The organism is Streptomyces sp. O3, from assembly GCF_054788135.1.
Genome location: NZ_JBTVYK010000010.1, coordinates 1 through 57,671, shown reverse-complemented (window position 1 = coordinate 57,671; position 57,671 = coordinate 1). Strand labels below are relative to the sequence as shown.

42 protein-coding genes and 1 pseudogene (1 of these 43 running past the window's edge) are annotated in these 57,671 nt (G+C 71.9%); 28 read left to right on the top strand and 15 right to left on the bottom strand.

The window, feature by feature from the left end; all coding sequences use genetic code 11:
* From gcvH to ACX6XY_RS07620, 6 genes and pseudogenes are all read left to right on the top strand, one after another.
* On the top strand, positions 1–115 hold the 3' end of the coding sequence (gene gcvH, locus ACX6XY_RS07645) for a glycine cleavage system protein GcvH (RefSeq protein WP_460327778.1). Its footprint begins 263 nt before the window's first position; only the last 115 of its 378 coding nucleotides appear in the window; the start codon falls outside the window, past its left edge; it ends in the stop codon at positions 113–115.
* Positions 116–163: 48 nt separating this feature from the next.
* Complete coding sequence (gene glyA / locus ACX6XY_RS07640) at positions 164–1,423, top strand: serine hydroxymethyltransferase (protein WP_460327777.1); 1,260 nt, start codon at positions 164–166, stop codon at positions 1,421–1,423.
* 313 nt (positions 1,424–1,736) lie between these two features.
* Entirely contained in the window at positions 1,737–3,119 is a 1,383-nt protein-coding gene (locus ACX6XY_RS07635) for an L-serine ammonia-lyase (RefSeq protein WP_460327776.1), read from the top strand.
* A gap of 89 nt (positions 3,120–3,208) precedes the next feature.
* Complete coding sequence (locus tag ACX6XY_RS07630) at positions 3,209–4,606, top strand: DUF2254 domain-containing protein (RefSeq protein ID WP_460327775.1); 1,398 nt, start codon at positions 3,209–3,211, stop codon at positions 4,604–4,606.
* A gap of 101 nt (positions 4,607–4,707) precedes the next feature.
* Positions 4,708–4,896, top strand: a pseudogene (locus ACX6XY_RS07625) (GNAT family N-acetyltransferase); the annotation flags it as partial.
* 194 nt (positions 4,897–5,090) lie between these two features.
* Positions 5,091–6,215 (top strand): cytochrome P450, encoded by a 1,125-nt coding sequence (locus ACX6XY_RS07620; RefSeq protein WP_460327774.1) that lies wholly within the window; start codon positions 5,091–5,093, stop codon positions 6,213–6,215.
* A gap of 87 nt (positions 6,216–6,302) precedes the next feature.
* Here the strand turns inward: ACX6XY_RS07620 and ACX6XY_RS07615 are convergent, their stop codons facing one another.
* From ACX6XY_RS07615 to ACX6XY_RS07585, 7 genes are all read right to left on the bottom strand, one after another.
* A complete protein-coding gene (locus ACX6XY_RS07615; RefSeq protein WP_460327773.1) occupies positions 6,303–7,004 on the bottom strand; it encodes an ADP-ribosyltransferase in 702 nt (233 codons plus the stop codon).
* Positions 7,005–7,086: 82 nt separating this feature from the next.
* Positions 7,087–8,283, bottom strand: coding sequence for a YVTN family beta-propeller repeat protein (locus ACX6XY_RS07610; RefSeq protein WP_460327772.1), 1,197 nt, complete (start codon positions 8,281–8,283; stop codon positions 7,087–7,089).
* Entirely contained in the window at positions 8,283–9,044 is a 762-nt protein-coding gene (locus ACX6XY_RS07605) for a polysaccharide deacetylase family protein (protein WP_460327771.1), read from the bottom strand. The genes ACX6XY_RS07610 and ACX6XY_RS07605 overlap by 1 nt, the downstream gene beginning before the upstream one ends.
* A 414-nt stretch (positions 9,045–9,458) precedes the next feature.
* Positions 9,459–9,962 (bottom strand): ATP-binding protein, encoded by a 504-nt coding sequence (locus ACX6XY_RS07600; protein ID WP_460327770.1) that lies wholly within the window; start codon positions 9,960–9,962, stop codon positions 9,459–9,461.
* 149 nt (positions 9,963–10,111) lie between these two features.
* Positions 10,112–10,879: an enoyl-CoA hydratase/isomerase family protein gene (locus tag ACX6XY_RS07595; RefSeq protein ID WP_460327769.1), complete on the bottom strand. Its 768-nt coding sequence runs from the start codon at positions 10,877–10,879 to the stop codon at positions 10,112–10,114.
* Positions 10,880–10,954: 75 nt separating this feature from the next.
* Positions 10,955–12,226 (bottom strand): L,D-transpeptidase, encoded by a 1,272-nt coding sequence (locus tag ACX6XY_RS07590; protein ID WP_460327768.1) that lies wholly within the window; start codon positions 12,224–12,226, stop codon positions 10,955–10,957.
* A 197-nt stretch (positions 12,227–12,423) separates the two neighbouring features.
* Positions 12,424–13,668, bottom strand: a complete 1,245-nt coding sequence (locus ACX6XY_RS07585; protein WP_460327767.1) for a L,D-transpeptidase — start codon at positions 13,666–13,668, stop codon at positions 12,424–12,426.
* Between the two features lie 517 nt (positions 13,669–14,185).
* Here ACX6XY_RS07585 and glgX point away from each other — a divergent pair.
* From glgX to ACX6XY_RS07555, 6 genes are all read left to right on the top strand, one after another.
* A complete protein-coding gene (gene glgX / locus ACX6XY_RS07580) occupies positions 14,186–16,510 on the top strand; it encodes a glycogen debranching protein GlgX (RefSeq protein WP_460327766.1) in 2,325 nt (774 codons plus the stop codon).
* A 70-nt stretch (positions 16,511–16,580) separates the two neighbouring features.
* Entirely contained in the window at positions 16,581–17,582 is a 1,002-nt protein-coding gene (locus ACX6XY_RS07575; RefSeq protein WP_460327765.1) for a LysR family transcriptional regulator, read from the top strand.
* A 142-nt stretch (positions 17,583–17,724) separates the two neighbouring features.
* Positions 17,725–19,143 carry an alpha-lytic protease prodomain-containing protein gene (locus ACX6XY_RS07570; RefSeq protein ID WP_460327764.1) on the top strand — a complete coding sequence of 473 codons (1,419 nt, stop codon included), beginning with the start codon at positions 17,725–17,727 and terminating at the stop codon, positions 19,141–19,143.
* A gap of 266 nt (positions 19,144–19,409) precedes the next feature.
* Positions 19,410–21,455, top strand: coding sequence for a M4 family metallopeptidase (locus ACX6XY_RS07565; protein ID WP_460327762.1), 2,046 nt, complete (start codon positions 19,410–19,412; stop codon positions 21,453–21,455).
* A gap of 196 nt (positions 21,456–21,651) precedes the next feature.
* Positions 21,652–23,523, top strand: coding sequence for an ABC transporter ATP-binding protein (locus ACX6XY_RS07560; protein ID WP_460327760.1), 1,872 nt, complete (start codon positions 21,652–21,654; stop codon positions 23,521–23,523).
* A gap of 8 nt (positions 23,524–23,531) precedes the next feature.
* On the top strand, positions 23,532–25,385 hold the full coding sequence (locus tag ACX6XY_RS07555) for an ABC transporter ATP-binding protein (protein ID WP_460327832.1): 1,854 nt from the start codon (positions 23,532–23,534) through the stop codon (positions 25,383–25,385).
* On the opposite strand, the gene ACX6XY_RS07550 is transcribed toward ACX6XY_RS07555, so the two are convergent.
* The gene (locus ACX6XY_RS07550; RefSeq protein ID WP_460327759.1) at positions 25,378–26,199 is read right to left on the bottom strand and encodes an alpha/beta fold hydrolase; all 822 of its coding nucleotides are present in this window, start codon (positions 26,197–26,199) and stop codon (positions 25,378–25,380) included. The two genes, ACX6XY_RS07555 and ACX6XY_RS07550, sit on opposite strands and share 8 nt — an antisense overlap.
* A gap of 208 nt (positions 26,200–26,407) precedes the next feature.
* Here ACX6XY_RS07550 and glgP point away from each other — a divergent pair, with 208 nt between their 5' ends.
* The 5 genes from glgP to glgB all read left to right on the top strand — a co-directional run bounded on the left by glgP (position 26,408) and on the right by glgB (position 36,878).
* The gene (gene glgP / locus ACX6XY_RS07545) at positions 26,408–29,065 is read left to right on the top strand and encodes an alpha-glucan family phosphorylase (protein WP_460327757.1); all 2,658 of its coding nucleotides are present in this window, start codon (positions 26,408–26,410) and stop codon (positions 29,063–29,065) included.
* 223 nt (positions 29,066–29,288) lie between these two features.
* Entirely contained in the window at positions 29,289–31,334 is a 2,046-nt protein-coding gene (locus ACX6XY_RS07540) for an alpha-1,4-glucan--maltose-1-phosphate maltosyltransferase (protein ID WP_460327756.1), read from the top strand.
* Positions 31,331–33,049, top strand: a complete 1,719-nt coding sequence (gene treS, locus ACX6XY_RS07535; RefSeq protein ID WP_460327755.1) for a maltose alpha-D-glucosyltransferase — start codon at positions 31,331–31,333, stop codon at positions 33,047–33,049. The genes ACX6XY_RS07540 and treS overlap by 4 nt, the downstream gene beginning before the upstream one ends.
* Before the next feature lie 73 nt (positions 33,050–33,122).
* A complete protein-coding gene (locus ACX6XY_RS07530; protein WP_460327753.1) occupies positions 33,123–34,562 on the top strand; it encodes a maltokinase N-terminal cap-like domain-containing protein in 1,440 nt (479 codons plus the stop codon).
* A 66-nt stretch (positions 34,563–34,628) separates the two neighbouring features.
* On the top strand, positions 34,629–36,878 hold the full coding sequence (gene glgB, locus ACX6XY_RS07525) for a 1,4-alpha-glucan branching enzyme (RefSeq protein WP_460327752.1): 2,250 nt from the start codon (positions 34,629–34,631) through the stop codon (positions 36,876–36,878).
* Positions 36,879–36,938: 60 nt separating this feature from the next.
* On the opposite strand, the gene ACX6XY_RS07520 is transcribed toward glgB, so the two are convergent.
* From ACX6XY_RS07520 to ACX6XY_RS07510, 3 genes are all read right to left on the bottom strand, one after another.
* Entirely contained in the window at positions 36,939–39,203 is a 2,265-nt protein-coding gene (locus ACX6XY_RS07520) for a HelD family protein (RefSeq protein WP_460327751.1), read from the bottom strand.
* Between the two features lie 166 nt (positions 39,204–39,369).
* Positions 39,370–39,705, bottom strand: a complete 336-nt coding sequence (locus ACX6XY_RS07515; RefSeq protein WP_460327750.1) for a thioredoxin family protein — start codon at positions 39,703–39,705, stop codon at positions 39,370–39,372.
* Positions 39,689–40,177, bottom strand: coding sequence for a MerR family transcriptional regulator (locus ACX6XY_RS07510; RefSeq protein ID WP_460327749.1), 489 nt, complete (start codon positions 40,175–40,177; stop codon positions 39,689–39,691). Before ACX6XY_RS07510 ends, ACX6XY_RS07515 begins: the two co-directional genes overlap by 17 nt.
* 115 nt (positions 40,178–40,292) lie before the next feature.
* Between ACX6XY_RS07510 and ACX6XY_RS07505 the strand changes: the two genes are divergently transcribed.
* The gene (locus ACX6XY_RS07505) at positions 40,293–40,868 is read left to right on the top strand and encodes a hypothetical protein (protein WP_460327747.1); all 576 of its coding nucleotides are present in this window, start codon (positions 40,293–40,295) and stop codon (positions 40,866–40,868) included.
* Positions 40,869–40,872: 4 nt separating this feature from the next.
* Here the strand turns inward: ACX6XY_RS07505 and ACX6XY_RS07500 are convergent, their stop codons facing one another.
* Together ACX6XY_RS07500 and ACX6XY_RS07495 are read right to left on the bottom strand one after the other, a co-directional pair.
* On the bottom strand, positions 40,873–41,421 hold the full coding sequence (locus tag ACX6XY_RS07500; RefSeq protein ID WP_460327746.1) for a GNAT family N-acetyltransferase: 549 nt from the start codon (positions 41,419–41,421) through the stop codon (positions 40,873–40,875).
* 219 nt (positions 41,422–41,640) lie between these two features.
* Positions 41,641–43,416, bottom strand: a complete 1,776-nt coding sequence (locus ACX6XY_RS07495; RefSeq protein ID WP_460327745.1) for an MFS transporter — start codon at positions 43,414–43,416, stop codon at positions 41,641–41,643.
* A 115-nt stretch (positions 43,417–43,531) separates the two neighbouring features.
* On the opposite strand from ACX6XY_RS07495, the gene ACX6XY_RS07490 reads away from it, so the two are divergent.
* Together ACX6XY_RS07490 and ACX6XY_RS07485 are read left to right on the top strand one after the other, a co-directional pair.
* Positions 43,532–44,221, top strand: a complete 690-nt coding sequence (locus ACX6XY_RS07490) for a TetR/AcrR family transcriptional regulator (protein WP_460327744.1) — start codon at positions 43,532–43,534, stop codon at positions 44,219–44,221.
* 98 nt (positions 44,222–44,319) lie between these two features.
* Complete coding sequence (locus tag ACX6XY_RS07485; protein ID WP_460327742.1) at positions 44,320–45,054, top strand: helix-turn-helix domain-containing protein; 735 nt, start codon at positions 44,320–44,322, stop codon at positions 45,052–45,054.
* Positions 45,055–45,094: 40 nt separating this feature from the next.
* Here ACX6XY_RS07485 and ACX6XY_RS07480 read toward each other — a convergent pair whose 3' ends face one another.
* Positions 45,095–46,120 carry an ATP-dependent 6-phosphofructokinase gene (locus tag ACX6XY_RS07480; RefSeq protein ID WP_460327741.1) on the bottom strand — a complete coding sequence of 342 codons (1,026 nt, stop codon included), beginning with the start codon at positions 46,118–46,120 and terminating at the stop codon, positions 45,095–45,097.
* Between the two features lie 257 nt (positions 46,121–46,377).
* Between ACX6XY_RS07480 and pta the strand changes: the two genes are divergently transcribed.
* From pta to ACX6XY_RS07460, 4 genes are all read left to right on the top strand, one after another.
* Entirely contained in the window at positions 46,378–48,492 is a 2,115-nt protein-coding gene (pta, locus tag ACX6XY_RS07475) for a phosphate acetyltransferase (protein ID WP_460327740.1), read from the top strand.
* The gene (locus ACX6XY_RS07470) at positions 48,492–49,706 is read left to right on the top strand and encodes an acetate kinase (protein ID WP_460327739.1); all 1,215 of its coding nucleotides are present in this window, start codon (positions 48,492–48,494) and stop codon (positions 49,704–49,706) included. Before pta ends, ACX6XY_RS07470 begins: the two co-directional genes overlap by 1 nt.
* A 134-nt stretch (positions 49,707–49,840) precedes the next feature.
* Complete coding sequence (gene pyk / locus ACX6XY_RS07465) at positions 49,841–51,265, top strand: pyruvate kinase (RefSeq protein WP_460327738.1); 1,425 nt, start codon at positions 49,841–49,843, stop codon at positions 51,263–51,265.
* Positions 51,266–51,443: 178 nt separating this feature from the next.
* Positions 51,444–51,935: a hypothetical protein gene (locus ACX6XY_RS07460; protein WP_460327737.1), complete on the top strand. Its 492-nt coding sequence runs from the start codon at positions 51,444–51,446 to the stop codon at positions 51,933–51,935.
* Between the two features lie 317 nt (positions 51,936–52,252).
* On the opposite strand, the gene ACX6XY_RS07455 is transcribed toward ACX6XY_RS07460, so the two are convergent.
* A complete protein-coding gene (locus tag ACX6XY_RS07455) occupies positions 52,253–52,870 on the bottom strand; it encodes a TetR/AcrR family transcriptional regulator (RefSeq protein WP_460327736.1) in 618 nt (205 codons plus the stop codon).
* Positions 52,871–53,190: 320 nt separating this feature from the next.
* Here ACX6XY_RS07455 and ACX6XY_RS07450 point away from each other — a divergent pair, with 320 nt between their 5' ends.
* The 4 genes from ACX6XY_RS07450 to ACX6XY_RS07435 all read left to right on the top strand — a co-directional run bounded on the left by ACX6XY_RS07450 (position 53,191) and on the right by ACX6XY_RS07435 (position 57,627).
* Positions 53,191–54,168 (top strand): tetratricopeptide repeat protein, encoded by a 978-nt coding sequence (locus ACX6XY_RS07450; RefSeq protein WP_460327735.1) that lies wholly within the window; start codon positions 53,191–53,193, stop codon positions 54,166–54,168.
* Between the two features lie 621 nt (positions 54,169–54,789).
* Positions 54,790–55,422: a DUF6230 family protein gene (locus ACX6XY_RS07445; RefSeq protein WP_460327734.1), complete on the top strand. Its 633-nt coding sequence runs from the start codon at positions 54,790–54,792 to the stop codon at positions 55,420–55,422.
* A gap of 140 nt (positions 55,423–55,562) precedes the next feature.
* Entirely contained in the window at positions 55,563–56,123 is a 561-nt protein-coding gene (locus ACX6XY_RS07440; protein WP_460327733.1) for a DUF6114 domain-containing protein, read from the top strand.
* The gene (locus ACX6XY_RS07435; protein WP_460327732.1) at positions 56,113–57,627 is read left to right on the top strand and encodes a hypothetical protein; all 1,515 of its coding nucleotides are present in this window, start codon (positions 56,113–56,115) and stop codon (positions 57,625–57,627) included. Before ACX6XY_RS07440 ends, ACX6XY_RS07435 begins: the two co-directional genes overlap by 11 nt.
* Positions 57,628–57,671 lie beyond the last annotated feature (44 nt).

The following is a 57,671-nucleotide window of genomic DNA, read 5'->3' as shown; positions in this document are numbered from 1 at the left end:
GTCCCTGGTCAACACCGCCCCGTTCGAGGGCGGCTGGCTGTTCAAGGTGCGGATCTCGGAGGAGCCGAAGGACCTGCTCTCCGCGGACGAGTACACCGAGTTCTCCGGTTCCTGAGCCGCCTGAGCCTTCCTTCGCTTCCTGAGAATCCAAGGACGTATGCCGATGTCGCTTCTCAACTCCTCCCTGCACGACCTCGACCCGGACATCGCCGCCGCGGTCGACGCCGAGCTGGACCGCCAGCAGTCCACCCTGGAAATGATCGCCTCGGAGAACTTCGCTCCGGTCGCGGTCATGGAGGCCCAGGGCTCGGTCCTGACCAACAAGTACGCCGAGGGCTACCCCGGCCGCCGCTACTACGGCGGTTGTGAGCACGTCGACGTGGTCGAGCAGATCGCCATCGACCGCATCAAGGCGCTGTTCGGCGCCGAGCACGCCAATGTGCAGCCGCACTCGGGCGCGCAGGCCAACGCGGCCGCGATGTTCGCGCTGCTGAAGCCGGGCGACACGATCATGGGTCTGAACCTCGCGCACGGCGGGCACCTGACCCACGGCATGAAGATCAACTTCTCCGGGAAGCTGTACGACGTGGTCGCGTACCACGTCGACGAGCAGACCGGGCAGGTCGACATGGCCGAGGTCGAGCGCCTGGCCAAGGAGTCCAAGCCGAAGCTGATCGTCGCGGGCTGGTCGGCGTACCCGCGTCAGCTGGACTTCGCCGCGTTCCGGCGGATCGCCGACGAGGTCGGCGCGTACCTGATGGTGGACATGGCCCACTTCGCGGGCCTGGTCGCGGCGGGGCTGCACCCCTCTCCCGTGCCGCACGCGCATGTGGTCACCACGACCACGCACAAGACGCTGGGCGGCCCGCGCGGCGGTGTGATCCTGTCCACGCAGGAGCTCGCCAAGAAGATCAACTCCGCGGTGTTCCCCGGCCAGCAGGGCGGTCCGCTGGAGCATGTGATCGCCGCGAAGGCGGTCTCCTTCAAGGTCGCCGCGTCCGACGACTTCAAGGAGCGCCAGCAGCGCACCCTGGAGGGCGCGCGGATCCTCGCCGAGCGCCTGGTCCAGGACGACGCCAGGGCGGCGGGCGTGAACGTGCTCACCGGCGGCACGGACGTGCACCTGGTCCTGGTCGACCTGCGCGAGAGCGAGCTGGACGGGCAGCAGGCCGAGGACCGGCTGCACGAGGTCGGCATCACGGTCAACCGCAACGCGGTCCCGAACGACCCGCGGCCGCCGATGGTCACCTCGGGGCTGCGGATCGGCACGCCCGCGCTGGCGACGCGCGGCTTCGGCGCGGACGACTTCCGCGAGGTCGCGGACATCATCGCCGAGGTGCTCAAGCAGTCGGCCGACACCGAGTCGCTGAAGGCGCGGGTGGCGGCCCTGGCCGCGAAGCACCCGCTGTACCCGGCCCTGTAGCGGCCCCGCCGCAGGGGCTGCGGGGACGGGGCCGTCCCCGTTGCCCCTGGGCTCTGCGGGCGTACGTCGCGCCCGCAGAGCCCAGGCGTCGCACGCCGCGCCCACAGGCCCCAGGGGGAGCGTCGCCCCTGGGGTGGGTTTCGGGGTGCCCCGCCCCGGCTGTACCCCAAGCCGCAAATCCGTGCTTGTCGGGAGTTTCCCCGTACGCGTTACGCTCGAAGCCCGGACGTCATCCGCGTACCGCAGGCCTCAGTGCCGCCTCCTGCCCCTCCCCCGCACATCCCCCCACGAGCAGACAAGGGAGTCCGCCGCCGTGGCCATCTCCGTATTCGACCTCTTCTCCATCGGCATCGGCCCGTCCTCGTCCCACACGGTCGGTCCGATGCGGGCCGCCCGGATGTTCGTGGGCCGCCTGAAGAAGGACGGACTGCTCGCCCAGACCAGCGCGGTGCGCGCGGAGCTGTTCGGCTCGCTGGGCGCCACCGGGCACGGTCACGGCACGCCCAAGGCGGTACTGCTCGGCCTGGAGGGCCACTCGCCGCGCACCGTCGACGTGGAGATCGCCGACGACGAGGTCGCGCGGATCCGCTCCACCGGCAGGCTGCGGCTGATGGGCGCGGAGATAGGCGACGCCCACGAGATCGACTTCGACGAGCCGAACCAGCTGATCCTGCACCGCCGCCGCTCGCTCCCGTACCACGCCAACGGCATGACCCTGTTCGCGTACGACGCGGCGGGCGCGCCGCTGCTGGAGAAGACGTACTACTCGGTGGGCGGCGGCTTCGTCGTCGACGAGGACGCGGTGGGCGAGGACCGGATCAAGCTCGACGACACCGTGCTGAAGTACCCGTTCCGCAGCGGTGACGAGATGCTGCGGATGGCCCGCGAGACGGGCCTGTCCATCTCCTCGCTGATGCTGGAGAACGAGAAGGCCTGGCGCACCGAGGACGAGATCCGCGCGGGCCTGCTGGAGATCTGGCGGGTGATGCAGGCCTGTGTCTCGCGCGGCATGTCCCGCGAGGGCATCCTGCCGGGCGGCCTGAAGGTGCGCCGTCGCGCCGCGTCGTCCGCCCGGCAGCTGCGCGCCGAGGGCGACCCGGTGCTGCACCGCAGCGAGTGGACGACGATCTACGCGATGGCGGTCAACGAGGAGAACGCCGCGGGCGGCCGCGTGGTGACCGCGCCGACCAACGGCGCCGCGGGGGTGCTGCCCGCCGTGCTGCACTACTACATGCACTTCGTGCCGGGGGCCGACGAGGACGGCATCGTCCGCTTCCTGCTCGCGGCGGGCGCCATCGGCATGCTGTTCAAGGAGAACGCCTCGATCTCCGGCGCGGAGGTCGGCTGCCAGGGCGAGGTCGGCTCGGCCTGCTCGATGGCGGCGGGCGCGCTGGCCGAGGTGCTCGGCGGCTCCCCCGAGCAGGTGGAGAACGCCGCGGAGATCGGCATGGAGCACAACCTGGGCCTGACCTGCGACCCGGTCGGCGGCCTGGTCCAGATCCCGTGCATCGAGCGGAACGGCATGGCGGCGGTGAAGGCGGTCACCGCGGCGCGGATGGCGATGCGCGGCGACGGCAGCCACAAGGTGTCTCTGGACAAGGTCATCAAGACCATGAAGGAGACCGGCGCGGACATGAAGGTCAAGTACAAGGAGACGGCGCGCGGCGGCCTCGCGGTGAACGTCATCGAGTGCTGATCACGTCCGAAGGTGCCTCCGCCCTTCCGCCCCCGTGACGCCTGTCCGCCCGTGATGCCGGGAGCGCGTGCCGCGGTTAGCTTTGCCCCATGGGTCGCGTGACGTGGCAGCTGACGCGGCGCCGGCTGCGCGCCCCCTCCGTCTGGTCGCTGCCGGTGGTCCTGCTGGGGGTGGGGCTGTTCCTGTCCTGGCTGTTCCCGTTGATCGACCGCGAGGTCACCTATCTGGAGCACGAGCTCGGCGAGACCTTCTTCCGCTACCTGGACGCCGGGTCGATGGCCACGCTGCTGTCCGCCGTGGCGGGCGGCATGATCACCCTGACCGGTCTGGTCTTCACGGCGATCACCCTGGCCATGCAGTTCGGCGGCTCGCAGCTGTCGGTGCGCGTGGTGCCGATGCTTCAGCAGGACCGGGTGATGCGCTGGGCGATGGGCACCTTCATGGCCACGTTCGTGTACACCCTGATGATCTCGGTGCGGCTCGCGGTGGGCCAGGAGGACTACCGGCCGGTGATCTCGATGTTCTTCGCGATCCTGCTCTCGGTGGTCTGCGCGGTGCTGTTCTTCGCGCTGGTGGCGCGGGTGACGAGCACGCTGAACTCGGGGAAGCTGCTGAGTCTCCTCGCCGCGGAGGGGCGCCGGGCGGTGGAGCGTACGCATCCGCAGCACCCGATCCCGGTGACCCCGGCGGCCGGGGCGCCGGTCGCCGAGCCGCCCCCTCCGCCCACCGGTTCCGCCGCCGGTTCCGACGCCGCGCCTGAGGTGATCCGGCTCGGCGCGCCGCCCCGGCGCGGGCAGATCCTGATCGCCTGCCACCGGGAGGGCCTGGAGCGGCTGGCCCGCAGGTCCGGCGCCCGAATCCAGCTCGTGCCGGTGTTCGGGGACTTCGTCGCGCAGGAGGCCCCGCTGTTCCTCGTGCGTCCGGGTACGACGCCGGTACGCCGCGACGAGCTGACCCGCTGCCTGCTGTTCGGCGCCACGTACAGCGCGAGCATCGACCCGGCCGGGGCGCTGCGCTCGTTCGTCGACATCGCGCTGAAGGCCCTGTCCCCCGGCATCAACGATCCGGGGCGCGCGGTGCAGTGCCTGGACCACATCGAGGACCTGCTGGTGATGATGGCGCCCCGGCTCGCGAGGGAGGACGAGGCGGGGCGGCGGGCCTCCGGCGCGGGCGAGGCGGCCGTCTTCCGGCACCGGACCCGCTCCTGGGCGGACTATGTGTGCATCGCCACGGACGAGATCCGGCACTTCGGGGCCACCTCGGTCCAGGTGCAGCGGCGGCTGCGCGCGCTGTACGCCACCGTCGCCGAGGCCTGTACGCCCGCGCAGGTGGCCCCGTTGCGGGCGCGGCTCACGACGATGGACGCCGAGGCCCTGACGCAGTGGCCGCAGGAGCTCGACCGCTGCCTGGCCCGCCGCCCCGACTCGCAGGGCCTGGGCACCGAGGACGGCGACACGGCGAACGGCCTGCCCGGCGAACCCGCGTGAACGAGGCCGACGCGCCGCTGCGTACGATCGCCGAACGGACGGGGCACACCTCGGAGTTCGCCTTCGCCTAGGCATTCAAGCGGGACGCGGCGGCCCGGAAGGTCGAGGTCGACGAGGCGGCGCGCCATCGGGGTCTGGGGCGCGCCCTGGCCACCGCGGCACGCTGTCTGCTCCCGCCCGACGCCCCGGTCTGGGCCCAGGTGTCCGCGGGCAACGCCCGCAGCCTGCGCGCCTTCCACGCCGCTGGCTACCGCCCGGTCGGGTCGGAGGCGCTGCTGGTAACGCGCTGAGAGCGGGCCCCGCGAACGAATCCCTTCCATCAAGCGGAATTCAGCATCCGTTTTTGGACGGGAGAAGGCAAGATCGGGCCAATCTACCGACGCCCCGTACGTCACTCTCCGCCTTCGACCGCTAACGTTCCGGTGTCGCCGTCGCACCGGGAGCACAGGGCTCCCAGGGAATCGCGGCGCCGAAGGTGTCCACCGTGATAGAGACAGCCGACCCGGTGGCGCGGGTGCGGACGCTCACCGGCGACCACGCCTGGCTGGTGCGTTCGTACGCGCTGGCCAAGCGGGTGCTGGAGGACGAGCGGTTCAGCCTGCGGGACACCTCGCTCAGCGGGGTGCCCCGGCGGTACGCCCTCACCATTCCGCCTGAGGTCGTCACCAACATGAGGAACATCGACAGCGCGGGGCTGCGCGGTGCGGTGCTGGAGTCCCTGAACCCGGAGGCGGACGGTCTGGAGAAGTGGCTGCGGGGGCGGACCCATGAGCTGATCGACGCGTTGGCGGCGGAGGGGCCGCCGGTCGATCTGCGGGCCGGTTTCACCGATCCGTTCTCGGCCGCGCTGCACTGCCGGGTGATCGGGGTGCCGTTCGCGGACTGGCGGCGGCTGATGGCGAGCCTGGACATCGCCTTCATGACCAGTGCGCGGCCGTTCGCGGACTCCGCGCTCAACTGGTACAAGGACATCGGGTACATGGTCGACCGGTTGAACGGTCCCGTGGAGCTCCGGTCGGGGCTGCTGGGGCGGCTGGCCGCGCTGCGCGAGCGGGACCCGGACTCGGCGCATCTGACGGACGAGATGCTGGCGGCCGTCGCGGTGTCGCTGTTCGGGGCGGGTGCGATGTCGACGTCCGCGTTCCTCGTGCTCGCCGTGCTGGCGCTGCTCCAGCGGCCCGAGCTGATCGGCTGGCTTCGAGACCGCCCGGAGCGGATGGAGCGCGCCGTCGACGAGTTGCTGCGGTGGAACCTGTCCATCGGGGACGGGCTGCCCCGACTCGCCTTGGATGACGTGTGGTTGGGCGAGGTGCTGGTCCGGAAGGGCGAGTTGGTGCTGGTGCTCGTCGAGGGGGCCGACTTCGACCCCGAGGTGTTCGACGAGCCCGAGCGGCTCGGCCTGGAGCGGTCCGGCCGCCCGCGTCTCGCCTTCGACGTCGGGCGGCACTTCTCCCCGGCGACCGCGCTCGGCCGGACCCACGCCGAAGTCGCGCTGACCGCGCTGGTGGAGCGGCTGCCCGAGCTACGGCTCGCGGTGCCGCGGGAGCAGTTGGCGTGGCGTACGGGGTTCGTCAAGCGGCTGCCGGAGCGGTTGCCCGTGGCCTGGTGAGCCCTGCCGGACATACGCGGATACGCGCCTGAGCGCCCCGGAGCCGTACTCCGGGGCGCTCAGCGCTCGCGCGCGGTCAGAGCACAGTCAGCTCGCCGTCGGGCGGTAGTGCGGGTTGCTGCGGCACTTCGACATGATCTCGGTCGCGGTGTCCTTGTCGATCGGGCAGACCCCGATGATGAACTCGCGCGCGATGCCGCCGGGGAAGGCCACTTCGACCTGGTGGGCGTACTTGTGGTCGTCGCCGATGGTCTTGTTGACGTCGATGCCGTTCGGCGCGTCGATGTAGTAGTTGTAGGCCCCTGGCTTCAGCCACTTCGCCCACTCCTTGAACAGGTCGTGGTCGTAGGTGGTGGAGACGAACGGCGACGGCTGGTTCCTGAGGACGTACTTCTCCAGGTCGTACTGGCCGTTGACGGTGTCCCTGGGGTGGAAGCCCTCCCGGAAGACGGTCTTCGGGCCGCGCCCGTCGGCCCGGAAGAGGGTCTTGCAGTCCTCGCGGTACACCGGTTCCGGGGTGATCCGGTCGAGGTCGATGGGGCGTTCGGCCGCGGCGTGCAGCTTGTCGGGCACTACCGGGCAGGCCGGTGGCGCCGCGAACGCGGCGCGGGCGGACACCGCGCGAGCGGACACGGCCTCGGACGCGGCCGGGGCGACGGCGGTGGCGGTGGCGGTGGCAGTGGCGCCGGTGGACGGTCCGGCGGCCTCGGTGGCGGCGGCCGGGACCAGGAAGGCCGCCAGGGACAGGGTGACGGCGGCGGCCCGCCGCCGCGGACGAGAAGTGATCATGCGGATCAGCATCCCGGCGGTGCGGCGGCGGGCCGTGGACTGTCACCCGAAGGTGAGTGTGTCCCCGCCAGGGGCGGCCGCGTCAGCGCATGATGCCCGTGTGGCCGAGCGAGTAGCGGCCCGGCTGTGGGTACACCGTCAGGCCGTGCGGGCCGCCGCCGACCGGGATGCGGGCCAGCTGGACGCCGGTCCTGGTGTCGATGGCGTACACCTCGTCGTCGTAACGCCCCGAGAGCCACAGGACCTTGCCGTCGGCGGAGATGTTGCCCATGTCGGGGCTGCCGCCGTCCGGGAGCCACCACTTCTTGGTCAGCTTGTTCTTGGCGAAGTCGAAGACCGAGATCGAGCCCTCGCCGCGGTTGGGAACGAACATCTCCTTGGAGTCGCGGCTGATGTACAGGCCGTGGCAGCCCTTGCCGGTGGGCAGCAGGGTCGGCTCGGTGAACTTCTCGCCGTCCAGGACCCACATGCCGTGGGCCTTCATGTCGGCGATGTAGAAGGTCTCGCCGTCTGGCGAGATCTTCACGTCCTGCGGCATCGCGCCCTCGAAGGGCAGCTTCTGCTGGCCGATGACCTTCATCTTCTCGGTGTCCACCTTGAGGAGTTCACCGGAGAACTCGCAGGAGACGATGAAGTAGCGGCCGTCGAGTGAGAAGTCCGCGTGGTTGACGCCCGCGCAGGTGACCGGCTCGGTGTGCTTCCGCTCCATGGTGTGCGGGTCGCGGAAGACGAGTTCGCGGTCCATCGAGGCCATCACCACGGCGTGTTTGCCGTTCGGCGTGAAGTAGAGGTTGTACGGGTCGTGCACCTCGACCGGCTTGCCCGCCTTGCCGTTGGCCGGGTTGATGGGCGTGAGCGTGTGGCCGCGGTTGTTGTTGACCCAGAGCGTCTTCATGTCCCAGGAGGGGACGACGTGCTGCGGGTGGTGGCCGACCGGGATGGTCTCGATGACCTCGAACTTCTCGGGGTCGATGACCGAGACCGTGTTGGACGTGGTGTTGGGGACGTACACCCGCGTGGGGAAGTCCTTGACCTCCGGGGCGAGGTTGTTCGGGCGGTTGGCGGCGTAGATGTCCGTGGGGTCGAGCACCGGCGGCATACCGGGCAGCCCGTAGATCGGCTTGGGCTTGGCGGGCTTCGCGGGCTTGTCGGGGGCCTGCTTGCCGCGCGTCTCGCTCGCGGACTTGTCGTCCGGGCTCGCACAGCCCGCGAGGAGCGCTCCGGTGGCCAGCAGGGCGCCGACGAGCAGCGCGCGGGATCGTTGGGTGACGTGCAGCATCAGGTCAGCAGCTCCGTGGTGGTGACCGCGCTCAGGCCGCGGCGTTCGATTTCTTCCAGGACGGCGGGCAGCGCGGCGACCGTGTCCGCGTACCCGAAGTGCAGGCTCACCACCGATCCCTTACGGACCTGCCCGGCCACCGTGCGGATGACGGTCGTGGCGCCCGGCGAGGTGAAGTCGAGAGAGTCGAGGTCGTACGACAGGACGTGTGGGTAGCCCGCGCGGCGGGCGAGCCGCTGGACGAGGGGGCTGGCCCGCTGGGTGCGGGACGGCCGGAACCAGGCGCCGATCGAGCCGGTCAGCCGCCGCAGCCGACGCGCGCAGTCGGTGATCTCCGCGTACGCCTCGCGTTCCGGCAGGGAGTTGATGTCGCGGTGACGCTGGGTGTGGTTGCCGAGTTCATGGCCGCCGTCGAGGATGCGGCGGGCCATGGCGGGGTGCGCGTCGAGCCAGTCGCCGACGGCGAGCACGGTCACCCGGACGTCCGCCCGCTCGGCCTCGGTGAGCAGGGCGCGGGCCGTGGCGGGGTCGCCCTGGCCGTGGAAGGTGAGCGCGACGCGGGCCCGGTCGCGGGGGCCGTGCTCGATCTGGGCGGGGTGTCCGGGGAAGCGGCGGGGGCCGGGGGCGGGGTGCGGGGGCGCGGGGGGCGTGGACCGTCTCGGGGGGCGCTGCTCGGCTGTGGAGCAGCCGGTGGCGAGCAGACCCGTGAGGGCGAGCAGGGCACCGGCCCGCAGGGCGTCGCGGCGATCGGTCGTGGTCACGCGACCATTTAAGGACGGAATAGGCCTGATATTGCTGATTTACCCGGATTACACGCTTTGCGGGTCGCGCTCGCACGCCGAGGGATGGCGGGGTAGTCGACCACTGATCTCTTACCTGGTGACTTATTTAGTCAGCGTTTACAAGGCGAGTGCGCTAGATCACCAAGGATTCACAGTTGAAACATGCATGTATGGAATATTGTGTACCGATATGACCTTTTGGCTTGGAGCGCGACGGTCTGCCATAGTCGGACGCAACGACCCCCATTGACCCGGGCCAGGTCGTCGAAGCGGCGGTCGATCACACCCCTGACAGTCCCGCCGCACCCGATGGAAGCCCCCGCGGCGCCGCGATCACGGCGCGAGGGGGCTTCCGTGTATCGGTGTATCGGCGTGTCGGCGTGTCGGGGGGGCTCAGCGGTCGGTGACGCGCATCTCGAACCAGGTCGTCTTGCCGCGCGGCAGGAGATCCACGCCCCACCGGTCGGAGAGCTTGTCCACCAGAAAGAGCCCGCGGCCGCTGATGTCCATCTCATGGACCGGCATCAGACAGGGCAGCCCGCGCGAGGGGTCGCGCACCTCGACGCGCAGCCAGCCGCGCCGCCGCCGCATCCGCAGCCCGAACCCCCGCGCACCGGTGTGCCGTACGGCGTTGCCGACCAGCTCGGACACCAGCAGAACGGCGATTTCGGCGATCGCCGGAGAGAGCGCCCACTGGCGCAGCACGACGACCTGGGCGAGTCGGCGCGCACTGCCCGCCGACTCGGGCCGGGAGGGCAGCGGGACCTCGGCATCCGCCGGATTGCCGAACAACTCCAGCGCCTTGAGTGCCCGTTCGTCCTCGACGGCCGGTGTCCATCGCATCGCGGTGGCACCTAAGTGCCGCCGCGCCGGCTCACTGCCTTCCAGCCCCGCCATGGCTCCATCATGGCCTCGCCGAGCGGCCCTTGTGGGCTTTCCGAAGGAATACGCCCCCCGGAGCCATCAGCTCCGGAGGGCCACTCAGGCATATGCCGAAGGCACTTAGGGCACCCTTACCGCCTGCCTGAGCTGCGCTGACGCTCCCCTCAGAGGAACTTCGCCTTGCCCGGCCCCTCCTCGACGAAGCTGCGCATTCCGCGCTCGCGGTCCTCGGTGGCGAACAGTCCGGCGAACCAGTTGCGTTCGACGGTGAGGCCGGTGTCGATGTCCGTCTCCAGGCCCGCGTCGATCGACTCCTTGGCCGCGCGCAGCGCGATGGCCGGTCCCTGCGCGAGCTTCGCGGCCCAGGCGTGGGCCTGCTCGTACACCTCGGCGGCGGGCACCACCCGGTCCACCAGGCCGAGCGTGAGGGCCTCGTCGGCCTTCACCATGCGGCCCGTGAAGATGAGGTCCTTCGCCTTGGAGGGGCCGACCAGGCGGGACAGCCGCTGGGTGCCGCCCGCGCCGGGGATCAGCCCGAGCAGGATCTCCGGCTGGCCGAGCTTGGCGTTGTCGGCGGCGATGCGGTAGTCGGCGCAGAGGGCCAACTCGCAGCCGCCGCCCAGGGCGTAGCCGGTGACGGCGGCGACCACGGGCTTGGGGATCCTGGCCACGGCGGTGAAGGACTCCTGGAGGGCTCCGGAGCGTACGACCATGGCCGCGTGGTCCATGGTCTGCATCTCCTTGATGTCCGCACCGGCCGCGAACACCTTCTCCCCGCCGTAGACGATCACCGCCCGGACGTCGTCGCGGCGGGTCGCCTCTTCGGCGAGCTCCTTGAGCCGGTCCTGGGTCGCGATGTCCAGGGCGTTCATCGGGGGGCGGTCCAGACGGATGGTGCCGACGCCTTCGGAGACTTCGAGATTCACAGTCATGAGGGCAGGCTAACGGTCGCTAACGGCAGAAGGCCCGGTGCTGTTGCTCACAGCACCGGGCCCCCGCGGAAACCGCTACTTCTCCCACTTCTCCCAGGGCAGGTTCCAGGCGTTCAGCCCGTTCCACCACTGGATGTCCCGGTCCTCGGAGTTCTTCACGACCACCACATCGCCGATCATGGAGTTCTCGAAGAACCAGCTGCCCGGCACCTTGTCGTCGTAGCCGCCGCGTACATCCTGCAGGCCGACGCACCCGTGGCTGGTGTTCGTCGTGCCGAAAATGGAGGACGGCTGCCAGTAGTTGCCGTGGATGAAGGTGCCCGAGGTCGACAGACGCATGGCGTGCGGCACGTCCTTGATGTCGTACTCGCCCGCGTAGCCCACGGTGGCGCCGTTCATCCGGGTCACCTCGAACTTCTCGCTGATGACCATCTGGCCGTTGTACGTCTCCCTGCCGGGCTCGCCCGCGGTGATCGGAACGGTCTTGATGGTCTTGCCGTCGCGCTGGACCTCCATGGTCTTCTTCTTGGCGTCGACCACGCTCACCTGGCTGCGGCCGACGGTGAACTTCACGGTCTTGGCCTGCTCGCCGTACACGCCCTCGCGGCCCTCGACGCCGTTGAGGTTGACCTTCACGGAGACCTCGGTGCCCGGCTTCCAGTATTTCTCCGGGCGGAAGTCCAGGCGGTCGTTGCCGTGCCACTTGTGCCGGATCTCGACCTTGGGTTCGGAGGTGACCTCGATCGCCTTCGCCACGGCCTCGGGGTTGGTGATCCCTCGGGTGAAGTTGAACGAGACGGGCATCCCCACGCCGACCGTGGAACCGTCCTCCGGCGTGAAGTGGCCGATGAAGGTGTTCCGCGGGGTCAGTGTGGTGAAGGAGATGTCCTTGGCGGCCGTGCGCCCCTCGGAGTCCTCGGCCGTGGCGTGCACCTTGTACTTGGTGGACGCGGCCAGGTGGTGCGCGGGCTTCCAGGCGGCGCCGTCCTCGGATATCTCGCCGGGGATGGCGTTGCCCGCGGTGTCCTCGACCTTGACGTCGGTCAGCTTGCCCTTGTCCGCGGTGACCTTCAGGGTCCCGCTGGTGGCGACGGACTCGGCGCCGTCCTTGGGCGATATGGCGACCACGGCCTCGGACGGCCGGTTGTCGGCGGGCTTCGCGTCCGCGCCGGCCTTCTGCTTGTCGCTCTTGCCGTCCCCCGCGCCGTCCGCGCCCGCGCCGGAGTCGCCTGGTCCGCACGCGGTGGCCGCCAGCAGTACGACGCCGGCTGCCAGGGCCAGCGGCCCCGCGTTGCGGCGGCGGCGCCGTGCCCCAACCGATGCCCCCGATATCGGTCGCCCGTTCACGATCTTCGCTCCCCTCCAGGGCCCGTCAGGCCCGCCATATGCCCAGGTCTCCGGCCCTGTTCGAGTTCAGGGCCAGCCCGGCGCACGGCGACAGGTAATCACACTGGCGAGGGGTGCGGACCGCTGGGAATGTCACCGTTCGGCTGCAAACCGAACGCGGCGGCCCTCCTGGCGTCCTCGGCGTTCTCGGCGGCGTCTCACCGCAGGCTCGAACCCGCCTTCCACTTGGCCCAGCCCATGTTCCAGCCGTTCAGGCCGTTGTCCGGCGCGACCGTCTTGTCCGCGGAGTTGCGGACCTCGACCACGTCCCCGATCAGGCTGCGGTCGAAGAACCAGCCCGCGGGCGTCTCGGCGCTGCCGCCCTTCACGTCGCGCAGCCCCACACAGCCGTGGCTGACGTTCGCGTTGCCGAAAGTGTCCTTCGCCGCCCAGTAGTTCCCGTGCAGGAAGGTGCCGGACGTGGTCAGCCGCATGGCGTGCGGGACGTCGGGGATGTCGTACTCGCCCTTGCCGTCGCTGTCCGTGAAGCCGACCGTGGCGCCGTTCATCCGGGTCACCTCGAACATCTCGGTGACCACCATCTTCCCGTTGTACGTGGTGGTCTCAGCCGCGCCCGCGGTGATCGGGACCGTGGCGACCAGGTCGCCGTCCCGGCGTACCTCCATGGTCTTCTTCTTCGCGTCCACCACGGACACCTGGCTGCGGCCGATCGTGAAGCCGAACGTCTTGTGCTGCTGCCCGTAGACGCCGGGCGCCGCCTCGACGTCGCGGAGCGCCAGGTCGACGGTGACGCGGGTGCCCGGCTTCCAGTACTCCCTGGGGCGGAAGTCCAGGCGGGACGCGCCGAACCAGTGGCCCGCCACCTCCACGGCGGGGTCCGCGGTCACCTTGACGGCGCGCTCGACGGCGGCGCGGTCGGTGACCTCGTGGTTGAACTCCAGCGAGACGACCATGCCGGTGCCGACGACCGAGCGGTTCTCCGGGGTCACGTACGCGACGAAGCGTTCCTCGGGGACGTACGTCGTGAAGGTGGTGCGGCGGGCCTGGCGGCGGCCGTGGCCGTCCAGGGCGACCGCGTCCACGACGTATCTGGCGGCCAGCGCCAGCTTCTTCTCGTCGGGCCGCCAGCTCAGGCCGTCGGTGGAGATCCGGCCGGGCACCCGCTGCCGCTCGGCGTCCCGCACCATGACGGCCTTCACCGACTCCAGGCGGCCGTCCGGGACCCGCACCCGGAGCCCGGCGTCCGCCCGGACGCCGCGCTTCCCGTCGTCCGGGGTGACCTGGATGGCGTCGGAGGTCGAGCCGTCCAGGCCGAACACCGTGCCGATGCCGCCTGCGGAGCAGCCGGTCAACAGCGCCAGGAGGGCCAGGAGTCCTGCCCAGGTCCGTACCGCGGCCAGCGCCGCCCGTGCGCGCCGAGCGCGTCTCGCAACGTGTCTCACGTGCTCACCAACGACTGCCCCCCGGTGGGGGAAACGTGAGCGCGGGCCCGGTTGGGGGCAGAACACCGGGGAGGACTGCACGCAGGGCGCCGCGGGAGGGTGACAGGTGACGAGGGCACCCGACCAGAGGTCAGCCCACCCGAACCGGAGGGGAGACGGCGACCCGGCCGACGGCTCGGCCGACGGCCCGACGGCGAGCCCGGCCGCTGGCCCGGCCACGAGCCCGGCCGCGAGGGCGACTGACGCTTCGGCCGAAAGCCCGGCCGACGCCCCGGCCACAAGCACGGCCGACGCCTTGCCCAGCAACCCGGCCCGCGACCAGGCCACAAGCCCGGCCGCGAGCACGGCCGACGCCTCGGCCGACGGCCCGGCCGGAAGCTTGACCGCGAGCGCAGCCGGAAGGCCGACCGCGAACCCGCCCAGCAGCCCTGCCAACGGCACGGCCAGTGACGCGGCCGGGAGCTCAGCCGCAGGCGCCGCCAGTGACCCGGCCGCGAGGGCCGTTGGGTGGGCGCGGGTGGTCGGTGGGGGCGAGGACGGGCGCGGTGGGGCGGGTGCGGGGTGGGTGGTGTGGCCTGGTGGGCCGGATCCGCTCGGGGCGCGCGTAGGGGTCGGTCCCGGCGGGGTCGCCGGGACCAACTTCGCGCTGTGGGCGGGCGGCGCCGAGGCGGTCGAGCTGTGCCTCTTCGACGACGCGGGCCGCGAGACCCGCCGCCCGCTGCCCGAGCCGACCGAGGGGATCTGGCACGGCTTCGTGCCGGGAGCGGGGCCGGGCCAGCGGTACGGCTACCGCGTCCACGGCCGCTGGGACCCCTGGACCGGCGCCCGCTGGAACCCGGCGAAGCTGCTCCTCGACCCGTACGCCAAGGCCGTCGACGCGACCGGCCCGCTGGACTACGGGGAGCTGCCCGCCGAGGTGTACGGGCACGTCCGCGACTGGCCCGAGCGGCACATCGCCGACACCGTGCGCGACGACCGGGACTCGGCGCCGTACGTCCCCAAGGGCGTGGTGGTGCACGACGGCGCGCCGGGCGACGAGCGAGGCGAGGACCGCCGACCCGAGACGCCCTGGGCCGACTCGGTCATCTACGAGCTGCATGTGAAGGGCTTCACCAAGCTCCATCCGGGGATTCCCGATGAGCTGCGCGGGACCTACGCCGGTCTGGCCCACCCCGCCGCGATCGACCATCTCCTGCGGCTCGGCGTGACCGCCGTCGAGCTGCTGCCGGTGCACCAGTTCGCGCACGAGGCCCACCTGCTGCGGTGCGGGCTGCGCGACTACTGGGGCTACAACCCGGTCGCGTACTTCGCGCCGCACGCGGCCTACGCGGCGAGCGGCGGCGCCGGGCAGCAGGTCGGCGAGTTCCGGCGGATGGTGCGGGCGCTGCATCGCGCGGGCATCGAGGTGATCCTCGACGTGGTCTACAACCACACGGCCGAGGGGAACGAACACGGCCCGACGCTGTCCCTGCGCGGCATCGACAACCGCGGTTACTACCGGCTCCAGCACGACGCCCGCCGCTACGCCGACTACACCGGCTGCGGCAACACCCCGCACGTGGTGCGCCCCCAGGTGCTCCGACTGATCACCGACTCGCTGCGGTACTGGGTCACCGAACTGGGCGTGGACGGGTTCCGCTTCGACCTGGCGGCGGCGCTGGCGCGCTCCTCACACGGCGACGTGGACATGCTGTCGCCGTTCCTCGCGGTCATCGCGCAGGACCCGGTGCTGCGCCGGGTGAAGCTGATCGCCGAGCCGTGGGACGTGGGCGCGGGCGGCTACCGGGCGGGGGCTTTCCCGCCGCCGTGGGCCGAGTGGAACGACCGTTACCGCGACGCCGTACGGGACTTCTGGCGCGGGGCACTGCCGGACGTACGGGACCTGGGGTACCGCCTGTCGGGGTCGAGCGACCGGTACGCCTGGGGCGGGCGGCGGCCGCACGCCTCGGTCAACTTCGTCACCGCGCACGACGGGTTCACCCTGCGCGACCTGGTCACATACGAGCACAAGCGCAACGAGGACAACGGCGAGGACAACCGGGACGGCGCCGACGACAACCGCTCGTGGAACTGCGGGGTCGAGGGCGAGAGCGACGACCCGGCGGTGTGCGCGCTGCGGCGGCGGCAGCTGCGCAACCTGCTGACCACGCTGCTGCTGTCCGCGGGGGTGCCGATGCTGGTCGCCGGGGACGAGCTGGGCCGCACCCAGCGCGGCAACAACAACGCGTACTGCCAGGACGGCCCGGTCAGCTGGCTGGACTGGTCGCTGCTCGAAGATCCGGGCTGGCACGCGCTGTTCGCCCTGGCCGCGCGGCTGACCGCGCTGCGCCGCGCCCATCCGGTGCTGCGGCGGCGCGCCTTCTTCTCGGGGCGCGCGCAGGGGGCGGACGGGCTGCGGGATCTGGCGTGGTTCACGGCGGACGGTACGGAGATGACGGAGCGGGACTGGTACGCGCCGTCGGCGACGCTGGGGATGTACCTGTCGGGGCGGGACATTCCGGGGCGGGACGCGCGGGGCGAGCCGGTGGTCGACGACAGCTTCCTCGCGGTGCTGCACAGCGGGGAGTGTGCGGTGCGGTGGGTGCTGCCGGGCGCGCCGTGGGCGTCGTCGTACCAGGTGGTGGTGGACACGTCGGTGGAGGAGCAGGAGGAGCAGGAGGAGCAGGAGGAGCAGGAGGAGCAGGAGGAGCAGGAGGAGCAGGAGGAACGGGAGGAACGGGGAGACCAGGGGGGCGCGTCCGGCGCGGAGTACGCCGCGGGCGCGACCGTCACGGTTCCGCCGAGGTCGGTGCTGGTGCTGCGGGCCGTATGCGACGCTCCCCTGCCTCGTCCCGTCCCGTAACCGGGGGCGGGCCCACACTGGTCTGGACCGGAGTATTGCCCCGGCCGGAGGTCCGGACCAAGCTCGGGCTATGGACCTGGAGTTGCGGCACCTCAAGACGATCCGCGCGATCGCGGACGCGGGCAGCCTCACCAAGGCCGCCACCGCCCTCGGTCTCGCCCAGCCCGCCCTGAGCACCCAGCTGAAGCGCATCGAACGCATCCTGGGCGGTGAGCTGTTCGAGCGCGGACGGACCGGCGTGCGGACCACCGCGCTCGGGGAGTTCGTCCTGGACCGCGCCCGGATCGTGCTCCCCGCGGTCAGCGGGCTCCAGCGCGAGGCGGCGCGGTTCGCGCACACCTCCGACGAGCGGCGCGGGCTGCGGATCGGGGGCACGCACGGCCCGCTGCTCGGCGGCCTGGTGGACCGGCTCGCGGCGGCCTGTCCGGGTGTGCGCGTGACGACGTACACCTCGTGGTCGGAGCAGGAGATCGCGGCCCAGACGGTCGAGGCGCGGCTGGACTTCGCGCTGATCGGCGCGTGCGGGTCCAGCCAGCCGCCGGAGGGCGACCGGCTGGCCTGGCGCGAGGTCGCCCGAGACCCGGTGTTCGTGATGCTCGCCACCGGGCATCCGCTGGCGGGGTGCGCGGAGGTCGATCTGGCGTGGCTCGCGGGCGAGCACTGGACGGATGTGCCGGGCGACGGCTGTTTCGGGGACTGCTTCACGGCCGCGTGCGCCCGCGCCGGGTTCACCCCGGCCGGGGTGTACGAGACGGACACCGCGTCCTGTGTCCATCTGGTGCAGGTCGGCCGTGCCGTCGGGCTGTGCCGGGCCACCTTCCCGCCCACGGCGGGCCTGGTGACCAGGCCGCTCACCGGCGCGCCGCTGACCTGGCGTCATCTGCTGGGCTGGCACCCGACGGGACCGGCCGCGGCCAGCGCGCCCACGGTGTGGGGGCAGACCCGCGCCGCGCACACCGACGCGGCCGCGCGCAGCGAGAGCTATACGGCCTGGCTGGCGTCGGCCGGGCATAACACCGGGCATAGCACCGGGCACAACGCTGGGCATAACACCGGGCAGAGGGTCAACTGACAGCTCCTGAACGGATGTTCACGGTTCTACGGTTTCGGCGGCTCCACCTCCCCAAGGTAGGCCACCACTGGGGCCCCATGCGGACCGCACCAGGTCCCATGGGGCCCGACGAGGTCCCCATCGAAACCGAGGAGACTCCCCCATGCTCCACCCAAGGCTCCACAGACACGCCAAGGGCGCGGCGGGCGCGGCGCTGGTCGCGGCCGGTGCGCTGGTACTGACGGCGCTGCCCGGTTCGGCGCTGGCCAAGACTGCCGAGCCCGCGGCCCAGTCGGCCGTCCAGTCGGCCGCCCAGTCCGCGCCGCGGTCCGCCGCCGAGACCGTCGCGGTCGCCGAGGCGTCGCCCGGACTCCTGAAGGCGATGCGGCGCGACCTCGGTCTCACCGCGGCCCAGGCGAAGCGACGCCTGGTCAACGAGGCCGAGGCGGGCGCCGTCGCGGGCGCGCTGCGGAGCACGCTCGGCGCCGACTTCGCGGGCGCCTGGGTGCGCGGCGCCGACTCCGCGCGGCTCACCGTGGCCACCACCGACGCGGCGGACGCCAAGGCCATCGAGGCGAAGGGCGCGCGGGCCGAGGTCGTACGCCACTCGGCCAGCGAGCTGGACGCGGCGAAGGCCGCGCTGGACCGGGCGGCGCGCACCACGGCGACCCGTGACGCGCCCGTCTGGTACGTCGACATCGCGTCAAATCGCGTCGTCGTCCAGGCCGTCAAGACGTCGGCCGCCAAGAAGCTGATCGCGTCGGCCGACGTGGACCCGGCCCTGGTACGGGTCGAGCGGACCGCGGAGCGCCCGCGCCCGCTGTACGACCTGGTGGGCGGTGACGCGTACTACATGGGCAGCGGCGGGCGTTGCTCCGTGGGCTTCTCGATCACCCGAGGCAACGAACAGGGCTTCGTGACCGCGGGCCACTGCGGGCGGGCCGGGACCACGACCAGGGGGCACAACCAGGCGGCGCAGGGCAGCTTCCAGGCGTCCATCTTCCCCGGCCGCGACATGGCCTGGGTGCGCGCCAACTCCAGCTGGACCGCGACCCCGTACGTGCGCGGCTCCGGTGGACAGCTGATGCCGGTCGCGGGCTCCACGCAGTCCCCGGTCGGGGCGTCGATCTGCCGCTCCGGGTCCACCACCGGGTGGCACTGCGGCACCATCCAGCAGCACAACACGAGTGTCACCTACCCCGAGGGCACCATCACCGGAGTGACCCGGACCTCGGTCTGCGCGGAGCCCGGCGACTCGGGCGGCTCGTATATATCGGGCAGTCAGGCGCAGGGCGTCACCTCGGGCGGTTCGGGCAACTGCCGTAGCGGCGGTACGACGTTCCACCAGCCGGTGAACCCGATCCTCCAGCAGTACGGACTGACCCTGAAGACGACGGGCGACGATCCGGGCGACCCCGGTGATCCGCCGGACGAGCCCGGCGGCAGCTGGTCCGCGGGCAGCGTCTACGCGCCGGGCGACGAGGTCACGTACGGCGGCGCGAGCTACCGCTGCATCCAGGGCCACCAGGCGCAGACGGGTTGGGAGCCGCCGAGGACTCCGGCGCTCTGGCAGCGTCTCTGAACGGCGGTTCCGCCAGGACGGCCGCACGCTGACAGCGCCACGGCGTGGGGGGCCCGGGGGCCCCCCCCCCGGCCCCGGGCCCCACACCCGCACCCTTTGTCCGTTGAGCGGACGTCATACACCGTTCAGCGCACGTTTCCAGCCAACCTATTGACGCGCTCCTGACAGGAGTGGCGCTCGGGTGCCACGCTTCCGGAGATCGGGCGCGCGGCACCCCCCACGTTCCGTGCGCGCTTCTCTGTGCTCCACCCCACGTACAGGAGTCAGTGTTGAGATCCTTCTCAGGCAGACGCACCTCCCACACCCGCGCCACGGCGACCGGGGCGCTGATCGCCGCCACGGCACTGATCGCCGTCGGCGTCCAGACCTCCGTCGCGGGCGCGGCCAGCCCCCAGGGCAGCGCACCGGCCGCGGCGGACCAGGGCGTTGACCCCGGCGCCCTGCCAGCCAAGCTCTCCCCCGCCCAGCGCACCGCGCTGATACGCGAGGCCGACGCGACCAAGGCGGAGACCGCCAAGGAGCTCGGCCTCGGCAAGAAGGAGAAGCTGGTCGTCCGCGACGTCGTCCAGGACCGCGACGGCACGACCCACACCCGCTACGAGCGCACCTACGACGGACTCCCGGTGCTCGGCGGCGACCTGATCGTCAGTCAGGACAAGTCCGACCGGACGGAGTCCGTGTCCAGGGCGTCCGACGCCAAACTCCAGGGCATCGCCACCGCGGCGAAGGTCAAGGCGTCCGCCGCCGAGAAGCAGGCGCTCGGCGCGGCCACGTCCGAAGGCGCCAAGAAGCCGACGGCCGAGCAGGCGCCGCGCAAGGTCGTCTGGATGGCCGACGGCACGCCGACCCTCGCGTACGAGACCGTCGTCGGCGGCCTCCAGAAGGACGGCACCCCGAACGAGCTGCACGTCGTCACAGACGCGGCGACCGGCGCGAAGCTGTACGAGTGGCAGGCCGTGCACAACGGCGACGGCCACACCCAGTACAGCGGCGACGTCACGCTGGGCACGGCCCAGTCCGGCGGCAACTACACGCTCACCGACACCGCGCGCGGCGAGCACCGCACCTACAACCTGAACCACGGCACGTCCGGCAGGGGCACGCTGTTCACGAACCAGACCGACGTCTGGGGCGACGGCACCCCGCAGAACCTGGAGACCGCGGGCGCGGACGCCCACTACGGCGCGGCGCTCACCTGGGACTACTACAAGAGCGCGTTCGGCCGCGACGGCATCCGCGGCGACGGCGTCGGCGCGTACTCGCGCGTCCACTACGGCAACAACTACGTCAACGCGTTCTGGCAGGACAGCTGCTTCTGCATGACGTACGGCGACGGCTCGAACAACGCCAAGCCGCTGACGTCCATCGACGTGGCCGCGCACGAGATGACCCACGGGCTCACCTCGTCCACCGCGGGCCTGCGCTACAGCGGCGAGTCCGGCGGTCTGAACGAGGCCACCAGCGACATCGTGGCCGCCGCCGTCGAGTTCGCCGCGAACAACGCGCAGGACAAGGGCGACTACCTGGTCGGCGAGAAGATCGACATCCGGGGCAACGGCACACCGCTGCGCTACATGGACAAGCCGAGCCGGGACGGCAACTCCAAGGACTACTGGTACTCGGGCATCGGCAACGTCGACGTCCACTACTCCTCGGGCCCGGCGAACCACTTCTTCTACCTGCTGTCCGAGGGCAGCGGCAAGAAGACCGTCAACGGCGTCGACTACGACTCGCCGACCTCCGACGGTCTCCCGGTGACCGGCATCGGCCGCGAGAAGGCCGCGCTGATCTGGTACAAGGCGCTCAGCACCAAGTGGGGCACCACGACCGACTACCACCAGGCCCGCACCGGGACCCTTGAGGTGACCGCCGAGCTGTACGGCGCTCAGAGCACCGAGTACAAGGCCGTCCAGGACGCCTGGGCCGGAGTCAACGTCGGCGAGCGCTCCGGCGATCCGGGCGAGCCCGGCGACACGTACGAGAACACCACCGACGTCCGGATCCCGGACTACGGCTCGGCGGTGACCTCGTCGATCACCGTCGACCGCGCGGGCAACGCTCCGAGCGACCTCAAGGTGGGCGTGGACATCAAGCACACCTGGCGCGGCGACCTGGTCATCGACCTGATCGCACCGGACGGCACGGCGTACCGCCTGAAGAACGCCAGCGGCGGGGACTCGGCGGACGACGTCAAGGAGACGTACACCGTCGACGCGTCCTCGGAGTCGGCCTCGGGGACCTGGAAGCTGCGGGTCCAGGACCTGGCCCGCTGGGACACCGGCTACATCGACAGCTGGAAGCTCACGTTCTGACGGATCTGACGGATCTGACGGAGCCGCGCCGCCGCTAGGCCGCGTTCTGTCTCCACACACGGGGCCCATGCCGTCCGTCCGGACGGCATGGGCCCCGTGCCCGCGCACGGAGTCGTGGAACCCGGTGGTCTTAGGACCGGTCCTAGGACCAAAAACCCGTTGGGCCTGTCAGGGGCGAACCATAAGCTCGCCCCTGATGCCCCCTGACCCCGCGACCGAACTCGCGCCTCCGAACAGTCCCGTCGACAGATCCGCCGTGCGGTCGTTGCTGCGGCTGTGGCCGTACGTCCGGCCGGTGCGGGTGCGGCTGTCGGTCGCCGCGGGGGTGGCGATCGTCGCCTCCTGTCTGTCCCTGGTCATCCCGCTGGCGTTGAAGTGGATCGTGGACGGCCCGGTGGCCGACGGCGATCCGGGCGGCGTATGGCTGGGGGCGCTGTTCCTGCTGGTCCTCGGGATCGCGGAGGCGCTGCTGTTCGGGTTCCGGCGGTGGCTGGTGGCGCGCCCGCTGGCCGGGGTCGAGGCCGCGATGCGGGCCGACCTGTTCCGGCACCTCCAGCGCCTTCCGGTGGCCTTTCACGACCGGTGGGCGTCCGGGCAGTTGCTGTCGCGGGGGACCACGGATCTGATGCTGCTGCGGATGTTCCTCGCCTTCCCGCTGACGTTTCTGCTGGTGAATGGCGTGACCATCCTGGTCGGCGTGCTCATTCTGCTGGCGCAGGAGTGGACGCTCGGGCTGGTGATCCTGGGCCCGGTGATCCCGCTGGTGATCGTCTGCTCGGTGTTCGAGCAGCGGTACGCGCACGCGGCGCGGCGGGCGCAGGACCAGGTCGGGGACCTGACGACCGTCGTCGAGGAGAGCGTCCTCGGCATCCGGATCGTCAAGGGGTTCGGGCGGCACCGCGCGCAGGCGCGGGCCTTCAGGGATCTGTCCCGCACCCTGCGCGGCACCGAGCTGCACAAGGCCCGGCTGCTCGCCGGGATCTGGGCCGCGATCGTGCTGCTGCCCGAACTCGCCGTCGGTGCCGCCCTGGTGCTCGGCACGGTGCGGGTGGCCGACGGCGACCTGTCGGCGGGCACGCTGGTCGCCTTTCTGTCGACGGCGCTGGCGCTGCGCTGGCCGGTGGAGTCGATCGGGTTCCTGCTGGCCATGAGTCAAGAAGCGGCCACGGCGACCGACCGGTACTTTGAAGTGCTGGACGCCGAGCCCGAGTCGGAATCTGAGTCCGAGTCGGAGTCCGAGTCGGAGTCCGAGTCGGAGTCCGAGTCGGTGCCCGGTGTGAACGCCGTCGCGGTCGCCGCGGCGGACACTCCCGGCGCGGCCGGGATCCGGTTTCACGGGGTGCGGTTCCGGTATCCGGACGCGCCCGACGGCGCGCCGCCCGCGCTGGACCGGGTCGATCTGCACATCAGGCCGGGCGAGACCATGGCTCTCGTCGGGGCCACCGGCAGCGGCAAGACCACCCTCACCGCGCTCGTGCCCCGGCTGCACGAGGTGACCGAGGGCCGCATCACGCTCGACGGGCAGGACATCGCTGAGCTGCCCCGCGAGCGGCTGCGGCACCTGGTGGCCGTCGCCTTCGAGGAGCCCACGCTGTTCTCGGCGACCGTCGGCGAGAACGTCCTGATGGGCGCCGAACCGGGCGCGGGCGACGCGGAGCTGCGCCGCGCCCTGGACATCGCCCAGGCCGACTTCGCACACGCGCTGCCGCACGGCACCGCGACCCAGGTCGGCGAACAGGGCCTGAGCCTGTCCGGCGGGCAGCGCCAGCGGCTCGCGCTCGCCCGAGCCGTGGCCGGACGCCCGCGCTTCCTCGTCCTGGACGATCCGCTGTCCGCGCTCGACGTGCACACCGAGGCCAGGGTCGAGGCGGCTTTGCGCGAGGTGCTCGCGGACACCACCGCCCTGGTCGTGGCGCACCGCCCGTCCACGGTGCTGCTCGCGGACCGGGTGGCGCTGCTCTCCGGCGGCCGCGTCACGGCCGTGGGCACCCATCAGGAACTGCTGCGCACCAACGCCGAGTACGCCTGGCTGATGTCCGGCGCCCCCGCCCGTAAGGAGTCACGTTGACGACCACGGTGACCCCCGAACCCGCGGCCCCCGAACCCGCCGCCGTCGACCAGCCGCCCCCGGCGGAGCCGGACGCCTTCACGCAGGACACCCTGCCCGCCCCCGCGGGCGCGACCGGCGCGCTGCTGCGCTCGCTGCTGACCCCGCTCCGGGGCAGGGTCGCGCTCACCGCCGTACTGCTGCTGCTCCAGCAGGCGGCCGTGCAGGCGGGCCCGCTCCTGGTCGCGTACGCCATCGACCGCGGCGTGCCCGCGGTGCGCGCGCACGACTACGGGCCGCTGATCGCCGTGGGCGTCGGCTACGCGCTGTGCTCGCTCGGAGCCGCCGTGCTCCAGTACGGGTTCGTCCGGGCCGCCGCCCGCGTCAACCAGGACGTGCTGCTCGATCTGCGCGGCCGGATCTTCCGGCACGCCCAGGCCCTGTCCGTCGACTTCCACGAGCGCTACACGTCGGGGCGGCTGATCTCGCGCTCCACCACGGACGTCGAGTCGCTGCGGGAGCTGCTCGACGAGGGGCTGCAAGAGCTGGTCACCGTCGTGCTGTCCACCGCGTACATCCTGACCCTGCTGGTCTGGCTGGACCTGGGCATCGGCGGCCTCGCGGTGGCCTCGTTCGTCCCGCTGTACGCGCTGGTACGCCTGTACCAGCGGCGGGCGGCGGAGGTCTACCGGCGGCGGTCCACCGCGATCGCCGCGGTGATCGTGAAGTTCACCGAGACCATGAACGGCATCCGGCCGGTGCGGGCGTTCCGGCGCGAGCGGGCGAACGACGCGGAGTTCCGGCGGCTCAACCGCACCCATGAACGCTCCAACGGCGACGCCCTGCTGGAGATGGCCCGCTATGTCGTCGGCTCCCGCCTGGTCGCCAACACCGCGGTCGCCGGGATGGTGCTCTGGGGCGCGTACCGGGTCGCGGACGACACCCTGGCGCTCGGGGTGCTCGCCGCGGCGGTGCTGTATCTGCGGCGGCTGTACGACCCGATCGACCGGCTGGGGATGTTCCTGAACTCGTACCAGTCGGCGGCCGCGTCGCTGGAGAAGATCGCGGGCCTGCTGGCCCAGACCCCGACGGTCCCCGAGCCCGCCGCGCCCCGCGCGCTTCCGGCGCGGGCGTCCGAGCATCCCGGCCGCGCGGTCGAGTTCGCCGGGGTGTCGTTCTCGTACCAGACCGGCGGCGAGGTGCTCCCGCGCTTCGACCTGGCCATCCCGGCGGGGCAGACAGTGGCCGTGGTCGGCTCTACGGGCGCGGGCAAGTCGACCCTCGCCAAGCTGCTGGCCCGGTTCTACGACCCGACCGAGGGGCGGGTGCTGCTCGACGGCGCCGACCTGCGCGACCTGGCGACGCCGGAACTGCGGCGCGGTGTGGTGATGGTGACGCAGGAGGCGTTCCTGTTCTCCGGCACGGTCGCCGACAACATCGCGATCGGCAGCCCGGAGGCCACCCGCGAGGACGTCGAGCGCGCCGCGAAGGCGATCGGCGCGCATGACTTCATCGCCGCGCTCCCCGACGGCTACGACACCGACGTACGCAAGCGCGGCGGCCGGATCTCCGCCGGCCAGCGCCAACTGGTCGGCTTCGCCCGCGCCCTGCTCGCCGACCCGGCCGTACTCATCCTGGACGAGGCGACCAGCTCGCTGGACGTGCCGGGCGAGCGGGCCGTGCAGCGGGCCATGGACACGGTGCTGCGCGGGCGTACGGCGGTGGTGATCGCGCACCGGCTGTCCACGGTGGAGATCGCGGACCGGGTCCTGGTGATGGCGGACGGCCGTGTGGTCGAGGACGGCTCCCCGGCCGAACTCATCGCGGGCGACGGCGGGTTCGCCGAGCTGCATCGCGCGTGGCGGGACAGCGTGATCAGCTGAGGGCCGCCCGCTCGGCCGCTTGCCGGATCGCGTCCGCCAGGGCTCCGGGCGCGGTGAGGTGGGCGGTGTGTCCTTCACCGGCGAGTGTGACGACTCGGGCGTTCGGCAGGGCCGCCGCCAGGTCGGCCAGCCGCTCCCGCACCAGGGCCGGGCTGCGGTCTCCCTCCAGCAGGGTGGTCGGCACGTCGAGCCGCCGGAAGCGGTCGAGACCGACCCCGAGTGCGTCGATCGCGGCGATGTCGGCGAACCCGGCCGCCGCCTTCGCGGCGAACCCGGCCACCGCCTTCGGGTCGGCGGTCAGCGTCTCCACCAGGTCCGCGGGTTCCTGGACGATGTCCCGCAGGTGGATCCGCATCGCCTCGCGGGGGTCTCCGGCGGCGAACGCGGCGCGGGCGCGGCGGGCCGCGGCCGCACCGACCAGCGACCGGGTCGGCACCGGCGGTTCGTACAGGAACAGGCCCGCCAGCGCTCCGGGCGCGGCCCGCACGGCCGCCTCCAGCGCGGCGACCGCCCCCGACGAGTGTCCGACCAGGAGCACCGGCCGCTCGACGCGTTCGGCGAGCGCCAGAATGTCCGCCGCCTCCACGGCCATGGAGTGCGTGGGCGGGACGCCCGCTCCGGAGGCCTGTCCGGGCAGGTAGACGCGGCGGGTGAACCTGACCACCCGGAAGGCGTCGCGCAGTGGCCGTATGACGCCGTCCCAGGAGGCGGCGCTGCCGCCGCCCCCGTGCACGAGGAGCAGCGGCGGCCCCTCGCCGTCGTCGAGAGCGGTGACGGGCGTGCCGTCGGCGGAGGTCGCGTGCAGTTCGGTCATGTGCTCAAGTCTGCGCGCTGGGGCGTGTGTCGGAAGTCCCTCCGTCCGCCCGGAGGGCGGGAGGGACTTCCGACACACGCCCTGGACGCCCCCTTGTGCGCCGTACGCGCCGTGTGCGGACTCCCGCGCGCGCCGTGGTGGGACACCGGGCGCGCCGCTACCGTCGGGAGCGCACGAATGCCACAGCGCACCGAGGGAGCCCCCGCCCGTGAAGGCCATGCGTCGGTTCACCGTACGGCCCGTACTCCCCGATCCGCTCCGGCCGCTGGACGAGCTGGCCCGCAATCTGAGGTGGTCCTGGCATACCGGGACACAGGCGCTGTTCCGGTCCGTCGACCCGGAGAGCTGGACCGGGGACCCGGTGCGGCTGCTCGGCCGGGTGTCGACCGCGCGGCTCGCCGAACTCGCCTCCGACCAACGGTTTCTGGGCCGTCTGCGGGCCGCCGCCGACGATCTGCGGGAGTATCTCGAAAGCCCCCGCTGGTATCAGGAGCGGGCCGCCGAACTGCCCGCCGCCGTCGCGTACTTCTCGCCCGAGTTCGGGATCGCCGCCGAACTGCCGCAGTACTCCGGGGGGCTCGGCGTTCTCGCGGGCGACCATCTGAAGGCCGCCAGCGACCTCGGGGCGCCGCTGATCGGGGTCGGACTGCTGTACCGGCACGGGTACTTCCGGCAGTCGCTGTCCGGGGACGGCTGGCAGCAGGAGCACTATCCGGTGCTCGACCCGCGGGAGCTGCCGCTCTCGCCGCTGCGCGAGTCCGACGGCGCGGCCGTCCGGGTGAGCCTCGCGCTGCCCGGCGGGCGGTCGCTGCACGCGCGGGTGTGGCTGGCGCGGGTGGGCCGGGTGCCTCTGCTGCTGCTCGACTCGGACGTCGAGGACAACGACCGCGGCGGCCGGGACGTGACCGACCGGCTCTACGGCGGCGGCAGCGAGCACCGGCTGCTCCAGGAGATGCTGCTCGGCATCGGCGGGGTGCGCGCGGTGCGGACGTACTGCCGTCTCACCGGCCATCCGCCGCCCGAGGTCTTCCACACCAACGAGGGGCACGCCGGTTTCCTCGGCCTGGAGCGCGTCCGCGAACTCACGGACGACGGGCTGGACTTCGACGCCGCGCTGGAGGCGGTGCGGGCGGGCGCCGTGTTCACCGCGCACACCCCGGTACCGGCCGGGATCGACCGCTTCGACCGGGAGCTGGTCTCCCGGCACTTCGGGGACGGCGCCGAACTGGCGGGCGTCGACGTGGAGCGGGTGCTGCGGCTCGGCGGGGAGACCTATCCGGGCGGGGAGCCCGGCCTCTTCAACATGGCGGTGATGGGGCTGCGGCTGGCCCAGCGCGCAGGCGGCGTATCGCGGCTGCACGGCCGGGTCAGCCGGGAGATGTTCGCCGGGCTCTGGCCGGGCTTCGACGCCGACGAGGTGCCGATCGGCTCGGTGACCAACGGCGTGCACGCGCCGACCTGGGTGGCGCCCGAGGTGTCCCGGCTCGGCGCGCGGCGCTGGGACTCCGTCGCCGAGGTCGGCGACCGGGAGATCTGGGAGCTGCGGCGGGCGCTGCGCGAGCGGCTGGTGCGGGAGGTGCGGAGGCGGCTCGCTGCCTCCTGGCGTGAGCGCGGTGCCGCGGCGGGCGAACTGGGGTGGCTGGAGGGGGTGTTCGATCCGGATGTGCTGACCGTGGGGTTCGCCCGCCGGGTCCCCTCGTATAAGCGGCTCACGCTGATGCTGCGCGACCGCGAGCGGCTGATGGGACTGCTGCTGCATCCGCGGCGGCCGGTCCAGATCGTCGTCGCGGGCAAGGCGCACCCCGCCGACGAGAGCGGCAAGCGACTGATCCAGGAGCTGGTGCGGTTCGCGGACGACCCTCGGGTGCGGCACCGGATCGCGTTCCTGCCCGACTACGGCATGGCGATGGCGCGGACGCTGTACCCCGGCTGTGACGTCTGGCTGAACAACCCGCTGCGCCCGCTGGAGGCCTGCGGCACCTCGGGGATGAAGGCGGCGCTCAACGGCGGCCTCAACCTGTCGGTCCTGGACGGCTGGTGGGATGAGTGGTTCCGGCCGGAGTTCGGCTGGGCCGTCCCCACGGCCGACGGGGACGCCGTCGACGCGGACCGCCGGGACGACCTGGAGGCCGCGGCGCTGTACGACCTGCTGGAGCGGCGGATCGCGCCGCGCTTCTACGAGCGCGGCCCCGGAGGGCTCCCGGACCGCTGGATCGGCATGGTCCGCGCGACCCTGGCCGCGCTCGGGCCGAAGGTGCTGGCCGAGCGCATGGTCCGGGAGTACGTCGAGGAGCTGTACGCCCCCGCGGCCCGCGCCCACCGTGCCCTGGACGCCGCCACGGCACGGGAGTTGGCGGCGTGGAAGGCACGGGTCAGGGCGGCCTGGCCGGACGTGGCCGTCGACCATGTGGAGGCGTCGGCGTCGGCAGCGTCGGCCGTACCGGGGGCCGACCGGCCGGTGGGCGCGGGCGCGGTGGGTACGGGTCCAGTGGGCGCGGGCGCGGTCGGCGCGGGCCCGGTCGGCGCGGGCGCCGAGGAGCTGGGGGCGACGCTCGCGCTGCGGGTGCGGGTCCGGCTCGGCGAGCTGAGCCCCGACGACGTGGCGGTGCAGGCCGTCATGGGCCGGGTCGACCCCGACGACCGCATCTCGGAGGCCACGGCGGTCGACCTGAAGCCCGCCGCGGGCCCGGATCCGGCGGGCCGCTGGAGCTACCAGGGCCCGCTGGCCCTGGACCGCGCGGGACCCTTCGGCTACACCGTACGCGTACTCCCGGCGCACCGGCTGCTGGCCAGCGGCGCCGAACTCGGCCTGATCGCCCTGCCGTCCGAGTCGGCCGGAGCCTCGGCGGGGGTGCTGATGCGCTGAACCCCGCGGTGACGTGAGCGGACTGGCCCGGATGGCATGGGGGACCATCCGGACCAGAGAGTGGGGAGCGGTGTCCCGTATGCACAAGCGTGACATTCTCGCCATGCCCACGCCACCAGGCCGACACAGGTTGGCCAGAACTCGTCCGGTGTACGTAAAACCCCGTCCGGCATACGAACTCCTCGACGACTCCCTCGGCTCCCTCTCCCTCCCTGGTGGTCATGTGAACCCAACCTCCGGACGCATCCCGATCCTGGACGTCCATCCGTGTGTCGATCGCGGCCGCCGCCCGGCGAAGGCGGTGGCCGGCGAGACCTTCCAGGTCACCGCCACCGTCTTCCGCGAAGGCCCGGACGCCCTCGCCGCCCGGGTGGCGCTCGTCGACCCGCGGGGCCGCACCGGGCCCCTGACACCGATGCGCGAACTGGCCCCCGGCACCGATCGCTGGGGCGCCCATGTCACCCCCGACGCGGAAGGCGACTGGACGTTCCACGTCGAGGCCTGGAGCGATCCGGTCAGCACCTGGCGACACCGCGCCCGGATCAAGATCCCCGCAGGCCAGGACATCGAGCTGACCCTCGAAGAGGGGGCGGGACTGCACGACCGCGCCGCCGCCGCGATCCCCGCCCCCGACACCGACCCCGACACCGACCCCGGCCCCGCGCCCTGCGCCAAGGCCGTACTCCGCCGGGCCGCCGCCGCGCTGCGGGACCGTGCCCGGCCCGCCCCGGACCGGCTCGCGGCGGCCCTCACACCCGAGGTGGACGCCGCGCTCGCCCGCCATCCGCTGCGCGAACTGGTCACCGTCTCCGACCCGTTGCCCCTGATCGTGGAGCGCCCCCGCGCCCTGTACGGCTCCTGGTACGAGTTCTTCCCGCGCTCCGAAGGCGCCGTGCTGCGCACGGGCGAGCCGCCCGTCAGCGGCACCTTCGCCACGGCCGCGCGGCGGCTGCCCGCGATCGCCGCGATGGGCTTCGACGTGGTGTATCTGCCGCCCGTCCACCCCATCGGCGCCACCCACCGCAAGGGCCCCGACAACGCCCTCACAGCCGGTCCGCACGACGTCGGCGTGCCCTGGGCCGTCGGCTCCCCGGACGGCGGCCACGACGCCGTACACCCCGACCTCGGCACCCTCGACGACTTCGACGCGTTCGTGCGCCGGGCGGGCGAACTCGGCCTGGAGGTCGCCCTCGACCTCGCGCTCCAGTGCTCCCCCGACCACCCCTGGGTGGACAAGCACCCCGAGTGGTTCCGGCGCCGGCCCGACGGGAGCATCGCGTACGCCGAGAACCCGCCGAAGAAGTACCAGGACATCTATCCGCTCGACTTCGACCAGGACCTGCCGGGCCTGGTCGCCGAGACGCTGCGGCTGCTGCGGTTCTGGATGGGACACGGCGTACGGATCTTCCGCGTCGACAACCCGCACACCAAGCCGGTGGTCTTCTGGGAGCGGGTGCTCGCCGCCGTCCGGCGCACCGACCCGGACGTGATCTTCCTGGCCGAGGCGTTCACCCGCCCCGCGATGCTGCACCGCCTCGCGGCCATCGGCTTCCAGCAGTCGTACACGTACTTCACCTGGCGCACCACCAAGCGCGAACTGACCGAGTACGCCACCGAACTCACCGGCGAGGCGGCCGCTTATCTGCGGCCCAACCTCTTCGTGAACACCCCCGACATCCTGCACGCCTACCTCCAGGAAGGCGGACGGCCCGCCTTCGCCGTACGGGCCGTGCTCGCCGCGACCCTCTCCCCCAGCTGGGGCGTCTACAGCGGCTACGAGCTCTGCGAGAACACCCCCCTGCACCCCGGAAGCGAGGAGTACCTGAACTCCGAGAAGTACCGACTCCGTCCACGTGACTGGGAGTCGGCCGAGCGCGAAGGCCGCTCCCTCGCCCCTCTGATCACCGAGCTGAACCGGATCAGACGCCGCAGCCCCGCCCTGCGCCAACTGCGTGACCTGCGCTTCCACCACGCCGACAACGACGCGGTGCTCGTGTACTCCAAGCGGCGGGGCGCGAACACGGTTCTGGTGGTCGTCAACCTCGACCCGCACCACACCCAGGAGGCCACGATCTCGTTGGACATGCCGACGCTCGGGCTCGACTGGCACGAGACCGTGCCGGTGCGCGACGAACTCACCGGCGAGACCTACCACTGGGGCAGCGCTGGCTACGTACGCCTCGAACCGGGCCGCGCACCCGCGCCCGCGCACCTCTGCACCGTTCTGCGACCGTCCTCACCGCACACCGGAGGGTCACCCACATCATGATCGTCAACGAGCCCGTCCAGGACACCTTCGAGGACACCCCGGCGGGGGACCGCGACCCCGACTGGTTCAAACGCGCCGTGTTCTACGAGGTCCTGGTGCGGTCCTTCCAGGACAGCAACGGCGACGGCATCGGCGACCTCAAGGGCATCACCGCCAAGCTGGACTACCTCCAGTGGCTCGGCGTGGACTGCCTGTGGCTGCCGCCGTTCTTCAACTCGCCGCTGCGCGACGGCGGTTACGACGTCTCGGACTACACATCCATCCTGCCCGACTTCGGCGACCTGGCCGACTTCGTGGAGTTCACAGACGCCGCGCACCAGCGGGGCATGCGGGTGATCATCGACTTCGTGATGAACCACACCAGCGATCAGCACCCGTGGTTCCAGCAGTCCAGAACCGACCCGGAAGGGCCGTACGGCGACTACTACGTCTGGGCCGACGACGACAAGCGGTACCCGGACGCCCGGATCATCTTCGTCGACACCGAGTCCTCCAACTGGACCTTCGACCCGGTGCGCAAGCAGTACTTCTGGCATCGCTTCTTCTCCCACCAGCCGGACCTCAACTACGAGAACCCGGCCGTCCAGGAGGAGATCATCGCGGCCCTGCGGTTCTGGCTGGACCTGGGCATCGACGGCTTCCGGCTGGACGCCGTGCCGTATCTGTTCGCCGAGGAGGGCACCAACTGCGAGAACCTGCCGCGCAGTCACGCCCTGCTCAAGCGGGTCCGCGCGGAGATCGACGCGCACTACCCGGACACCGTGCTGCTGGCCGAGGCCAACCAGTGGCCCGAGGACGTCGTCGACTACTTCGGAGACTTCGCGGCGGGCGGCGACGAGTGCCATATGGCTTTCCACTTCCCGGTGATGCCGCGCATCTTCATGGCGGTGCGCCGCGAGTCCCGCTATCCGGTCTCCGAGGTGCTGGCCAAGACACCGGCGATCCCGTCCGGCTGCCAGTGGGGCATCTTCCTGCGCAACCACGACGAGTTGACGCTGGAGATGGTCACGGACGAAGAACGCGACTACATGTACGCCGAGTACGCCAAGGACCCCCGGATGCGCGCCAACATCGGCATCCGGCGTCGCCTGGCCCCGCTCCTGGACAACGACCGCAACCAGATCGAGCTGTTCACCGCCCTGCTGCTGTCGCTGCCGGGCTCGCCGATCCTCTACTACGGCGACGAGATCGGCATGGGCGACAACATCTGGCTCGGCGACCGGGACGCCGTCCGCACCCCGATGCAGTGGACCCCGGACCGCAACGCGGGCTTCTCCTCCTGCGATCCGGGACGGCTCTACCTCCCCACGATCATGGACCCGGTGTACGGCTACCAGGTGACGAACGTCGAGGCGTCGATGTCGTCGCCGTCCTCGCTGCTGCACTGGACCCGCCGCATGATCGAGATCCGCAAGCAGAACGAGGCGTTCGGGCTCGGCAGCTACATCGAACTGCCCTCCACGAACCCGGCCGTGCTGGCCTTCCTGCGCGAGGCCCCGCCGGCCGAGGAGGGCGGGGACGACCTGGTGCTGTGCGTCAACAACTTCTCCCGGTTCGCGCAGCCCACGGAGCTGGACCTGCGGGCCTATCTGGGACGGCATCCGGTGGAGCTGATCGGCGGGGTGCGCTTCCCGCCGATCGGCGAGTGGCCGTATCTGCTGACCCTGGCGGGCCACGGGTTCTACTGGTTCCGTTTGCGCAAGGACCCCGCGTAGCTTGGGAGTCGGTGAGAGTGTCGGTAAGAGTTCAGCGCGTGGGTGAACTGGTCCCGCGGAAGGACGCGACGTCATGCCGGAAGCCGCCGCCCGTCTCGGTACGACCGCCGTCGCGCTGCTCCGCTCGCTCGATCCGCTGCTGCGGGACTGGCTGCCCCGGCAGCGCTGGTTCGCCGGGAAGGGCCGCCCGGTCACCGGCTTCGCGCTGGTCTCGGCGGCCGAGCTGCTGCCGCCGTCGGCCGCCGCGCCCTCATCGGCCGGGCTGCTGCATCTGCTGGTGCGGGTGCGGCAGCCGGGGGCCGCCGGGCAGGCAGGCGAGCAGCGGGGCGGGGCGGGCGCGCCTCCCGGTGACTGCTATCAACTGCCGCTCGGCGTACGGCGGACCCTGCCGAAGCGGCTCGCGCCCGCGCTGATCGGCCGCCCGGCGCACGGGCCGCTGGCCGGGTGGACGGTGTACGACGCGCTGGGGGACCCCCGGCTCGCGGAACTGCTCCTGGAACGGCTGCGGATGCCGGGCCGGACCGGCGGACTCCGCTTCGCGCGTGCCGACGGGGCGCGGATCCCGGCCGGTCTCACGGCACGACCCCTGCCCGCCGAGCAGTCCAACTCCTCGCTCATATACGGCGACTCGCGCAGCGACTCACTCAGCGAATCGCTCATCCTGAAGGTCATCCGCCGGGTGCGCCCCGGCGTCCACCCGGACCTGGAGCTGCCGCGCGCGCTGGCCCGCGCGGGGTGCGCGCGGGTGCCCGCGCCGGTGGCCTGGTTCCACGCCCGCACACCGGACGGCGGCCCCTGTGTACTCGGCGTCCTCCAGCCCTATCTGGCGGGCGCGGACGACGGCTGGGAGCGGGCGCTGCGGCTGCTGGGCGCTGGCGTCGACTTCACGCCGGACGCGGCCGCGCTCGGCCGGGCCACGGCCGAGGTGCACGCCGCGCTCGCGGCCGCGCTGCCCACCGCCCCGCTAGGCAGGGCGGGGCGCGACCTGATCGCGTCCGGGATGCGGGAGCGGCTGGCGGCGGCGGCGCGTGCGGTGCCCGCGCTGCGGGAGTACGCGCCGGGGCTCGCCGCCGCGTTCGACGCGCTACGCGAGACGGGGGACGGCGCGTCCGGGTGTGCCCAGCGCGTGCACGGCGATCTGCACCTCGGCCAGTGCCTGCGCGCGCCCTCCGGTGACTGGTCGCTGATCGACTTCGAGGGCGAGCCCGCGCGCCCACTCGCCGAGCGCCGACTCCCCCAGCCACCCGTACGCGATGTGGCCGGGATGCTCCGGTCCTTCGACTACGCGGCCCGCTCGCACCGGCCGTGGTCGCCCAGGTGGGCCGCCGACTGCCGGGCCGCGTACTGCGCCGGATACGCGCGGGCGTCCGGCCGTGATCCGCGCGCTCAGGCGGCGCTGCTGCGCGCGTACGAGACCGACAAGGCGGTGTACGAGGTCCTCTACGAGGCCCGGCACCGCCCCGACTGGCTCCCTGTCCCGCTGGCCGCCGTACGCCGCCTGGCCACCGGCTGACCGCACACCCGCCGCGCTGTCCGTACCGCCCGTCCCGCCCGAGCTGTTTCGAGGAGGCGTACGCCCGTGACCGACCGCCGCCCGGCACGCCAGCCCCAGCCCCAGCCCCAGCCCCAGCCCCAGCCCCAGCCCCAGCCCCAGCCCCAGCCCCAGGTTCCCCGCGCCGACCGCGAGCGGCTGCTCAGCGGCTCGCATCATGACCCGCACTCCGTGCTCGGCGCGCACCCGGTCCCAGGCGGCACAGCGTTCCGGGTGCTGCGTCCGTACGCCCGGAAGGTGACCGTGCTGACCGACGGCCAGCGCGCCGAACTGCACGACGACGGCGAGGGGTTCTTCACCGGCGCGCTCCCCCTCCCGCTCCCCGAGGTGACCGACTACCGCCTCCTGGTCGCGTACCAGGACACCGAGATCGACACCCACGATCCGTACCGCTTCCTGCCCGCCCTCGGCGACTTCGACCTGCACCTGATCGGCGAGGGGCGGCACGAGGAGCTGTGGCGGGCGCTGGGCGCGCGGCCCATGACCCACCAGGGCGTGACCGGCACCCGCTTCACGGTCTGGGCGCCGCACGCGCGCGGCGTCCGCCTCGTCGGGGACTTCGACTCCTGGGACGGCACCGGGTTTCCGCTGCGCTCGCTGGGCCGCTCCGGCGTCTGGGAGCTGTTCGCCCCCGGCGTCGGCGAGGGCGAGCTCTACAAGTTCGAGATCACCCGCCCGGACGGCTCCAGAACCCTGCGCGCCGACCCGCTGGCCCGCCGCACCGAGCCCCCGCCCGCCACCTCCTCGATCGTGCACGCCTCGCACCACACCTGGCGGGACGAGCGGTGGATGGCGAACCGGGCGGCCCGCCCCGCGCACACCTCGCCCTTCTCGGTGTACGAGGTGCATCTGCCCTCCTGGCGTCCCGGACTGACCTACCGTCAGCTCGCTGTCGAACTCCCCGCGTACGTCCGGGACCTGGGCTTCACCCATGTCGAGCTGATGCCGGTCGCCGAGCACCCGTACGGCGGCTCCTGGGGCTACCAGGTCACCGGCCTCTACGCGCCGACCGCGCGCCTGGGCACTCTCGACGACTTCAAGCATCTCGTCGACGCGCTGCACCAGGCGGGCGTCGGGGTGCTGCTGGACTGGGTGCCCGCGCACTTCCCGCGCGACGACTGGGCGCTGGCCGAGTTCGACGGCAGACCGCTGTACGAGCACGGGGATCCGGCGCGGGCGGCGCACCCCGACTGGGGCACCCTGGAGTTCGACTACGGCCGCGCCGAGGTGCGCGGCTTCCTGGTGGCGAGCGCGGTCTACTGGTGCGAGGAGTTCCACCTGGACGGACTGCGGGTGGACGCCGTGGCTTCGATGCTCTACCTGGACTACTCGCGCGCGTCCGGCGAGTGGACCCCGAACGCGCACGGCGGCCGCGAGAACCTCGACGCGGTGGCCTTCCTCCAGGAGCTGAACGCGACCCTGTACCGGCGCGTGCCCGGCGTCGTCACCATCGCCGAGGAGTCCACGGCCTGGGACGGCGTCACCCGCGCCACCGACCACGGCGGCCTCGGCTTCGGCCTGAAGTGGAACCTGGGCTGGATGCACGACTCGCTGTCGTATCTGTCCCGTGATCCGGTCCGCCGCGCATACCACCACCATGAGTTGACGTTCTCGATGGCGTACGCCTACAGCGAGAACTACGTCCTGCCCGTCTCGCACGACGAGGTGGTGCACGGCAAGCGGTCGCTCGTCTCCAAGATGCCGGGCGACTGGTGGCGGCAGCGCGCCGACCTGCGCGCCTACCTGGGTTTCATGTGGGCCCACCCCGGCAAGCAACTCCTCTTCATGGGCCAGGAGTTCGCACAGGGCGCGGAGTGGTCCGACGCGCACGGCCCCGACTGGCGGCTGCTCGACCCGTCATACGGGGCGCAGGCCGACCACCGGGGTGTACGCGACCTGGTCCGCGACCTCAACGAGGTCTACCGCCGGACACCGGCCCTGTGGGAGCGGGACACCGACCCCGGCGGCTTCGCCTGGATCGCCGCCGACGCGGCGGACGACAACGTCCTGGCCTTCCTCCGCTACGACGCGAACGGCCGCCCGCTGCTGTCCGTCTCCCACTTCTCGCCGGTCGTCCGGCACGCGTACCGCGTCGGCGTCCCCTCCGACGTACCCGCCTGGCGCGAGGTCCTCAACACGGACGCGGCCCGCTACGGCGGCGGCGACGTCACCCACGAGCCGGTGCTGAGGCCGGACCCCACCCCCGCGCACGGCCGCGCGGCCAGTCTGCGTCTGACGCTTCCGCCGCTGGCGACGGTATGGCTACGGCCAGCGTGACCGGGGACTCCACCCCTGGTCCGCTGATCGCCCTGCCCCTGATCGCCCTCGGGCTCGTCCTCAAACGCCGGACGGGCTGAGATCCAGCCCCACCGGCAGCGAACCGCTGTACAGCACCCCCAGGGTCTGCGTGGCACGGGTCAACGCGACGTACAGGTCGCTGGTCTTGAGCGCTCCGGGCTCGACGACCACCACCGCGTCGAACTCAAGCCCCTTGGCCTGCCGCGCGTCGAGCAGCACCACCCGCCGCGTCAGGTCGGGCGCGCCCCCGGCCGTCACCCCGTCCAGCCGCGCGGCCAGCGCCTCGTGCAGCTCACGCGGGGCGATCACCGCGAGCCGCCCCTCGTCGGGGAGGTCGCGGGCGACCGCGTCCGCCACCGCGCCCGGCAGGGCGGACACGGCGTCGACGCCCCGGACCCAGGGCCGCACCCCCGTCGCCCGCACCGACCGCGGCGGCTCGAACTCCGGGTTGCGCGCCCGCAGCACGCCCGCCGCCAGCTCCATCACCTCCGCCGGGGTCCGGTAGTTGACGCCGAGCCGCACCAGCTCCCACCGGTCGTCGACATACGGCGCGAGGATGTCCTCCCACGCCCCGCAGCCCGCCTCGTCCCCGGTCTGCGCGGGATCCCCGACGAGGGTCATGGACCGGGTCGGGACCCGCCGCATCAGCAGCCGCCAGGCCATCGGCGACAGTTCCTGCGCCTCGTCCACGATGATGTGCCCGAACGCCCAGGTACGGTCCGCCGCCGCACGCTCGGCGGCGCTGCGGTGGTCGGCCTCCTCCTGCCGCTCGGCCATCCGCTCGGCGTCGATGATGTCGTGTGCGAGCAGCACCTCGGACGCGTCGTCGTCCTTCTCCTCCTTGTCCTCGAACTCGTAGGTACGGGAGGCGTACGAGACGTCGAGCACCCCCTGGGCGTACTCGATGCGCCGCTCCCGCTCGGCCTCCTCGGCGGCGCGCGCGGCGGAGTCGTCCACCCCGAGCAGCTCGGCGGCCTCGTCGAGCAGCGGGACGTCGGCGGAGGTCCACGCGGCGCCGCGATCCCGCTGGATCGCCTTCGCGTCGGCGTCCGGCAGATACCCCTGCGGGTCCGCGAGGAAGTCGGCGATGAGCTGCTGCGGGGTGAGCGACGGCCACAGCGAGTCGATCGCGGAGTGCACCTCGGCGCTGGTGGCGATCTCCTTGCCCAACTGGGCGATGTCGTCGGGCCCCAGCAGGTTCGGCCCGCCGAAGGGGTCGGCGCCGATCCGCTCGGCCAGCTGGTCGGTCAGCGCGTCGATGAGCTGGAACGCGAAGTACGGGCGGGCCAGGTTGTGCGGGAGCCGCTGCGCGCGGGCGTGGGCGCGGGCGTCCTCGGCCATGCCCCGCTCAAGGAACAGCGTCCCGTATCCCTCGTGGTCGATCTCCAGGACCGGGTCCGGGACGGCCTGCCGCGCCCGCACCACGGCGGCGATGACGTCGGCCATGCCCGCGCGCCCCTTCACGGCGGCCGCGTCGGGCGTCTCGGCACCGTCCGCCCGCACGCCGGGGAACAGCTCGCCCAGGGTCGCGAGCAGCACCCCGGTCTCCCCCAGCGAGGGCAGGACCTCGCCGATATAGCCCAGGAACGCCGGGTTCGGCCCGACGATGAGCACCGCGCGCTTGGCGAGCACCTCGCGGTGCGCGTACAGCAGATACGCGGCACGGTGCAGCGCCACGGCGGTCTTCCCGGTGCCGGGACCGCCCTCGACGACCATGACGCCCTGGTGCGGGGCGCGGATGATCCGGTCCTGCTCGGCCTGGATGGTCTGCACGATGTCGCCCATCCGCCCGGTGCGGGCGGCGTTGACGGCGGCGAGGAGCACGTCGTCGCCGTTGTGGTCCTCGAACCCGGTACGGCTGGTGTCCGAGACATCCAGGATCTCGTCGTGCAGCGCGGTGACCGTACGCCCGTCGGTGGTGAGGTGCCGACGTCGCCGCAGCCCCATAGGCGTATGACCGGTGGCGAGATAGAACGGCCGGGCGACGGGCGCCCGCCAGTCGATGAGCAAGGGCGTTCGCTCCGGGTCGTCGGCGCGGATTCCGATACGCCCGATGTGATGGTGGGGCGCGGCCCCGTCGGGCGCGTCCGCGAAGTCAATGCGCCCGAAGCAGAGCCCGGACTCGACACCGTCCAGCTCGACGACCGCCCGGCTCCGCTCCTCCGCGACCACATCCCGCTCAAGCCGGGCCTGGAGCCCGCGTCCTACCTGGGCCAGAGCCCGGTGTGCCTGCGTCTGGGCCTCGGCGCGGAGCGCGTCGAGGCGGTCGTAGAGGTGGTCGATGAATTGCTGCTCGTCCCGCAATTCAGCAGAGTCCCCGGTTGACAATTCGACTCCTCGTGGGATACGGTGTTTTCAGTTGGCCCCCTTTGCGGGGCCTTTCTCTATTTGCAGAGAAACACCAAATATACCCCGAGGAATACCCAGGACGTCAAACGTCCTGGGTATTCACCGTAAATTCCGGGCAACGTCAGAGGACGTCCTCCAGTTCGGTGAGCAGCTTGCGCTTGGGCCGCGCGCCCACCATCGACTTCACCGGTTCGCCGCCCCGGAAGACCATCAGCGTGGGCGTCCCGAGCACCCCGTACGCCACCGTCGTCTCCGGACTGGCGTCCACGTCCACCGAGACGACCTTGAGCCGCTCGCGCTCCTCCCCCGCTACGGCGCTCAGTACGGGCGCGAGCTGTCGGCACGGCCCGCACCACTCGGCCGTGAACTCGACCAGCACGGGGCGTTCGGCCCCCAGCACCTCGCCCGCGAAGTCCGCGTCGGTGACCACCGACACGCCCTCAGGTATCGCTCCCACTGTCCCACTCCCCATCCAGTTCGCAGCGCGGCTCCGGACCTCCCGGAACCGCCGCGTCGGCGGCCAGCGCGTCCCGCGCCTGAACCCGCGCCTGAACCGCTTGAACCCGTTCCTGAGCCCGCGCCCGCTCGGCCCGCGCCAACTGGGCGCCTACCTGGGCCCGTACGCCCCGCAGCTGTCCGATCAGCGCGTCAAGCTCCTCAAGCTTGCGCCGATAGACGGCGAGCGAGTCCGGACACGTATCGCCCTGCGGATGCCCCGCGCGCAGACACTCCACGAACGGCCGGGTCTCCTCCAGCTCGAACCCGAAGTCCTGAAGGGCCTGGATCTGCCGCAGCAGCCGCAGATCCTCCTCGTCGTACGTCCGATAGCCATTGCCCGTCCGCCGGGCGGTCAGCAGCCCCCGCGACTCGTAGTACCGCAGAGTCCGCGTGGTCGTCCCGGCCCGCTCAGCCAGCTCACCGATGCGCATGCCCGCGACGGTAATCCTTGACGCGGACGTCAAGGCCAGCGCGCGACCGGGCCGGGCGATAATCAACGAAGCCACCCGCCCGCCGCCGCCTCCTCCCTCCGAACGGAGCCCTACCGTGAAACGCCCGCTACTGGCCGCCGTCGCCGCAGCCGCCGCCCTGTTCGCCATAACCGGCTGCGGCACGGAAAGCGGCGCCGACCGGGCCGCCGCCCCACCGGACGCGACCGGACCGGGCACGGCCGGACCGGACGCGACGCCGTCACCGGACTTCCAGGACGTGGCCGCCCGCTGTGCGGACAGCGCCCCGAGCCCCTCGCCCACCCGGTCGGCGATCCGGGAGACCTTGGACCCCTGGGCGTCCAAGCACGTCGAGAACAACGCGTTCAAACAGGCCATGCCGCTCGGTCCGGACGCCCGATGCCGAGGCCGGGCGCACGCCGAGCGCATCACGAAGGCCCTGTCCGCCGGGCCCGGTGTGCGCGACGAACAGGGCCTGCGCGCCGCCCTGGAGAAGCTCTCCTACCCCAAGGACAGCACCGAGGTCAGCAGTTACGGCACGACCCTCGGCTTCACCCTCAGCATCCCCGAAACGGGCCCCTGCCTCACCGGCAAGGTGAGGCCCACCCTCGAAGTCACCCCGCACGGCCCGTACATGGAAGGCGGCTGCACCAAACCGCGCGGGGGACACTGAGCCCTTACGCGGGAGTCGTCCCGTCCGGCTTCCAGTCCTGGGCGAGGAGCCCGAGTACGACCTCGTCCAGGAACTCGCCCAGCACCCAGGCCGACGAGCGCAGCACGCCCTCGCGCACGAAGCCGTTGCGCTCGGCGGAGCGCAGCATCGCGGCGTTGTCGGCCAGCGTCTCGATCTGCAGGCGCTGGAGGCCGCGCACGACGAAACCGTAGTGGCACAGCGTCGCGACGACGTCGGTGCCGTAGCCCTTGCCGCGCGCGGACGGCAGCAGCCCGAGGCCGATGTGCGCGCACCGGTTGTGGTGGTCGATGCCCCACAGTGTCGCGGTGCCGATCAGCGTGCCGCCGTCCAGCTCCACCACGGAGAACTGGGCGCTTCCCGGATTCGTGTCGTCCACGACGAGCCGCGGGTCCTTCGAGCCGGGTGTGATCGGCTTCCATGGCCCGCCCTCGGCTCGCGCGGAGTTGACCACGTCGTCGTAGAGCTCGGTTCGCAGGACCGGGATGTCGTCGTCGTGCCGGGCCCGCAGCCCGATCGTGTTACCCCTCAACATGCAAGCTTCTTATCCGACCGGACCGACCTGCGGCAATCCCATTATCCGAGACCGCCCCTCCGGCTAACCGCCGCCCGCCCCACGGCGGATGACGCGGCTGCGGGGGCTCACCGACCCGTGCGGCCGAGTCCGCCCGCGTGCGCGAGGCACGCGGGCGGACTCGGACACGGTCACGCCGCGGTGACGGCCACCGGACGCACGCGTCCGCGAGGCAGAGGCCTAGGCGGACGCGGCCTCCGTCTCCGGCTTCGCTTCGGTCTCGGGCGCGGACCCGGACGCCGCCGGGGAGTCCGCCTCGGAGCCGGACGCGGAGCCGGGCTCGGCCGCGGCCGCGTGCCCGGTCGCCTCGTCCGTCGCCGCGCCAGCCCGACGCCGTGGCAGCAGCACCGCCACCAGCACCGTCCCCACGCCCAGGATCACCGCGCCGACCAGGCTGGTGTGCGCCACCGAGTCGCTGAACGCCGCGCCCACCGAGTCGGCCATCTGCCGCGCCCCGTCCGCGAGCTGCTCGGCCTTGCCGGTGAGCTGCGCGGCCTGCTCCGGGGTGCCCGCCTGGGCCGCCTTCGCCGCGGCCTCCTTGGCCTGCTCGCCGATGGCCTGCGCCACCGCGTACCCGGCGCCCACCGAGTCCTGCGCGGTGGCCAGCGCGTCGGCCGGGAGCTCGACGCCCGACGCCGCCGACGCCTTTGCCGCGTCGGAGAGGTTCGCCGAGTACGTGCTCGCCAGTACGGAGCCGAGTACGGCGATGCCGAGCGAGCCGCCCAGCTCGATCGACGTGTCGTTGACCGCGCCGCCGACGCCCAGCTCGGACTCCGGGAAGGCCCCCATGATCGCGTCGGTGCAGGGCGACAGGGCCAGCCCGATGGCCAGGCCGAGGATCATCAGCGGGGCGAGGAAGTCGCCGTACGACGAGCCGCCGTCGATCTGGGTGAGCAGCGCGAGCGCCGCCGTTCCGCCGACCATCCCGGCCGTGACGGTGATCCTCATGCCGATGCGCGGCGTGAGGTACCCGGTCAGCGCGGAGCCCACGAAGACCGCGCCCGCCAGCGGCAGCATCCGTACGCCGGTCTCCAGCGGGTTGTAGCCGAGCACGAACTGCAGGTGCTGGGTGAGGTAGTAGAACGCGCCGAAGACCGCGAGGAAGAAGAGCGCGACGGCGAGGTTGGATCCGGCGAAGCCGCGGTTCAGGAAGCGGCGCACGTCGAGTACGGGGTGCGGGTGGCGCAGCTCCCAGACCACGAAGAGGACGAGGGCGACGCCCGCGACGACGGCCGCGCCGATGGCGCCCGCACCCCAGCCGAAGTGCGGCCCGTCGATGATCATGTAGATCAGCGCACCGACCCAGACGACGGACAGCAGGCCGCCGACGTAGTCGATGCTGCCGTGCCGGGCGGCCTTGGACGGCGGTACGAGGGTGAGCGTGCCGACGATCGCGACGACCGCGACGGGCACGTTGATCAGGAACGTCGAGGCCCAGCCGTGGCTCTCCAGGAGCATCCCGGCGACCAGCGGCCCGGCCGCGATCGCCAGACCGGCGGTGGCCGTCCACATCACGATCGCCTTGGCCCGCTCGGCACGCGGGAAGGTCGCGGCGAGCAGCGAGAGCGTGGCGGGCATGATCATGGCGGCGCCGACGCCCATCACGGCACGGGCGGCGATGACGCCGCCCGAGCTGTCCACGAGCGAGCCCGCGACGGCGCCGCCGCCGAACACGAGCAGACCGAGTATGAGCGCGCCGCGGCGGCTGTACTTGTCGCCGACCGCGCCGAGCAGCAGCATCAGGGCCGCGTACGGGACGGTGTAGCCGTCGATGACCCATTGCAGGTCGGAGCTGGTGAGGCCGAGGTCCTGGGTCATGTCGGGGGCCGCGACGGTGAGCGCCGTGTTGGCCATGACGATGATCAACAGACTCAGGCAGAGCACGCCCAGTGCCCACCAGCGACGGGCGTAGGGCCCGTCCATCTTCTCCACCGGCTCGTCGATGACGAGGCGCATCCGGGGCCGCCTTCCCTCAGGAATCTGCACAGATATGTGCAACTACACAGTCATGTGCAAGTTACGTTATTGCACACGGCTGTGCAAATCTGGGTGACTGTGCAGAATGGACGGCATGACCACGGCACCGACGCCCGCGACCGGCCCCACGCGCGCGACCTCGCCCGGATCGCGCGCGACCGCGACCGGCCGCGCGGACGCCAACCGCCGCCGCATCCTGGACGTCGCCTTCACCGAGCTGCTGCGCGACCCCGACGCGTCGATGGACCAGATCGCCAAGGCGGCGGGAGTCGTCCGCCGTACGGTCTACGGCCACTTCCCGAGCCGGGACGCGCTGATCAGCGCGCTCACCGACAGCGCCGTCGAAGCGGTCGCGGCCTCCCAGGAACGGGAGCACCCGGACGCCGCGGACCCCGCCGAGGAGCTGGCCCGCCGCACCCTCGCGGTCTGGCCGATCGCCGACCGCTACCGGCTGCTCGTCGCGCTCGCCCAGCGCAGCGTGACCATGGCGGGCATCAGGCAGCGCCTCGCGCCGGTCCGCGAGAACCTGACCCGGCTGCTGCGCCAGGGCCTGGAGGCGGGGGTGTTCCAGTCCCCGCTGCCCGCCGACGCCCTGGCGTACGTCCATGAGCAGCTGCTGTTCGGCCTGATGGAGGCGGTCAACGACGGCGCGCTCCCGGCCGACCGGGCGGGCGAGTCCGCGGCGGCGGCGGCCCTGATCTCGGCCGGGGTCCCGGTCGAGCGCGCGACGGAACTCGCCGCCCGCCTCGGCCGTTCCCCGGAGGGCGGCACGGTGCAAGAATGAGCGGAGAGTGACTCGCTGGTAACAATCTTCGTAGGTTTCTCTAAGTGGTGATCCTGGCGGAACGCACCGTAGTCGGCGCGCCCCCGCCCCCCTAGCGTGTGCGCGTGCACCAGATCCAGCCCGCTCCCCCGTTCAACGCCCTCGCCGCCCGCAGGCTGCGCCAGTCGCTCGGCATGGCGCCCGGCCACGTCGCGTACGGCATGTACGCCTCGTACGGGCTGACGCATATCACCGCCGACACCATCGAGGCCTGGGAGCGCGGCCAGGCCGCACCGAACGCCACCGAGCTGACCGCGCTCGCGGGCGCCCTGTGGTGCGCGCCCGCCGAGCTGATGGGCGCGGCGACCACACTGCGGGAGCACCGGCTGGCGCGCGGGCTCGCCCCCGAGGACGTGGCCCACGCGGTCGGCGTCGGCGTCGACGCGTATCTGCGGATGGAGAAGACCGGGAAGTGGCGGGGCAACGAGCGGCAGGCGAAGGCCCTGGCCGAGACGCTCGGGCTCTCGGTGCGGGAGTTCGCCACAGTCACCGGCCTCGACGAGCGGCTGACGGAGATGCTGCGCGGCACGGTGACCACGCGCTGGCAGGCGTACACGCGCCCGATCGCCAAGCTGCTGCCGCTGGAGCGGTCCCGGCTGGACGCCGCGCTGGAGCGGCTGCACGAGGACTACCAGGCGCTGATGGTCGGCACCCTCAGCTGGGGCGGCGGCAGCGCGTCCGGCGAGGCGGCGGGCCGGGAGTTCCTGGAACGGGTCCTGGACCACTTCTGGGCACGGGTCGAACCGGCCGATCCGGGCCACCTGGGCGGCCCCGGTCCCCGACACCGGGCCTGAGGCCGCGCGGGGCCGGACCTGAGGGCCGCCGACGCGCCCCTCAGAACACCGACTCGGCCTCGGCCATCCGGCTCTCCGGCACCGTCTTGAGCGAGGTGACCGCCTCCGCGAGCGGCACCATCTCGACGTCCGTGCCCCGCAGCGCGGTCATCCTGCCGAACTCTCCGCGGTGCGCGGCCTCGACGGCGTGCCAGCCGAACCGGGTGGCGAGGACCCTGTCGTACGCGGTGGGGGTGCCGCCGCGCTGGACATGGCCGAGGATGACCGGCTTGGCCTCCTTGCCGAGGCGGTGCTCCAGCTCGTGGGCGAGCGCGGTGCCGATGCCCTTGAAGCGCTCATGGCCGTACTGGTCGACCTCGCCCCTGCCGTAGTCCATGGTGCCCTCGGCCGGGTGCGCGCCCTCGGCGACGCAGATGACCGCGAACTTCTTGCCACGGGCGAACCGTTCCTCCACCATCTTGCAGAGGTCGGCGGGGTCGAACGGCCGCTCCGGCAGGCAGATGCCGTGCGCGCCGCCCGCCATGCCGGACTCCAGGGCGATCCAGCCCGCGTGCCGCCCCATCACCTCGACGACCATCACCCGCTGGTGCGACTCGGCGGTCGTCTTGAGGCGGTCCATCGCCTCGGTGGCCACACCGACCGCGGTGTCGAAGCCGAAGGTGCGGTCCGTGGACGAAATGTCGTTGTCGATGGTCTTCGGCACGCCGACGACCGGCATCCCGGCGTCCGAGAGCATCCGGGCGGCGGTCAGCGTGCCCTCGCCGCCGATCGGGATGAGCGCGTCGATGCCGAGCCGCTTGGTGAGCTCGGGAGCGTTGGCCACGGCCTCCTGGAGGCGGCCCTTCTCCAGCCGGGTCGAACCGAGAATCGTGCCGCCACGCGCCAGAATGCCGCTCACGGCGGTCAGGTCGAGCGGCCGGTAGTGGCCGTCGAGCAGGCCCTTGTATCCATCCTCGAAGCCGATGACCTGGTCACCGTGGGCCGCGACGGCGCGGTGCACGACCGACCGGATCACTGCGTTGAGTCCAGGGCAGTCGCCGCCCGCGGTGAGAACGCCGATACGCATCGTGCCAAGTCTCCTGCTCGCTAGTCGTACACGTGAGCCGGGTACCGATTGTTCCACGGGCCGTCATCGCCTGCCGCTTCCCCCGCTCCGCCCGAAGGGACCCTAATGGAGTCACCCGACCGGTAGCATGAGGCCCTTTACCCAGCGGGCGCTCTATCGATCCGCCGGAGTATTGTCAAGAGGGCAAGCCCGCCATAACGGGCTCTTTCTGCGTTCGAGACGACTTCGAGACGACGAAGAGGAAACGGAGAGCACGCGTGACGCGCAGCGTGTACGTGACCGGGATCGACCGGGGCGACGGCCGCCAGGTCATCGAGCTGGGAGTCATGGAACTCCTGACCCGCCAGGTCGACCGGGTGGGCGTCTTCCGCCCACTCGTCCACGACGGCCCCGACCGGCTGTTCGACCTGCTGCGGGCCCGCTACCGGCTCGGGCAGGAGGCCTCGTCCGCCTTCGGGATGTCCTACGCCGACGCCGCCACGCTGCACGCGGAGAAGGGAACCGACGAGCTCGTCTCCCGGCTGGTGGACCGCTTCCACGAAGTGGCACACGCCTACGAGGTGGTGCTGGTACTCGGCACCGACTACGCCGACAGCCAGCTCGCCGACGAACTGGCGCTCAACGCCCGGCTCGCCAACGAGTTCGGCGCCTGGGTGCTCCCGGTCGTCGGCGGCAAGGCGCAGGACTCCGACGCGGTGCGCGCGGAGGCCCGTAACGCCTTCCGCGCGTACGAGGGGCTCGGCTGCGACGTACTCGCGCTGGCCGTGAACCGGGTCGCGCCCGACGACCGCGCGGAGATAGCCGAGCGGCTGGGCGCCCGCCTGCCGGTGCCCTGCTACGTCCTGCCCGACGAGCCCGCGCTCGCCGCGCCCACGGTCGCGCAGATCAGCCACGCGCTGGGCGCCACGGTGCTGCTCGGCGACGACGCCGGACTGGCCAGGGACGCGCTGGACTTCGTCTTCGGCGGCGCCATGCTGCCGAACTTCCTGAACGCCCTGACGCCCGGATCGCTGGTGGTCACCCCCGGCGACCGGGCCGATCTGGTGGTGGGCGCGCTCGCCGCGCACAGCGCCGGTACGCCGCCCATCGCGGGCGTCCTGCTCACGCTGGGCGAGCGGCCCAGCCCGGAGATCCTGCGCCTGGCCGCGCGGCTCGCGCCGGGCACCCCGGTCCTCTCGGTGGCCGGGAACTCCTTCCCCACCGCGGGTGAGCTGTTCGCCCTCGAAGGCAAGCTGAACGCCGCCACCTCACGCAAGGCGGAGACCGCGCTCGGCCTGTTCGAGCGCTATGTGGACGGCGCGGAGCTGCTGGGCCGGGTCCAGGTGTCGCGCAGCGACCGGGTCACCCCGATGATGTTCGAGCACAAGCTGATCGAGCAGGCACGCTCCGACCTGCGCCGCGTGGTGCTGCCCGAGGGCGCCGAGGAGCGGGTGCTGCGCGCGGCGGACGTCCTGCTGCGCCGCGGGGTGTGCGAACTGACGCTGCTCGGCGACGTGGAGGCGATCCGCAAGAAGGCCGCCGACCTCGGCGTCGACCTGGACCGCGCGCAGCTCATCGACCCGGCGGTCTCGCCGATGCGGCAGAAGTTCGCCGAGGAGTACGCCCAGCTGCGGGCCCACAAGGGCGTCACCGTCGAACTCGCCTACGACGTCGTCGCGGACGTCAACTACTTCGGCACGCTGATGGTGCGAAGCGGCCTGGCCGACGGCATGGTCTCCGGCTCGGTGCACTCCACCGCGGCGACCATCCGGCCCGCCTTCGAGATCATCAAGACACGGCCGGACGCGGGGATCGTCTCCTCGGTGTTCTTCATGTGCCTGGCCGACAAGGTGCTGGTGTACGGGGACTGCGCGGTCAACCCGGACCCGAACGCCGAGCAGCTCGCCGACATCGCCGTCCAGTCGGCCGCCACCGCCGCACGGTTCGGGGTCGAGCCGCGTATCGCGCTGTTGTCGTACTCGACCGGGACCTCGGGCACGGGCGCCGACGTGGACAAGGTGCGCGAGGCCACCGAGCTGGTGCGGGCCCGCCGCCCGGACCTGATGATCGAGGGGCCGATCCAGTACGACGCCGCGGTGGAGCCGTCCGTGGCGGCGACCAAGCTGCCGGGCTCGCCCGTCGCGGGCCAGGCGTCGGTGCTGGTCTTCCCCGATCTCAACACCGGCAACAACACCTATAAGGCCGTGCAGCGTTCGGCCGGCGCGATCGCGGTCGGCCCGGTGCTCCAGGGCCTGCGCAAGCCGGTCAACGACCTGTCCCGAGGCGCGCTCGTCCAGGACATCGTCAACACGGTCGCCATCACGGCGATCCAGGCCCAGACCCCTGCCCCTGCCCCTGCCCCTGCCCCTGCCCAAGAGAGCACCATCCGCTGATGACCGCGACCGCCACCCGCATCCTCGTCCTCAACTCCGGCTCCTCGTCGGTGAAGTACCAGCTCCTGGACATGCGCGACAGTTCACGTCTGGCCGTCGGCCTGGTCGAGCGGATCGGCGAGGAGACCTCCCGGCTCCAGCACACGCCGCTGACCGGCGAGAGCGCCGAGAGCCGTGAGCTGAACGGTCCGATCGCCGACCACGAGGCCGCGCTCAAGGCCGTCGCCGACGAACTGGCCGCCGACGGCCTCGGCCTGGACTCCCCGGAGCTGGCGGCCGTCGGCCACCGGGTCGTGCACGGCGGCCAGTCGTTCACCAGGCCCACGGTGATCGACGGCGAGGTGCTCGCCGAGATCGAGCGGCTGGTGCCCCTCGCCCCACTGCACAACCCGGCGAACATCACCGGCATCAAGGTGGCCCGCGCGCTGCGCCCCGACCTCCCCCAGGTCGCGGTGTTCGACACCGCGTTCCACACCACGATGCCGGAGCACGCCGCCCGGTACGCGATCGACGCGGCCACCGCCGACGCGTACCGCGTACGGCGCTACGGCTTCCACGGCACCTCGCACGCGTACGTGTCACGTGAGACGGCGAAGCTGCTCGGCAAGGCGCCCGATGACGTCAACGTGATCGTGCTGCACCTGGGCAACGGCGCGTCGGCGTCCGCGGTACGCGGCGGCGTGTGCGTGGACACCTCGATGGGCCTCACTCCGCTGGAGGGCCTGGTGATGGGGACCCGCTCCGGGGATCTCGACCCGGCGGTCGTCTTCCACCTCGCGCGCGTGGGCGGCATGTCCGTCGACGAGATCGACGCCCTGCTCAACAAGAAGAGCGGCATGGTCGGGCTCTGCGGCGACAACGACATGCGGGAGGTCACCCGCCGGATGGGCGAGGGCGACGAGCGCGCCCGGCTGGCCTTCGACGTCTACGTCCACCGCCTGAAGAAGTACATCGGCGCCTACTACGCGGTGCTCGGCCGCGTGGACGCGGTGGCCTTCACGGCGGGCGTCGGCGAGAACGCCGCCCTGGTGCGGCAGGCCGCGGTCACCGGTCTGGAGGAGCTGGGCCTGGCGCTGGACGCGGAGCGCAACGCGGTACGCGGCGATGCGCCGCGGCTGATCTCGGCGGACTATGCCAGGGTCGCCGTGGCCGTCGTACCGACCGATGAGGAACTGGAGATCGCCGCTCAGGCGTATGCCCTGGTCAGCGCATGATCGGCCTCGGGTCTGCGCCTGGGACGGCGCCTGGGACGGCCGCTTGTGCGGGCACACCTGAGCACGCCTCCGCCCATTTGGACCTTCCGCCAGACGGAATATTCCGCTCTGAAACAAACCGATAGGATCGCCTTATGCGCCGTTCCAAAATCGTCTGCACACTGGGCCCCGCCGTCGACTCGTACGAGCAGCTGAAAGCGCTCATCGAGGCCGGTATGAACGTGGCCCGCTTCAACTTCAGCCACGGGTCCCACGCAGAGCACCAGGAGCGTTACGACCGCGTCCGCCAGGCGGCCGACGACACCGGCCACGCCATCGGCGTCCTGGCCGACCTCCAGGGCCCCAAGATCCGCCTGGAGACCTTCGCCGAAGGCCCCGTCGAGCTGGTGCGCGGTGACGAGTTCACCATCACCACCGAGGACGTTCCGGGCGACAAGTCCATCTGCGGCACCACCTACAAGGGCCTGCCCGGCGATGTCGCCAAGGGCGACCAGGTGCTGATCAACGACGGCAACGTCGAGCTGAAGGTGACCGACGTCGACGGCCCGCGGGTCAAGACGATCGTCATCGAGGGCGGAGTCATCTCCGACCACAAGGGCATCAACCTGCCCGGCGCCGCCGTGAACGTGCCCGCGCTGTCCGAGAAGGACGTCGAGGACCTGCGGTTCGCGCTGCGGATGGGCTGCGACATGGTGGCGCTGTCCTTCGTCCGGAACGCCGACGACGTCAAGGACGTCCACCGGGTCATGGACGAGGAGGGCCGCCGGGTCCCGGTCATCGCCAAGGTCGAGAAGCCGCAGGCGGTCGCCAACATGGCCGATGTCGTCGCGGCCTTCGACGCGGTCATGGTGGCCCGCGGCGACCTGGCGGTCGAGTACCCGCTGGAGAAGGTCCCGATGGTGCAGAAGCGCCTGGTGGAGATGTGCCGCAGGAACGCCAAGCCGGTGATCGTCGCGACCCAGATGATGGAGTCGATGATCACCAACTCGCGGCCGACCCGCGCCGAGGCGAGCGACGTCGCCAACGCCATCCTGGACGGCGCGGACGCGGTCATGCTGTCCGCCGAGTCCTCGGTCGGCGCGTACCCGGTCGAGACGGTCAAGACCATGTCGAAGATCGTCCAGGCGGCGGAGCAGGAGCTGCTGTCCAAGGGCCTGCAGCCGCTGGTCCCCGGCAAGAAGCCGCGCACCCAGGGCGGCTCGGTGGCGCGCGCGGCCTGCGAGATCGCGGACTTCCTGGGCGGCAAGGCGCTGGTCGCCTTCACCCAGTCCGGCGACACCGCGCGGCGGCTGTCGCGCTATCGCGCCGAGCAGCCGATCGTGGCCTTCACGACCGACCCGAGCACCCGCAACCAGCTGACGCTGAGCTGGGGCGTCGAGTCCCGGATCGTGCCGCACGCCGACAACACCGACGCGATGGTCGACCTGGTCGACGCCGAGCTGCTGAAGCTCAAGCGCTACAGCGCGGGCGACATCATGATCATCACCGCTGGCTCGCCCCCCGGCGTCCCCGGCACCACCAACATGGTCCGGGTACACCACCTGGGCGGCGCCAACTAGGACCCGCGCCTGAGGCTGAGGGCCCACCGCCGTACAGCGGTGGGCCCTCAGCCCGTTCCGCACCGTCAGCCCGCGCGTCGAACCCTCTTGACGTTTGTCATGTCCACGCTTACTTTCTAGTCAGTTACCGGCCGGTAGATCAACTCGACGACACGCGACTCACGGAAGGGTGGGCGCAATGTCCCGTATCTCACCGAAGGTTCTCGGCGTGCTGCTCAGCGCGCTGACCGTCACCGCGTTAACGAGCAGCCCGTCCGGCGCGGCCCCCGCGGCCTCGGGCCTGCTCGACGGAACGATCAACGCCGAAGGCAACGCGTGCAGCTGGAGCGACGGCGTGACCAGTGCCGCTCCTCCCAGCACACTGACGGTAGACCGCTCAACCATCAACCCCCCTGGCGGCAACCTCAGCTGCTCCAGCGGGGCCACCGCGTCGCTCAACAACGACCCGACCGTGACGTTCGACGACACGAACGGCACGGCGAACACCGACATGCTGGATGTGTCGGTCACGAAGTGGGGCGTGACCTGCCGCTACCAGGCGACGAACGTCTCGGCGCAGCGCGACGGCGACACCCGCACCTACACCGCCGCCCTCGACATCCCGCTGCACCAGGGCGGCTGGTTCTGCCCCAACCCGGCGTCAGTGACGGCGACGTTCGTCTTCCACTGATCCGGTTGGTCCGGCGGCCCTGACAGCAGGGTCCGTCTCGTCACCAGAGCGTGCGGGGCTCGGCTTGGGTACGGTCTCTCGTTTCCGTCTGCCGCTGGTACGGCAGGGCTGCGCCCGCCTGCCCGCCCCGTCCCCGCCTTGCGGCGGGGGCGGGTGGTGCGGGTCTTCTGGTCGGCTCCACGAGGCTTCGACACCGCCGGGGCGGTGTCCTGGCCTCCGGCCACTCCGGTACCAGTCGCTACGGCCGCCGCGAGGGCGACGAGGTTACGTGCGGCGTTGACGTCCCGGTCGGTGACCCACCACCCCAGCCCGCGAGGTCAGGGAGTCGCCGAGGCCAGGCCGGTCAGGATCAGCCGGGTGAAGTCGTGGGCCCAGGACTCGTCCACGGGTTCCGAGCTCACCAGGGCGCGGTGGACCACCGCGCCCGCGATCACGTCGAAGATCAGGTCCGAGGTGCGGGCGGCCGTGGCCGCGTCGGTCTCCCTGGGGAGTTCGCCGCGCGCCTGGGCGCGGGCGCGGCCCTCCAGGACCAGCCGCTTCTGGCGGTCGACGATGGAGGAGCGGATACGGGTGCGCAGGGCCTCGTCGTTCGTCGACTCGGCGACCACCGCCATCAGGGCCGTCTTCGTCTCCGGCCGGTCGAGGAGCGCGGCGAACTGGAGGACGACGCTCTCCACGTCAGCGGCGAGGCTGCCCCGGTCGGGCAGGGTCAGTTCGTCGAAGAGCAGCGCCACGGCGTCCACGACCAGTTCGCTCTTGCTCGCCCAGCGGCGGTACAGCGTGGTCTTGGCGACCTTGGCGCGGGTGGCCACGTCGCCCATCGTCAGCTTCGACCAGCCCAGTTCGACGAGCGCGTCCCGCGTCGCCGCCAGGATCGCGGCGTCCGCTTCGGCGCGGCGCGGGCGGCCGGTGCGGGGGCGCGGGCTGTAGGGCATGGGCCCGACTCTACCCACGGGTTACTCGTGTCCACGCGCGGGTTACCCATGGGTAGTGAGGGAGATCACGACCCTCGGCCCCCGACGAGCCGGGCGATGCAGTTACGCTACGACCCGTAGCGAAACCTCAGACGTGAGGCGAGCGACAACCACTGGCGCAGGGTGGGGACCCAGCGCCGCTCCGAGGTCCGCCTCGGGGAGGTCAGATCGTGGGCTGCCCGTACGCCCCGCACACCGGCGGGAGGCTGCGGGCAGCCACGGTTCAGCCCGGTTCGCAGGGGCTTTTCACTCCCGCGCGCGAAAGGGGGGAGGATGTACCCATGCAGCCACGGAACATGTCCATGAGCGGAGTCGTCGACCTCGGCGCGGTGAAGGCGGCCCAGGAGGCCAAGGCGAAGGCGGAGCAGACGCGCGCCGAACAGGCCAGGCAGGGCGGCGGCGGCGCGGTGTCGCCCGCCAGCCTGGTATTCGATGTCGACGAGGCCGGATTTGAGAACGACGTCCTGCAGCGTTCCGCCGAGGTGCCGGTCGTCATCGACTTCTGGGCCGAGTGGTGCGAGCCCTGCAAGCAGCTCGGGCCGCTACTTGAGCGCCTGACGGCCGAGTACAACGGCCGGTTCGTACTGGCGAAGGTCGACGTCGACGCCAACCAGATGCTGATGCAGCAGTTCGGGATCCAGGGGATCCCGGCGGTCTTCGCGGTGGTGGCCGGGCAGGCCCTGCCGCTCTTCCAGGGGGTGGCGCCCGAGCAGCAGATCCGGGCGACGCTGGACCAGCTGATCCAGGTCGGCGAGGAGCGCTTCGGGCTGACCGGGGTCGCCGTCGAGCCCGGCGCGGAGGGCGCCGAAGGCGCGGAGCCCGCCGCCCAGGCCGCGCCCGGCCCGTACGACGCCGCGCTGGAGGCCGCCGTACAGGCCCTGGACGCGGGCGACTTCGGCGGCGCGGTACAGGCGTACAAGAACGTGCTCAGCGACGATCCGGGCAACACCGAGGCCAAGCTCGGCCTCGCCCAGGCCGAGCTGCTGCGGCGCGTCGAGGGGGTGGACCCGCAGCGGGTCCGCAAGGACGCCGCCGACAAGCCGGGCGACGTGGCCGCGCAGATCGCCGCCGCGGACCTGGACCTGGTCGGCGGCCATGTGGAGGACGCCTTCGGGCGGCTCGTCGAGACGGTCAAGCGGACCGCGGGCGACGATCGGGACGCCGCGCGGGTGCGGCTCCTGGAGCTGTTCGAGGTGGTCGGGGCCGAGGACCCGCGGGTGACCGCGGCCCGGTCGGCGCTCGCCCGAGCGCTGTTCTGACAAGACGGTGAACGGCGCGGCCCCGACCTCCTCGGACCGCGCCGGAATTCCGGACAAGAGACGAGACGGCGACCGCGCTTTACCAAAACTTGGTAAGGCGCGGTCGCTGTTACTCGGAGTAAGTCACCCCGCTCGGACCGTGCGTTTCCACCCGCCATTTCCGGATGTATGACCCGCTTCCGCTCCACCCTGCGTACTGCCGGACACCCGCCGCCCAGGCCATGGTTATCGCTCCGTTACCAGCGAGTAACGAACCCCCTTGTGCGGCCGCCGCGAATGCACCACGATCAGCCACGCTCGGTCCATACCGGTAGCCCGACAGCCAGCTCGGGACACCGGGGTTCATGGGTCCCCACCGAGTGGCCTGAGGCGCCGCCGAAGGTCAACAGGGCAGGGGGGTACCGCCGTCGGCGGGTCCTGCCCGGTCGGTCGTGCGTCTGACGTGAGGCGCGGCCAGTGGTTGTCGCTCGGGAGTGATCGCCGGTGGTACGGGCGCGGTGCGCGCCTTGGCATACGGGCGCTCTCCTTCCCGAGGACGTAGCACTTCTCCCACCCCCGCCCGGCTGGGCCGCAGGCGGCTCAGCGAGGGCACGGGGTGTACGTCCGAGAAGGAGGTAAGTCATGGAATCCGTGGCTCGTGGCGGAACCAGGTGGAAGCGGTTCGCCGTGGTCATGGTGCCGAGCGTCGCGGCGACCGCCGCGATAGGCGTCGCCCTCTCGCAGGGCGCGCTCGCGGCATCGTTCAACGTCTCCGGTCAGCAGTTCAAGGTGACCGCGGACAAGCTCGAAGGCGACGGCTTCGTCCAGTACGGGGCGATGGACAACACCACGGACGGCAAGAAGCCGGTCGCCGTGGTCGGCCTCGAAACGGCGAAGATCACCAACCTGTGCCAGTCCGTGGTGGTTCCGGTCCCGGTCTTCGGCGACGTGTCGATGAACCTCACGGCCGGCGGCGAGGGCAGCGACCCGGTCGAGGCCAAGAAGCTCTACATCGACGCCGACGACCTCGCGGCCAACGCGACGTTCACGAACATCGACATCGGTGTCTCGATCGACTCCACCACCAAGGGTCCGGGCCCGTCGAAGCCGGGCAAGGAGGGCCAGGGCGCGTACGTCCCCGGCTCTTTCGCCCAGCAGGCGGAGAAGGTGACGTTCACCGACGTCAAGCAGCGCGCGTGGGCCACCACCGCGGGCACCTTCAAGCTCTCCGGCCTCAAGATGAAGGTCAAGAAGGGCAAGCACGAGTGCTACTGAGGCACTCGGCCACGCGGCACTCGCCGCGCTGACCGGCCGGGCGCGGGGACGTCTGTGGCCAGGCCACTGCCCACAGCCGCCCTCGCGCCCGGACCGGGTCACCACACAGAACCAACGCCTTTCCCGAGGAGCTGTACGACATGAGCGCCGACGTGCGAGAAGGGCTGGGCGGCAGAATCGCCCGGACGCGCCGATCGTTCCGAGGGTGGCGCGGTCGGCGCCCGTTCTGGGGCGGCCTGCTGACCCTGCTGGGCGGCATCCCGATCTTGTACTTCCCGTACTTCGACATCCCGCTGGGCGCGGTGACGGTCAGTCTGTCGACGACCGCCGGCGCCGGGTCCCTGATCATCGGGGTGCTGCTGGTCGTACTCGGCCTGACGCTCTGGTTCCAGCTGCAGTCCCGCGTCTTCGCGGGGGTCGCGGCGATTCTGCTCGCCCTGGTCTCGCTGGTCGTCTCCAACTTCGGCGGCTTCGTGGTCGGGTACCTGCTGGCGGTGATCGGCGGTGCGCTGGGCGTCGCCTGGGTGCCGGACAAGTCCGGGGGCGAGCGACGGGCCACGAGCGACGCGGCTGCCGCGAGCGACACACCTACCGCGAGCAACGCGCCTGCCACGGCCGCCGTACCCGGCGCGGCGGCGGACGACACGTCGGGGACGGGCCCTGACGACGACGGAACGAACGGGAGGCACAGTGCCGAGTGACGACGTGCGGGCTCCCGCGGACGGGGTCGCCGCGGCGGACGACCGGCCACGGGTCATATCCGGACCGCGGCACGCGGCCCCCAAGAAGCCCCTGCTGACGAGGTTGCAGATGCCCGCGGGCAAGGCGGTCGCCCTGGCCGCCATGCCCAGTGCCGTACTGATGGGCATGGGCCTCACGCCCACGCTCGCGCAGGCCAAGCCACAGCCGGACAACCCCTTCCGGGAAGGCCCGTGCGTCACCGCGCCGGACGCGGAAGCCGAGGACGGGAAGGACGCCGAGGACACCGCGGACGCCGAGGGCGCGGACGAGCGGGCCGACAAGGCGGACAAGGCGAACAAGGCGAACGGGAACACCGACGACGAGGGCGCCAAGGGTCCCGAGGGCTCCCCGGACAGCGCGTCGGACGCCAAGGAACCGACGCCCTCGCCTTCCGCGACGGCCTCCGGTGCCGAGTCCGGATCCGGGTCCGACGACAAGGCCGACGACAAGGCCGCGCCCACCCCCTCGCCCACCCCCTCCGCGTCGAGCGGCCAGAGCGCCGAACCGGAGCCGGACCGGGAGCCGGACCCCTCGCCGTCCAAGACAAAGAACCCGCTCGATCCGCTGGGCGTCGGGGACGCGCTGAAGGAGTTCGGCGAGGACGTGAAGGACTTCTTCACGCCGGGCGACGACAAGGAGACGGAGCAGGCGGAGGACGCGGCGTCCCCGACCCCGTCGCCATCGTCCAGCGCCCAGGACGCGGCCAAGGACGACGACGGCTCGGACGAGTCACCCGCCGACAAGGTCACCAAGCCGGTCAAGGACACGGTCGACGCCGTCCAGGACGGCCTCGACTCCGCCGCCGACAAGGCGAAGGAATCCGCCGACAAGGCCCTGAACGAGGCGGACAAGGCGGACAAGGCGAACGAGGCGGACGGGGCGAAACAGAAGGCCGAAGCCGACGCCGGGGCCGAGACCGGAGCCGAGGCCGAGCCCTCCCCCGACGCGACCGACCCCATGGCCCCGGACGAGGACGGCAAGGTGCCGTTCCCGTGCGTCGTGGAGCAGAAGGTCGCTGGCGAGTACGAGACCCCGCCCGCCCCGATTCCCAACGACCCGTGGGAGCTGGAGGCCTCGTCCCTCCTGCTCAAGGGCCTCGACTACAAGGGCGTCGTCAATCTGCGGACGCCGGACGGCCGGGTCAAGCAGGCGCTGAAGTTCACCGTCGACGACGGCACGGACATCGGCGACCTGCACCAGATCGTGGCCGGTCCCGCCGGGAAGCGGTACCACGTCGAGGCGGCCAGGGGCTCCACCTCCACGATCCGCGGCGGTCAGACGATCATGTACACGGAGCGGCTCCAGGGCAACCTGTTCGGGCTCATCCCGATCGTGTTCGACCCGGAGCACCCGCCGCCGCTGAACGTGCCGATCGCGTACTTCACCAAGGTGAGGGTGATCCAGGCGGGACAGTTCGGCGGCACCCTGCACGTGCCGGGGCTGCACCAGTCGATCAGCGGCTGACGACAGCACGACGGCGACGCGCCCTGCCGGGCATTGCCCGGCAG

Coding starts and splice junctions, on each gene's coding strand:
- glyA (WP_460327777.1), top strand. CDS start 164: ATGTCGCTTCTCAACTCCTCCCTGCACGACCTCGACCCGGACATCGCC.
- ACX6XY_RS07630 (WP_460327775.1), top strand. CDS start 3,209: ATGGGTCGCGTGACGTGGCAGCTGACGCGGCGCCGGCTGCGCGCCCCC.
- ACX6XY_RS07615 (WP_460327773.1), bottom strand. CDS start 7,004: ATGATCACTTCTCGTCCGCGGCGGCGGGCCGCCGCCGTCACCCTGTCC.
- ACX6XY_RS07610 (WP_460327772.1), bottom strand. CDS start 8,283: ATGCTGCACGTCACCCAACGATCCCGCGCGCTGCTCGTCGGCGCCCTG.
- ACX6XY_RS07600 (WP_460327770.1), bottom strand. CDS start 9,962: ATGGCGGGGCTGGAAGGCAGTGAGCCGGCGCGGCGGCACTTAGGTGCC.
- ACX6XY_RS07595 (WP_460327769.1), bottom strand. CDS start 10,879: ATGACTGTGAATCTCGAAGTCTCCGAAGGCGTCGGCACCATCCGTCTG.
- ACX6XY_RS07575 (WP_460327765.1), top strand. CDS start 16,581: ATGGACCTGGAGTTGCGGCACCTCAAGACGATCCGCGCGATCGCGGAC.
- ACX6XY_RS07570 (WP_460327764.1), top strand. CDS start 17,725: ATGCTCCACCCAAGGCTCCACAGACACGCCAAGGGCGCGGCGGGCGCG.
- ACX6XY_RS07560 (WP_460327760.1), top strand. CDS start 21,652: ATGCCCCCTGACCCCGCGACCGAACTCGCGCCTCCGAACAGTCCCGTC.
- ACX6XY_RS07550 (WP_460327759.1), bottom strand. CDS start 26,199: ATGACCGAACTGCACGCGACCTCCGCCGACGGCACGCCCGTCACCGCT.
- treS (WP_460327755.1), top strand. CDS start 31,331: ATGATCGTCAACGAGCCCGTCCAGGACACCTTCGAGGACACCCCGGCG.
- ACX6XY_RS07530 (WP_460327753.1), top strand. CDS start 33,123: ATGCCGGAAGCCGCCGCCCGTCTCGGTACGACCGCCGTCGCGCTGCTC.
- ACX6XY_RS07510 (WP_460327749.1), bottom strand. CDS start 40,177: ATGCGCATCGGTGAGCTGGCTGAGCGGGCCGGGACGACCACGCGGACT.
- ACX6XY_RS07500 (WP_460327746.1), bottom strand. CDS start 41,421: ATGTTGAGGGGTAACACGATCGGGCTGCGGGCCCGGCACGACGACGAC.
- ACX6XY_RS07495 (WP_460327745.1), bottom strand. CDS start 43,416: ATGCGCCTCGTCATCGACGAGCCGGTGGAGAAGATGGACGGGCCCTAC.
- ACX6XY_RS07490 (WP_460327744.1), top strand. CDS start 43,532: ATGACCACGGCACCGACGCCCGCGACCGGCCCCACGCGCGCGACCTCG.
- ACX6XY_RS07480 (WP_460327741.1), bottom strand. CDS start 46,120: ATGCGTATCGGCGTTCTCACCGCGGGCGGCGACTGCCCTGGACTCAAC.
- ACX6XY_RS07470 (WP_460327739.1), top strand. CDS start 48,492: ATGACCGCGACCGCCACCCGCATCCTCGTCCTCAACTCCGGCTCCTCG.
- pyk (WP_460327738.1), top strand. CDS start 49,841: ATGCGCCGTTCCAAAATCGTCTGCACACTGGGCCCCGCCGTCGACTCG.
- ACX6XY_RS07460 (WP_460327737.1), top strand. CDS start 51,444: ATGTCCCGTATCTCACCGAAGGTTCTCGGCGTGCTGCTCAGCGCGCTG.
- ACX6XY_RS07455 (WP_460327736.1), bottom strand. CDS start 52,870: ATGCCCTACAGCCCGCGCCCCCGCACCGGCCGCCCGCGCCGCGCCGAA.
- ACX6XY_RS07450 (WP_460327735.1), top strand. CDS start 53,191: ATGCAGCCACGGAACATGTCCATGAGCGGAGTCGTCGACCTCGGCGCG.
- ACX6XY_RS07445 (WP_460327734.1), top strand. CDS start 54,790: ATGGAATCCGTGGCTCGTGGCGGAACCAGGTGGAAGCGGTTCGCCGTG.
- ACX6XY_RS07440 (WP_460327733.1), top strand. CDS start 55,563: ATGAGCGCCGACGTGCGAGAAGGGCTGGGCGGCAGAATCGCCCGGACG.